This window comes from Microbacterium sp. MYb72, from assembly GCF_002979415.1.
GTDB classification, from domain to species: Bacteria; Actinomycetota; Actinomycetes; order Actinomycetales; family Microbacteriaceae; genus Microbacterium; species Microbacterium natoriense.
On the sequence record NZ_PCOT01000006.1, the window covers coordinates 57,672 to 114,561 of the forward strand.

Below are 56,890 nucleotides of genomic sequence, written 5' to 3' on the forward strand. Positions count from 1 at the left end.
GCCGCGAGCTCGGCGAGGGCATCAGCGAGTTCCATGCCTCCAGGGTAGGGCTCGGGGCCGCGGCCTCCCTCGCATCCATCTCGAGTCGTGGCGCGGTCCGCGTCCGTCCGGGGCCGTCCGCGTCCGTCCGGGGCCGTCCGCGTCCGTCCGGGGCCGTCCGAATTTCGGATGACGGCGCTTTTCTCGGACGCACGCGCCGTGATCATCCGAATTCCGCGCATCCGTCCGAATTTCGGATGCCGCGACCGGAGGATGCCGCACAACGGATGCGGCCATTCGAGGATGCGCGGCCGGAGGATGCGCGGCACGGAGGATGCCGCACACGGATGCCGCCGCATCACCGTGTCGGCGCACCCGTGTCGGCGCGACACGGCGCGCTCAGCCCTCGCCGAGGAGCTCGCCGTGGATGCGGCGGAGATCCTCCATGAGCGAGCCGATGAGGATCCAGTGACCGGAGGAGGGCGGTGTGATCACCAGCGGAGCGGTGAGCGCAGGGATCGCCGAGGTCAGCGCCTCCGGCTCCGGCGAGACCTCCGCGAGCTGCACGGCGAGGCGCACGTCGTGGCCGGCGCGCCGCAGCTGCTCGGCGATCGCCGCCACCGCGGGCTCCTCGCCGATCGTGTCGTCGTAGTGGTCGAAGTAGGCGCGGGTCATGCCGATGGTCTGGGTCACGATCGGCGACAGCCGCTCCAGCAGCGCGCGCATCTCCCGCAGCTCGTCGCGATGGGCCGAGCGCCGCGGATTGAGGGTGAGCGACTCCTCTCCTGCGGCGATCGAGGCCTCGGCGGCATCCTTCATCGGCCGCAGCAGCCGCACCTCGAGCATGAGCTCCTGCAGGCGGGCGGGTGACTGCGGTGCGGGCAGGGCTGCGGCCAGACGGTCGAGGCAGGCGGCGAGCTCACGGCCGAGGAGCCCGAGGTCGCGCCGTGCGGGTCCGGTGAGCACGGGCGGCACGATGAGGGCGTTCACGACGATGCCGATGCCGACGCCGATCAGCGTCTCCACGATGCGCGACAGCGCGTAGGCGGGTGTCGACGAGCCGAGAGCCAGCACGAGCATCGCCGAGATGGCGATCTGGTTGCCGGTGCCGGGGGAGGCGCGGAAGGCCCAGGCGACGAGCATGGCGACGACGATCGCGAGCAGCACGATCCACGCGGGCGAGCCCAGCAGCCAGCCCAGCGCGAGCGCGATCACGACGCCGGCGATCACGCCGATGCTGCGCTCGAGCGCCTTCGACAGCGACTGGTTGACGCTGGGCTGCACGACCAGCAGCGCGGCGATCGCCGCGAACACGGGCAGCTGCTCCGGGAAGATCGCCCCCGCGATGAGCCACGCGGCGATGGTCGCCGCGGCGGACTTCACCACCTGCAGCAGGGGTGAGCGCCTGGCGGCCCTGATCGCGACGGGGATGCGCATGGCACAACGCTACTCGGGTGACGGCATCCGTCCTGTCGAGCGCGTTCAGGGGGTCGTGGCGGCGGCGCGCAGCGGGCCCTTCGCGATGTCGTCGATGAACCAGGCGCCTTCGACCTTCGTCAGGGTGTACTCGCGGGGCTGGGCGAACTCGTCTCCGGCGTCGGCGCCGAGCTCGTGCAGGAAGCCGTCGGAGGCGCTGACGATCGTGAAGAGGGATTCAAATCCGACGGTCGCGTGCTGCCGGTCGGCGTCGATCGTCGAGGCGGTCCAGGCCACTCCGGTCTGCGCGATCGACAGGTCGTTGTCGACGTACATGGCCGTGACGGCATCCGCGTAGTCCTCGCCCGCCAGCTTGTCGAGGAAGAGCGGCGAGAAGAACCGCTCCTCCGCCGCGACGGAGTCGGCGACCGTGCTCGGGGTCCGGTTGTCGGATGCTCCGGAGTGCAGCGCGACGACCTGCTGCAGCGCCTGGACGTCGGGGTCGTCGAGGGTCAGGTGCTCCCCTGTCGACGCGATCGTCCACAGGGTGTCGTCGGGGTCGAAGTGCGGTGTGGGGCTCGCGCTCGGCATGGCCGCTGACCCATCGGATGCCGTCGATGGGCCGCTGTCCGTGCATCCGGACAGCGCGACCGATCCGATCACGAGCGAGACGAGGACGGCGAGGGCCTTCGCGGTGGTTCTCTGCATGGGTTCCTCCTCCCGGGGAGGGCTGTGCGGCCCTCCCCGGGTCTCTCGGTCGGTCAGTTGGCGGGAGCGGCGTTGAGCTGCCAGTGCGACGACCACCACGTGGTCGGCACGTTCCCGAACTCGACGCTGCCCGTGCCGTTCTCGACGTGCAGGGCGCCGGAGGCGTTCTGGATGCGCGTGTACCCGCTGCCGGCGGACGGCGTCGACCATTCGGCGGCGGTTCCCGCCGTCGCCGCGGTGCCGTGGCGAACGGTCGAGCCGCTCACGTAGAGGTACTGGTTGGTCCACCGGTTGCGGTACTTGGTGGTGCCGGATGCCGTGGTCTCGGGCACCCACTGGGCGCTCCAGTAGGTGCTGGGGACCTCGCCGAAGCGGACGATGCCGTCGTTGGGCTCGACGTTGACGGCGCCGGCCCTGTGCCGGTTGTTGATGAGCTTCCAGGTGGGGGAGACGGCCTCCGAGTATCCGGCGTTGTCCTTGTAGACGCGCAGGTAGTCGACCTCCCACTGCTTGGGCCAGACGCTGTTGGGCTGGCCGGAGCCCGCACCGGTGTAGATGTTCATGATGATGCCCATCGCGGTGTTCGGGGCGTCGTTGAGCGTCTTCACGAGCTGACCGTCGTAGTAGAACCGCAGCTGGGTCGGCGTCCAGTCCATGGCGTAGATGTGGAACTCCGTGGTCGGAGAGCCCGAGACGGGCACGGTGTCGAGAGACCACGATCCGAGGAAGTTCGGGTCACCCCAGCCGTAGGCGGCGATGCGCCAGCTGTTCGGGGTGCTGAAGAACGTCTCGATCATGTCGATCTCGGACTGGCCGCCGGTGGTGTTCGTGCCGACCAGCCAGAGGGCCTGGTGCCCGCCGCCCCCGGCGTTCGAGTTCTTGGCGCGCACCTCGACGTAGCCGTACTTCGTGGAGTAGCCGTTGAACGTGGGCAGGTTGTTGCGGTTCACCGCCGACGAGTTGAACTTGTGCCAGTTGTTCTGGTTGAAGGTCTGGATCGCCGACGAGACGACGGTGCCGTCCTGGTCGGGGTTCCACGGCGGCTGGTCCTGGTCGACGCGGAGCTTGATCGTGCCGTTCGAGATCGTGTAGCGCGCTGCCGTGTCGGCGATGTCGGCGGCGGGCACCCAGTGCGGGAGGTAGTTCGGCAGCCACTTCGAGGTGTCGAGCGTCGTACCGGTGAACTCCTCGCTGAAGTCGAGGGTGTAGCCCGGCTTGTCGACGGGATTCGGCGGGGTGTCGGCCGCGAAGGCGGCGGGGGAGGCGAGCGTGAACGCGGTGACAGCGACGGCGAACGCGGCTGCGGCGGCGGCGCCGCGGGATGTCTTTCGATGGAACATGGGGTTCTCCTCGGTGATCGTCGGTGATCAGTGCGTGGACGCGGTGCGGTGCGCACCGTCCTGCGAGGTAATTAACCCGAACTCTTGCGTAATTGTCAATACTCGCGGGCGAAGAGCTGTTCCTTCACCCTCGCCGCGCTGACGGCCAGCGCTCCGACCGACGGCGCGATCGCGCCGAGGGCGGAGGTGCGCACGTCGGGGAGGAAGAGCGACCGTCCGGCGAGCTCGGAGCCCAGTGCCGCCGCGAGTCTCGCGGAGGCGCCGGGGATGCTGCTGCTGACGACGACGACGTGCGGATCGATCGCGAGGACCAGGGCGCCCAGGCCGTCGGCGATGTCGGCGGCGAACCCGGTGACGGCATCCGCGCCCTCCGTGCCGGGCGCCGCAGCGGCCGTGAACAGCTGCTCCAGGCCGTCGGGGGCGCGCTCGGCCAGCCTCTGCTGCGCCTCCGGCCACGCGACCCTGCCGAGCGCTCCGATCTCACCGGCAGCCCCGTGCGCCCCTCGGGCGACGCGGCCGTCGACGATGGATGCCGCGGAGATCCGGTTCCCGATGCGCAGGAGCACGGCGGTCTCATCCGCCCCGACCGATCCGTGCTCGATCTCGGCGAGTGCGGCGAGCTTGGTGTCGTTGTCGAAGGCGATCCTGGCGCCGGGGAAGGCGGCGCGCAGCTGCGCGTCGATGTCGCTGGTCAGCCAGTCGGGCACCACCGTGGTCTTCACCGGGCGACCGTCCGCATCCACGATGCCGGGGATGCCGACGGTGAGCGCGACGAGTTCGTGGGATGCCGTCGTCGACTCGTCGAGCAGCTCGGTCACGAGCGCGATGATCGCGGCCGCCGCATGCTCTCCGCTCGACAGGTCGTGCTCCTGGCGGCGGTGGGCCGCGCTGACCGTTCCGCGCAGGTCGCCGGCCACGCCGGAGATGCCGTGCGGGCCGACGTCGATCCCCACGGCGACGCCCTGATCGGCGGCGAACCGGTACCCGCGCGCCGGGCGGCCGGCGCGCGTCGGGCGCAGCTGCTCGGAGTCGGCCAGGCCGGATTCGACGAGCCCGGACAGCACGGTCTCGACCGTCGTGCGCGACAGGCCGGTCGAGGTCGCCAGCTGGCTGGCCGTCATCGGGGAGGACGCGTCCCACAGGGTGGTCAGCACCGCGTGGTCGTTGAGCCGACGCATCGCTGCGAGGTCGGTGCCGAGCGCCTGGGTGGTCACCTGTCCTGACTATCACATTCCGGCAACCCCGGCTTGACAGTGCGAGGGGGCTGGCCTATCTTGTGAATTACAACAGAGAGTTGCGAAATACCCTTTCCCCCTTCTTCACCAGAAAGCGACACTCACATGCAACGACGCACCCGACTCGTGCTCGCGCCTCTCGCCGCCGGCGCCCTCCTCGGCCTCGCCCTCACCGCCTGCGCGCCAGGACCGGCGACGAACGGCGGCGGCGCCGCCGTCGACGCCAGCACCACGCTCACCGACGACGACATCACCCTCACGCTCATGTCGACGCCGGAGTCCGGCGCGGCCACCGAGGCCACGATCGCCGCCTTCGAGAAGGAGCACCCGAACATCACGATCGAGTACTCCCAGACCAACTACGACGACTACAACCAGAGCGTGAACCTCAACCTCGCAGGCGACAAGTCCCCCGACATCGTCCTCCTGAACGCGGTCGCGAACACCGTCAAGAACAAGCTCGTCCTGCCCCTCGACGACTACGCCGACCTCTACGGGTGGAACGACTTCTTCCCCACCAACCAGCTCAACCAGTGGCGCGTCGCCGACGACGGCTCCACCCTCGGCGAAGGCGGAGACCTCTACGCGGCCCCCGCCGGCTTCTCGCTCGTCGGCACGTACTACAACAAGGCCCTGGCCGCGCAGCTCGGGATCACCGCACCCACCACCCTGGGCGACTTCGAGAGCGCGCTCGCCGCGGCCCAGGGCTCCGGCATCCTCCCCGTCCAGCTCGGCAACGCGGAGGGGCACGCGGCATTCGTGGTGCAGCTGCTCGGCCAGGGCGAGGGCGGAGCCGACGACGCCAACGCCTGGGCCTTCGGCCACAAGGGCGAGACGTTCGACACCGACGCCAACCGCACCGCGGTCGACACCCTCGTCTCCTGGCAGAAGGCCGGCTACCTCGGCGATCCGACGACGGTGAACGGCACCGACCTCCAGGGCGCCGTCGACAACTTCATCGCGGGCAAGGGCCTGTTCCTCGTCGACGGGATCTGGGACGCCGGCAAGATCGCCGAGGGGCTGGGAGCGGATGCCGGCTTCCTCCCGTTCCCCGGCAAGAACGTGACGGGGATCGGCACCTCGGTCGCCTACGCGATCTCCACGAAGAGCGCGCACCCGAACGAGGCGGCGGCGTTCCTGGACTTCCTGCGGTCTCCCGAGGCGAGCGCCCAGCAGTTCGCGCAGGGCTTCATGCCCGATGACCCGACGGTCGCGGTGGCGGACGAGGGAACCCTGCAGGGCGACATCGTCGCGGCCTGGGCGCGGGTCGCGGAGGCGAACGGCCTCGTGGCGTTCAACAACAACGCGACGGCGACCATGAACGACACGCTCAAGGCCGGCACGCAGAAGCTCATCGCCGGACAGACCTCGGTCGACGACTTCCTCACCTCGGTCCAGGACGACTGGGCCGCCGCCCACGCCGGCTGATCCATGACCACGTCGCTGTCTCCCCGGCGGGAGGGGTCCGGTCTCACGGCCGGCCCCTCCCGTCGGCCCCGCCGAGGGTGGAGCTCGCTCCTGTACCTGCTCCCGGCGTTCGTCTTCTACGGCACGTTCACGATCGCCCCCTGGGTGCAGAGCATCTGGCTCTCCTTCTGGAACTGGGACGGGATCGGGGCCGCCACCTGGGCCGGCATCGAGAACTACCTCCGCGTGTTCACGGACGACCGGCTCCTCGTCGCCCTGCGCAACGGCCTCGGATTCATCGTGTTCTACACCGCGTTCCCGCTCGTGCTCGGTCTCATCATCGCGGCGGTCATCGCCGCGCGCCCGAGGCGCGGCTCCGGGTTCGTCCGCACCGTGCTCTTCCTGCCGCAGATCCTCCCGCTGGTGGCCGTCGGCGTCGTGTGGCGCTATCTCTACGCGGCAGACGGTCCGATCAACCAGTTCCTGACCGCCATCGGCCTCGGCGATGTCGCGAGGGCGTGGCTCGGCGACTTCACCTGGGCGTACCCCGCCGTCGGCATCATCGGCACCTGGGTCACGACCGGACTGTGCATGATGCTCCTGCTCGCCGGCATCCAGAAGATCGACCCCTCGCTCTACGAGGCGGCGCGACTCGACCGCTGCGGACCGATCCGCCAGTTCTGGCACGTCACGGTGCCAGGGGTGCGCGCAGAGATCGTCGTGGCCGTCACGGTGACGCTGATCTCCGCCCTCGCGAGCTTCGACATCGTCTACGTCACCACCGGCGGCGGCCCCGGCGATCAGACGATCGTCCCCGGCGTGCTGATCTACAAGCTCGTCTTCACCTCGAACGAGGTCGGGCTCGCCTGCGCCCTCGCGACGGTGCTGAGCGCGATCATCCTCGTCTTCGTCGCCGTGATCGGCCGAGTGGGAAGGCGCAGCGCATGAGATCTCCCGCCTCCCGCGTGCTGTCGGCGGTGTTCCTGCTCGTCGCCGTGCTCAGCGTCGTCATCCCGTTCCTCGCGCTGGTGTCCGCGGCTCTCCAGCCGGCCGACACGCTCGTCCCCCGACTCACCTGGCCCAGCGATCCGCAGTGGGGCAACTTCGCCACGGCGTGGAGCATGGCCGGCTTCGGATCCCTCCTCGCATCGAGCGCGATCATCGCGGTCGTGGTCGTCCCGATCTCGGTGGTGTGCGCGACGCTCGCCGGCTACGCGATGGGCACGATGAGGATGCCGGCGAAGGGCGTGCTGTTCGCCTTCTTCATCGCGGGGCTCACGCTCCCGTACGAGGCGATCGTCGTGCCGCTGTACTTCTCGATGAGGTCGACCGGCCTGATCGACACGTACTGGGCGGTCATCCTCCCCCTGGTCGGAGCGTTCATGCCGTTCGGGATCTTCTGGATGCGGACGCACTTCGAATCCGTGCCCGCCGAGATCATCGAGGCCGCCCAGCTGGACGGCGCCGGTCGGTTCCGCACCCTGGTGCAGATCCTGATCCCCGGCGCCAAGCCCGCCATCATCACGTACGCGCTGCTGACGTTCATGTGGGCGTGGAACCAGTTCCTCCTCGCGCTCATCCTCATCCGCGATCCCTCGCGCCGCACGGCCCCGTCCGGGCTGGGCACGTTCGTGCAGCAGTACGGGGAGAACATCCCGCTGCTCGCGGCCGGGACGATCATCGTGATCGCGCCGATCGTCGTCCTCTACTTCATCTTCCAGCGAAAGTTCGTCGCCGGCCTCGTGCAAGGAGCCCTCAAATGACCGCCCACGCCCCCCTCCGTCTCGCGATCGTCGGAGCCGGATCGCGCGGGACCGGATACGCGCGCCGAGCCGTCGCGGACGGGGCGACGATCACCGCCGTGGTGGAGCCGGATGCGGAGAGGCTGCGGGTGTTCCTCGCCGAGTTCGCCGATCAGCCGATCGAGTGCTTCGGCACCTGGCAGGACCTCGCCGCGCGGGAGGAGAGGATCGCGGATGCCGTGGTCGTCTCCACGCCGGACCGCCTGCACGCCGAGCCCGCGATCGGCCTCGCCGGAGCCGGGTACCACCTCCTCCTGGAGAAGCCGATCGCCCCCACGGAGGAGGAGTCGAGCCGCATCGTCGCCGCCGCGGATGCCGCAGGGGTGATGCTCGCGGTGTGCCACGTCATGCGGTACTCGGACTACTCGCACACCCTCAAGCGGCTGCTCGACGACGGCGCGATCGGCCGGCTGGTGTCGGTCGAGCACCTCGAGCCGATCGGCTGGTGGCACTTCGCGCACTCGTACGTGCGGGGCAACTGGGCCCGCGAGGAGGAGTCGGGGCCGATGCTGCTCACCAAGAGCAGCCACGACATCGACTGGCTCTCGTACATCGTCGGTCTCCCGGCCGAGCGCGTGTCGTCGTTCGGGAGCCTCCTGCACTTCCGGCCGGAGAACAAGCCGGCCGACGCCACGGCGCGGTGCCTCGACTGCCCGCTGCAGAACTCCTGCGCGTACTCCGCGACGACGATCTACCGCGGCTTCCTCGGTGACGAGACGTTCGAGCGCTGGCCGCTCGCGGTGCTGACGACCGACGTCACCCCTGAGGGGGTGGAGCGCGCGCTCCGCGGCGGCCCGTACGGACGATGCGTGTTCGACGGCCAGAACGACGTCGTCGACCATCAGGTCGTGAACATCGAGTACAGCGGCGGGGTGACGGCATCCTTCACCGTGACCGCGTTCACCGAACTGGACTTCCGCAAGACGCGCCTCTTCGGCACGTCGGGGAGCATCGAGGGCGACGGCAGGTCGCTGCTCGTGCACGACTTCGTGCGCGACGAGAAGTACGAGGTCGTGCCCGAGTCCCGCGGGGCGGCGAGCGCGGCCGACGGCCACGGCGGCGCCGACGACGCGCTGGTCCAGGCCTTCCTCGCGGCCGTGCGCACGGGGGACAGGTCGCTGCTGCTCTCCGGACCGGCCGAGAGCCTCGCCACGCACCGGATCGTGTGGCTCGCTGAGGAGGCGCGCCGGAGCAACACGGTGATGCCCGTTCCCGCGCACTGAGCTCAGACGACGGGAGCCGCCGCGCCCTGCGCTGCGCACCAGCGCAGGGCGCTGACCTCGTGATCGCGCAGCCAGTGCCCGCCGCCCGCGACGATCCGCAGCTCCGCGTGGGGGATCAGCGCGAGCCAGGCCTCTCCGTGCGCGGACGGCACGAGCACGTCCGCTCCGCCGTACACCAGGAGCGTCGGCGCCGTGATCGCCGCGGCGTCGAAGGACCACGCGCGCGCGAACAGGGCGAGATCGTCCTCGATCCAGCCCTCGACGCCCTGCGCCGCCCATTCGTCGGCCTCGACGGACTCCTCATGCTGCACGTCTGCGCGGCCGAGCACCTCGCGGTCGCTCGGGGGCAGGCGCTCGACCCAGTCGCTCAGGGCGTCCGCGCCGTCGCCGAGCGACTCCACGTACGCACGCAGCGCCGTCTCGCCCCGCCGTGCCGCGTCGATCTCCGCGAGTGTCTCCGGCACCATGCCTTTCGACGCATCGAAGCCGAACCCGGACGGGCCGATCCCGACGTCGACGCAGAGCGCCGTCACCCGGTCGGGGAGCAGGGCCGCTGCCGCGACGGCGTGCGGGCCTCCGCCGGAGGTGCCCATGACGGCGAAGCGGTCGGCCCCGCAGGCGTCGGCGATGCGGGCGCTCCAGTCCGCGGCATCCGCGACCGTCCGACCGGGGAGGGTCGGCGAGCCGCCGTAGCCCTGGCGGTCATAGGAGCACAGCCGCACACCCGCCGATGCCGGTCCGCTCCATCCGCCGGGCACGGCGATCGAGCTGCTCGGGGTCCCGTGGTGGAACACCACCAGCGGACCGTGCGGGTCGCCCCACTCGCGCACGCGCAGACTCCCGTGCACGACGGGCATCTCGAACTCGCGGATCCACGGCGCCCCGATCACGAGAACTCCAGGATCTCGCGGGGGAGGGAGGAGAGGAAGCGGGGGCCGTCCTGCTCGAACACGACCGTGTCGACGAGGATCAGGGAGTTCCACGATTCGAAGTTCGTCACGAGCCCCGCCTCGATCACGTCGTCCCTGTCATCCCCGAGAGACCAGCAGAACTCGCCCACCCAGTCCGTCGGAGCGACGGAGAGGCCGAGCTCGTATCCTCCGGCTCCCGACCCGTCGACGCCGCTGTCGGCGAAGTGGCGTCGGAGCGCGTCGAGCAGCACCCGCCAGGGCTCGCCGACCCTGCCGTGCTCGGCGAGGATCTCGTAGGCCTCTGCGGCGACGGCGACCTCCCGCATGTGCTCCGCCGACGGCGCGCCGAACATCAGGGGCCTGGTCGCGCGGGCGTGATAGCCGTCGACGGCCGACGCCATGTCGGGGTGGACGACCGGTCCGGAGCCGAGGCGCGTGTGCCCGCTCAGCCGGTGCAGCGCCGACACGGAGGACCCTGCGGCGACGGTCTCGTGCAGCACGGCGGGCTCGCCCCCAGCGCGCACCATGCCGAGGGAGTAGAGGCCCCAGGCTTCGAGCTCGGTCGTCTCGGGCGTCGCCTCGGAGAGGATCGCGCGGATGCCGGCATCCGCCGCGCGCTGCGCCGCCTCGATCTTCCCGATCTCCGCGGGGCTCTTGAGGCGCCGGACGCCCCGGAACGGCAGGGTCACGTCGACGACCCGGCATCCGAGACCGTCGAGCATCTCGTCGACCACGTCGGCGACGGCAGGACTCGGGATGCAGCTCCACCGCTCCATGCCGACGCGGCTCCCCGCCCACGGCCGCAGCTGCTCGGCGAGGAAGGCGACGTACTCGCCGAGGGTGGACTCCCTGGTCTCGTCCGTCGTGGAGAGGGTGCGGATGTCGTCGAGCACGGTCGTCGTGCGGGCGAGCTCCTCGTGATAGCCGGCCTCGATGAGGAACGGGGCGCCCTCCTCGACGTGGAGGACCACGCACTGCGCCGGGGGCATCGACGTCGACGTGTGCTGGCGGTACCACCGGCTGCGGTAGCCGGTGAGCCACGCCATCGTGTCCGGAGCGGTGAGGACCGCCACGGAGACGTCGGCCGAGGCCATCGCCGCCCGCAGACGTCGCAGGCGATCGGCGTACTCGTCTCGGGTGAAGGGCAGATCTGCGTCGATGCTCATCCGACCATGGTCGCGGGTGGATCATGGCGGTGGAGGCGACATCTGTCGCAGGTTCCGCCGGACATTCCGACGCCTGTCGGATCCTCGGCGCCTCGGGGATCGGATTGACTCTCGACAACCCTGAAGCCGCGCGGCGGCACCACTGCTCCGATGGAGGCGCAATGACCCTCAGCAGCACGACAGACGCCCCACCCGTCGGGCGCACGTTCTTCGGCCTGCCTCGCACCATGTTCCCCGTGGCGGGTTTCGCCGGCTTCGACGCCCTCTCCTTCTACGGGATGCAGACGATCCTCGTCTACTACGTGTACTTCTCCGCGAGCGAGGGGGGCCTGGCTCTCGAGCCGGCCGTCGCGATCGCGATCGTGTCGACGTCGAGCGCCGCGACCTTCCTCGCCACCATCTTCATGGGGTGGCTCGCCGACAACGTGCTCGGCGCGGGGCGAGGACTCCGCTACGGCGCTGTGCTCGCGTTCGCCGGCTACCTGACCCTCGCGATCGTCCCCGGCGCCATCGGGCTCACGATCGGACTCATCGCCATCGCGTTCGGCGCCGCCTCGATGTGGGTGAGCGAGGGCGTGGTGCTGGGCGGCACGCTCGACGCGCACGAGTCGCACCGGGAGGCGGGCTTCACGGTCTACTACCTCGGCAGTGCAGGGGGCGCGCTCATCGGCATCACCCTCAGCGGCGTGCTGCAGTCGGCCGTCGGCTTCCGACTCGGCTTCCTCGCGTCGGCCGTGGCGATCCTGATCGGACTCCTCATCTACCTGCCGTTCCGACGCGGCACCGAGGCGACGGCGCCGCCCGTCCCGGTGGCCGGCGTCCGCGGCTGGGCCCTCGCGTGGCCGATCGCGGCGGTGGCGTTCGCGATCGCGCTGGTGGTGGGCAGTGTCGCGGCAGGGTTCAACCCCGCGACGATCGTCGGCCTCGGGGCCCTCGTCCTCGCGGTCGGAGCGCTGGTGAAGCTGCTCTCGCGCCGCGATCTCACCCGCGAGCAGAAGGGCCGGGTCATCCGCTACCTCCCGTTCTTCGTCGCGACCGGCGTGTTCGCCATGCTCTACCAGCAGCTCTACACGACCGTGGCGATCCACTCCGAGGCCAGCACGGACCGCGTCGTGTTCGGCGTGGAGCTGCCGCCGTCCACGGTGCTCGGCATCGCTCCCCTCTGCACGATCCTCGTGGCGCCGATCCTCGCCGCGGTGTGGGGTCGGCTCGGCGATCGCCAGCCCTCCCTCGCCGTGAAGTTCGCGGTCGCGTTCGCCGGATGCGCCATCGGCATGGGGTGGCTCGCCGTCGCCTCGGGAGCCGGAGGGCTCACGCCGATCATCGTCCTCGTCTTCATCGTGTTCGTCTTCGGCGCCTCCGACGTCGTGGTCTCCCCCTCCGGCCTGTCCCTCGCGACGGCCGTCGCACCCCCGGGGTTCGAGACCAGGATGCTCTCGGTGCACTACCTCGCGGTCGCCATGGGGATCGCCGCGGCCGGCGTGACCGGCGAGGGGTTCGTGCCGGGCGAGAACGAGACCGGCTACTTCGCCGCGTTCGCGATCGTGGGCGCCGCCGTCGCCGTCGCGATGATCGTCGTGCGCATCGGCTTCGGCCGAAGACTCGTCGCGGTCGAGGGTGTGGAGGTCGTCCGATGAGCGCGGCGACGGACATCAGGGTGATCCGCGCCGGAGCGGTCGCCGACGTGCTCGCCGGAGAGGTGCTCGCCGACCACGCGATCGTGCTGGACGGCGAGAGGATCGCCGCGGTCGAGCCCTGGTCGCCCTCCCGGCACGGCGGCGAGCACGTGCTCGACCTCAGCGACCACCTGGTCGCTCCGGGGATGATCGACCTGCACACCCATCTGATCGGCGAGCTGGAGCGCGGCAGCTACAGCCCGTACCTCACCGGCTCCCCCGCGCGCGATGCGCTGCTGGGGGTGCGCCACGCCAGGGCGACGCTGCGCGCGGGCTTCACGACCGTCCGCGACGTGGGCAGCTTCCGCGCCTTCGTCGACTGCGATCTGCGCGACGCGATCGACTCCGGGATCTGCGAGGGGCCCCGCATGGTCTGCGCGGGCGCCTACGTCACGTGCAGCTCCGGCGGCGGCGAGATCACGGACCTCGCCCTCGACATCCCGCTGCCCACGTCCTTCCGCTTCGGCGTCGCCGACTCCGTCGACGAGGTGCGCTCGGCCGTGCGCCGCATCGCCCATCGGGGCGCCGATGTGATCAAGATCATCGCGACCGGTGCGGTGTACGCCTCGGGCACGGTGCCCGGTGCGCCCGAGTACACCGAGGAGGAGCTGCGCGCCTGCGTCGACGAGGCGGCGCTGTACGGCCTCTACGTCGCTGCTCACGCGCACGGGGAGGAGGGTGCGCTGCGCGCCATCCGCGCCGGCGCCCGCACGATCGAGCACGGGACCATGCTCGGCGACACGGCGATGTCGGCGATGATCGAGCACGGCACCTACTACGTGCCGACCACCTACCTGCTGAACTGGGTGGAGGAGCACGCCGAGCGCGAGGAGCATCCGATCGGCGTGCGCGAGAAGACCGCGAGCGTCGGGACGTCGGCACGGGCCGCCGTGCGCCTCGCGGTCGAGGCCGGGGTGCGCATCGCCTACGGCACGGATGCCATCGTCTTCCCGCACGGGCGCAACGCCGGTCAGCTGCCGGAGTTCGTGGAGGCGGGCATGACGCCCATGCAGGCGCTGCAGTCGGCGACGAGCGTCGCGGCGGAGTGCCTCGGACGCTCTGCGGACGTCGGCGCGGTCGCCCCTGGACGCTTCGCCGATCTGGTGGCGGTCCCCGGCGCTCACCTCGACGAGATCGGGCGCTTCACCGACGTCGCCGCCGTGCTCAAGGGCGGGCGGATCGTCGAGTGACGGCGGCGTCGAGCGCGGCGTAGGATCGGAGTCGTCCCGCCGGTCGGGGAGCGGAGGTGCGATGTTCGACGCCGTTCAGGAGACCGTCGATCGGCTGGCGATGGCGCTGCAGCGGTCGGTGGTGCTGGAGGATGCCGAGTGGACCCTGCTCGCCAGCAGCGCGCACTTCGACGATCTCGATCCCGCCAGACTGCACACCCTCACCGCACGTCGTCCCGCGCCGGCGCTGGTGGTCGAGATGAGGGCGTGGCGCCTGCACGCGCAGCTCGTCCCGCGGGTGCTCGGCGTCGAGCCGCAGCTCGGGATGGAGCACGAGCGGCTGGTGATCACCGTGCGCTCCCGCTACGAGGTGCTCGGGTTCCTCTGGATCACCCTCACCCGGCCGCTCACCCCGAGCGAGGCGTTCCTCGTGCTGGAGACCGCCGACACGCTGCGGGCGCTCCTGGTCAGCGTCTCGCAGTCGATCGCGGCGGTCAACGCCGAGGTCGAATCGGAGATGCTCGGCCTCCTCGCCCCCGATGAGCCGAGCCGTCGGAGGGCGGCGGACGAGCTCCTCGATCTGGGCATGTTCACCCGTTCGCGCCACTTCGTCGCGCTCTGCCTGTCCCTGAGCGCCGAGTGGTCTCCCTGGGACGGCCCTCCGTCGAGGGAGGTGATCTCGCGGGCGCTGCTCCGGGCGATCACGACCCCCATGATCGACGCGTACAGCTTCGTGCCGACGTCGCCCGAGGCGCTGATCCTCCTCGGCTTCCGGAACGAGCCGACTCGTGAGGCGATGGAGAACGTCGTGGCGGCCATCATCAGGGAGACGGATGCGGCCGACGTGAGCGAGCCGCTCCAGGGGGTCCTGGGGGTGGGTTCCCCGGTGGGCGAGCTCTCGCTGAGCTGGGAGTCGTACGAGCAGGCTCTGGTCGCCGTGCGCGTCGCGCGATCGCGCGAGAGCAGGTCCGCGTCGTGGACCGCCGATCCGGTCGCCGCGTCGATCGTCACGCTCCTCGCGGCTGAGCCGCCTGCCCACCTGCTCCCCGAGCCGCTGCGCCGTCTCGCCGACGCGCCCCCCGACGTCCTCGCCCTGTTCGAGGCGTACGTCGCGCACGGCGCCAGGGCCGCCGATCTGGCCGATCGGCTGGGCGTGCACCGCGCGACCGTGTACTACCGGCTCGCGCGCGCGGCGGAGTCGATCGGCGTGGATCTCGAGAGCGACGACGCGCGCTTCATCATCGGCGCCTGGGTGCGTCAGCGCCGTGTCACGAGCGCGGCCGGGGGCGCCCCCGGTTCGGGAGACGGACGCGCCTAGGCACCCCCCCGTCCGAAAGATAGGGAAGGTGCCCGATGCCGGGGTCCCGCCTCAGAGCGGAGTGTAGGCATACACCCACAGAGGAGAACCCCCATGTACGAGCACCCGTACCTCAGCCAGCAGATCACCCGGTTCGAGCAGGAGCAGATGGAGCGCTCCGCCGAGCGCGCGCGGTTCATCGCCGAGCACGCCGATCAGATCGTCGCCCGCCCGCAGGGCGTGATCCGGCGGATGCTGGGTCGTCTCGCCGCGGGTTCGCGCACGCGTGCGCAGCGCCCGTCGCCGACGACCTGCGAGCCGGTCGCCGCACGGTGACGATCGTTCTGCCGACAGCAGCCCCGGATGTCCGACGGGAGTGGCACGATGAGTCCATGCCCCCTCTCGCTCCGAGCGTTCCGATGGTCGGCCGCGACGCCGATCTCGCGCACGTGCGCCTGCTCTTCGAGCGCGCGAGCGGCGGGGTGCCGACCGCCCTCCTCGTCGAGGGTGAGGCGGGCATCGGCAAGTCCCGGCTGCTGCGCGAGTTCGCCGACGAGATCGAGAACCGGGCCGACATCCACGTCGGCTGGTGTCTCGATCTCGGCACCGCGCGCTCTCCGTACGGTCCGCTCACCGGCATCCTGCGCTCGATCGTGCAGACGGTCGGCGTCGAGCGGGTGCGCGAGGTCGTCGGGGCCGGCGCCGACGCGCTGGGCATGCTGCTGCCCGAGCTCGCCTCCACGTCCGACGACAGGGCGAGCACGAGCCCCGAGCGGCTGCGCGACGCGATCGCGAGCATCATCGAGTGCGCGTCCGAACGCGCTCCGCAGGTTCTCGTCGTCGAAGACCTGCACTGGGCCGATGAATCCACCCTCGCGATCCTCTCCTTCCTGCTGCGCGCCCTCGGGCGGGGGCGCATCCTCCTCCTGCTGACCTGCCGCTCCGACGATGTGCGCCGCGGCGACGCGGTGAGCCGCTTCATCGGCGAGGCCACCAGGGCGCGACTCCTCGAGCGCGTCTCCCTGGAGCGCCTCGACATCGACGCCGTGCGGGAGATCGCCGAGCAGATCACCGGCCATGCCCTGAGCGCGCTGGCTCTCGACCGCATCCAGGAGCGGGCCGAGGGGGTGCCGTTCTTCGTGGAGGAGATCGCCGGATGCTCGAAGGGCCCTCTCCCCGACGGGCTGCGCGATCTGCTGCTCGCGAGGTTCGACCGCCTCTCCGACGACGCCCGCCGCGTGGTCCAGGTGGCGTCCGGCGCCGAGCGTCCGCTGTCCCATCCGCTGCTGGTCGAGCTCGCCACCGTGCCCGACGACCGGCTCGACGAGGCCGTGCGGGAGGCGACGCGCAGCGGCATCCTCGTGGTCGCAGACGACGACTACCGCTTCCGTCACGCGCTGCTGCGAGAGGCCGTGCACGACGACCTCCTCCCCGGTGAGCGCGCGCGGCTGCATCGGGCGTACGCCGAGACGCTGGAGGCGCAGTGCGACGGCAGCGACAGCGCCGATGCCGCGGCCCTCGCGTACCACTGGCAGCTCGCGCAAGACGACCGAAGGGCGCTGATCGCCGCCGTCGACGCCATGCGCCATGCGAAGGCCCGGTTCGCCTTCGCGAGTGCGGCGCGGTTCGGCGAGCTGGCGCTCGGCCTGTGGGCGCAGGTTCCGGATGCCGCGGAGGCCGCGCACATCGATCGGCTCGACCTGCTGCTGGTGCTGGGGTCGATCCTGCGCAACGCCGGAGACGGCGAACGCGCGCTCGCCGTCGTGAACGTGGCTCTCGGCGAGCTCGATCCGGCCGTCGTCGATCCTCGTCTGCACGCGCGGCTGCTGCGCGACAAGGCGTACTACACGATGAACCTCGGGCGGCCAGGCGCGATCGCGCTGCTGCACGAATCCCTGGCGGTGCTCGACGGGAGGGTCGACGACGACCGACTGCGCGCGACGATCCTCAACAACCTCGCGAGCAGGTACATGATCGCCGGCGACCTCGACCGCGGGTACGCGCTCGGCGTCGAGGCCGGGGAGTTCGCGGCCCGCGCGGGGTCCGATGACGAGGCCTCGATCGCCGCGAACGTGCGTGCGGCCTCCTCGGCCCACGGCGGAGACCTCGACGTCGGCGCCCGCGAGTACGAGCTCGCCCGCACCCTCGCCAAAGGCTCGACCGCCGAGCTGCGCTACCGCGTGAACTACTCCGATCTGCTGACGCTGCTCGGCCGGTACCGCGAGGCCGTCGCGCTCGCGGAAGAGGGGCTGGCGCGGTCGCGCACCTTCGGCGTCGAGCGCACCTCCGGCTCGGTGATGACGCAGAACATGGCCGTGCCGCTGCTCGAGCTCGGCGAGATCGAGCGCGTAGAGGAGATGCTCCGCCGCGAGCTCTCGCAGAACACGCTGCGGGTGTTCCGCATGTACACCACGATGACGCGCGTGCGGGTGCTGTCGTGGCGCGGGCGGCACGAGGAGGCTGCCGAGCTGCTGAACGAGTCGTTGTCCGCGTTCCAGGAGACGGGGACCGTCGAGCGGCAGATCTGGTACGACATCACCGTCATGACGGTCGCGGTCGCCGAGAGCAGGGGCGATCTCCCCGGCGCGCTCGATGCGATCCTCGCGATGCTCCGCGACGACGGCCCCGTGCTGCTGCACCAGCGGCGCCTCATGCTGCAGTCGGGATGGATCATCGCCGAGCTGCGGGCACAGGGCGTCGACGTGACCGCCGCCGTCGCCGCCGTGCGCGCGGCCTGGGATGCGCAGGGCGAGCAGCTCAGGGGCGACTCCTGGTCTGCTCTCCTCGACGCGCTGCTCGCGCCGAGCACGTCCGGTCTCCGCGCGGCGATCGCACTCGCCGACGGCGACGACGTGCCGGTCGTGTTCCGCGCGGTCACCCGACTCGCGCTCGCACGCCTGCTCGTCTCCGCGGGCGACCGCGTCGAAGCCGCCGCCCTTCTGGGCAGGGCGGCCGAGATCGCCGAGGAGCTCGGTCACGTGCAGCTGCAGTCCTCCGTCGCGGCCTTCGCTGCGGCCGCGGGGCTCGGCACGAGTGCGGCGTCGGATGCCGATGCGCTGACCGCGCGAGAGCACCAGGTGCTCGACCTGATCGCCGAGGGGCTCAGCAACAGGCAGATCGGCGAGCGGCTCTTCATCAGCGTCAAGACGGTGAGCGTGCACGTGTCGGCGGTGCTGCGCAAGCTCGGCGTGAGCACGCGCACGGAGGCCGCCGTGGTGGCTCAGCGCTCACTCGCCGCGGGTGATCTCGTCAGCCGCTGACGTCGGGCCGGCGCGAGTTCCCGATCAGCGCTCAAGCTCTGTGACCCCTTTCGGGGGTCACAGGCCGGTGTGGCGCCCGAGGCGTCGCGTCCTCGCCGGTAGCGTGCTCACGTGAAGAGAGTCGCCCCCGTCCTGGTGGCAGTGCTCCTGGCTGCGGCATCCCTCGTCGGCTGCGCGGCCGGAGCGTCCCCCGATCCCCAGGAGAAGAAGGACGTCGTGCGCGTCCCGCAGGACGCGTCGCTGACGGATGCCGGCGCGCTCGTCGCCGACGGCGGCATCATCCTGATCGCCCCCGGCACCTACACCGAGAGCCTGGACGTGCGCGGCGACGACGTGACCGTGCGGGGCGAGGACCGCAATGCGGTGATCCTCGACGGCGAGCTCACCCGCAGCAACGGCGTCGTCGGCACGGGGGAGCGGATCACGGTCGAGAACCTCACCGTCCGCAACTTCCTGCAGAACGGCGTTCTCATCACGGGTGTCACCGACGATAACGGCGCGGGCATCGCGCGGGGCCCCGACGGCTACCTCCCCGATCAGAGCCCGCCGCCGGTGCCCGGCTACCTGGTGCAGCGGGTCACGGCGAACAACAACGGCCTGTACGGCATCTACGCCTTCAACCGCACCGACGGGGTGATCCGCGAGAACCTCGCCAGCGGCGGCTCGGACTCGGGCATCTACGTGGGTCAGTGCGAGCAGTGCGCAGCGCTCGTGCAGGACAACGTCATCACGATGAACGCCGCGGGGCTCGAGCTCGCCAACGCGTCGGGCGTCGTCATCACCGGCAACAGGATCGTGCGCAACCGCATCGGCATCAGCGTGCTCAGCAACTACCTCGAGGCGCACGGGCCGACCGCGGGCGTGCAGATCGTCGGCAACGTGATCGCCGACAACAACGAGGCGCAGACGCCGGAGCAGGCGGGCGGCGCGTTCGGCGTCGGTGTCGGACTCGGCGGGACGGTGGATGCCGTCGTCACGGCGAACCTCATCACGGGGCACAGCGCGGCCGGGGTGTGGGTGACGTCGTCGGAGGACTTCGCCCCCACCGGCACCTCTCTCGCGGGTGACGTCTTCGCGGGGAACGCTCTCGACGTCGCCTTCGCGCCGAACGAGCGGGCCGCGGGCTCGGACAACTGCTTCACCCTGGACGCCTCCGCGACGACCGTTCCCGCGGGGCTGAGCGGATGCGCGACGGCTCCGGGCTCGTTCACGCAGGCGCCGGGGCCGGCGGGAATCATGTTCTCGAAGGTCGCCCTGCCGCCCCAGCGCCCCGGACTCGACGACGTCGACGACACGCCCCGCACGCTGCCGCGCACGGTCGAGATGCCCGATCTCAGCGCCGTGTCCGTGCCATCGGCCGATCTTCTGGCGGAGTCGGGGTCGTGAGACGGATGCTCGCCGCCGTCGCGGCGGTCGCGGCATCCGTGCTGCTCCTGACCGGGTGCCAGGTCGGGTTGTCCGACGAGGGCGAGCCGCTGACGGTCGCACAGTCGGAGCTGCTCGCGCAGACGCGGTTCCAGGTCGCGAGCCGGGGAGATGTCGTGCTGCACATCAGCATGCTCGCGGATGACGACGTGGATCACCGCGAGTACGAGGTCACCCTCGATCCGGTGGCCCACGCCGCGTGGGGTGTCATGCTCCGCGGGCCCTCGTCACTGGCCGTGGAGGAGACCGTGGCGTTCTCGCCCACGGCGTTCCTGCGGCAGGTCGACGGACAGTGGCAGAGCGAGGCCGCCCTCGACTCCGCGCTGTCGGTGGTCTTCGCGCTCGCCGCCGACCGGCCCGAGAACGCGCAGCTGCTGCGGCAGTCCGATGCGCGTCACCTCGGCGAGGTCGAGGTGGACGGCGAGCAGCAGCAGGTGTTCCGGCTGCCGAGCGTCGACGGCGGGGGCGAGGCGGTGACGAGGCTCTGGCTCGACGGCGACGGACGGCTGCGTCGGATGGATGCCGGAGACGACGAGCGCCTCGTGATCCTCCTCACCGACGACGCGCCGCTTCCGCGACCGGCCGGGCTGGAGCTCGGGGACGCAGATGGCTGACGAGGGAACGGGGCCCACCCGCCGCGGGTTCTTCGTCGGGGCCGCCGTCGCCGCAGGGACCGCGGTCGCCGCGGGCGCGACCGGCTGGCTGCTGCGCGGGGTCGACGGAGACGCATCGACCGCGGAGGGAGCCCCGACGGCATCCGCATCGCCGGCGCCGGACGCCGACCGGCGCCCCGGCATCACCTTCCCCGACGTGCCGCAACGGCACCTCGCGCTGCGCGTCCTCGCCCTCGACGGGGTGGAGTCGGCCGCTCTCCCCGCGCTGGTCGCCGCCGCGTCGCGCGTCGAGTCCCCGCCGGATGCCGGCGAGGTGACGGTGACCGTGGGCTACGCCCCGGCGCACGCGCTCACGCTGTGGCCGGAGCGCGCCGCCGCGGCATCCGAGCTCCCCGCGTTCGCGCACGACGATCCCGCCATCGTGACGGGAGGAGACCTCGCGGTGCAGGTGTGCGCCGAGACGGCATCCGGAGCGCGGGATGCCGCGGACGCGGTGGTCGCGGCTCTCGGCGCGAGGATCGTGTGGCAGCAGGCGGGCTACCGCGACGCCCCCACCCCGCACGGCACGGCGCGGACCTCGACCGGCTTCATCGACGGGATCGTCAACCCGCGCACGGCAGAGCTGCGCGAGGCCGGGGTCTGGACGGATGCCGTCCACCGCGACACGCACCTGGTGGTCCGCCGCATGCTCATCTCCGCGTCGTTCACCGCGCAGCCCGTGGCTGCGCAGGAGCAGGCCGTCGGGCGCTCGCGCGACACCGGCGCCCCGCTGTCGGGCGGCGGCCCCGACGACGAGGTCGACCTGTTCGCGAAGACCGCGGACGGGAGGCTGCTCACCCCGGCGGCGAGTCACGCGCGCCGTGCGCACCCGTCGCACATCGGACGCCCGTTGATGCTGCGCCGCAGCTACAGCTTCGACCCGCCGAGCGGGGCGGGTCTGGTGTTCATCGCCTTCCTGTCCGACCCGCAGACCTTCGTGATGACGCAGCGCCGGATGGACGAGATGGACGACCTGATGGCGGCCACGACCACGGACGCCTCGGGCTGCTTCTTCGTCCCGGGGGAATGAACGAGCAGACTGTCAGCCGGGCGTGGTACGGTGACGGAGCGCGCGCGGTGGATGTTCCGCCGCGGCGCAGACTGCGAAAGCGGTCATTTCAACAGAAAGTAGAAACACATGGCCACTGGCACTGTGAAATGGTTCAACGCGGAGAAGGGCTTCGGCTTCATCGCTCCTGATGACGGCTCGGACGACCTCTTCGCCCACTACTCGGCTATCGCCGGCTCCGGTTTCAAGGAGCTCCGCGAGAACCAGAAGGTCGAATTCGACGCTGAGCGTGGCCCCAAGGGCATGCAGGCGGCGAACATCCGCGCTCTCTGAGCGCGCGCTGACTTCCTGAACCGGCCGGACCCTCACGGGTCCGGCCGGTTTCTGCGTTACGGGGGAGTTAGGGTGACCTAAACGTTTGTGTTAGGTTAGGCCAGGCTTACCAAAGCCTTCCGGCGCGAACAGCGCCACGCCCCCTCACCCGAACCGAAGGGAACGCCTGTGCGCACCTCCCGTCTCCTCGCCCTCGGCGCCGCCGCCGCGCTCGCCCTGAGCCTCACCGCCTGTGCGGGATCCACCACTACCGGAGGCGCGCCCACGTCTTCCGCCGACTCCTCGGGAGTCGTCGCCGACGGCACGTTCCCCGTGACCATCGCCCACGCCTACGGCGAGACCACGATCGAGAAGCAGCCCGAGCGGGTCGCCACGGTCGCCTGGTCCAACCAGGAGGTCCCGCTCGCCCTCGGCATCGTGCCCGTCGGCATGGCCAAGGTGACCTGGGGTGACGACGACGGCGACGGCGTGCTGCCCTGGGTCGAGGACAAGCTCGACGAGCTCGGCGCCGACACCCCCGTGCTGTTCGACGAGACCGACGGCATCGACTACGAGGCCGTCGCCGACACCAAGCCCGACGTGATCCTCGCCGCATACTCCGGTCTGACGCAGGAGCAGTACGACACGCTCTCCAAGATCGCGCCCGTCGTCGCCTACCCCGACGTCGCGTGGGGCACCTCGATCGACGACATGATCCGTCTCGACGCGAAGGCCATCGGCCTCTCCACGTCGGGCGAGAAGCTGATCGGCGATCTGAAGGCCGAGGCGGATGCCGCGCTCGAGGCGCACAGCGTGCTCAAGGACAAGAAGCTGCTGTTCTCCTACATCGACGCGTCCGACCTCAGCCAGATCGGCTTCTACAACGCCGTCGACACGCGCCCCGGCTACCTGCACGACAACCTCGGACTGCCGTACCCCTCGATCGTCGAGGAGAGCGCCGACAGCACCGAGTTCTACCAGACGGTGAGCTCGGAGGAGGCGGAGAAGTTCCAGGACGTCGACGTCTTCGTCGTCTACGGCGACGAGTCGATCATCCCCGTGCTCCAGGCCGACCCGCTGCTGTCGAAGATCCCCGCCATCGCCGAAGGGCGCATCGCCGTGCTCGGCGACGCGACGCCGCTCGCGGCATCCGCCAACCCGTCGCCGTTGTCGATCCCGTGGGGTCTCGACGACTACCTCGCCGTGCTGGCGAAGCCGCTCGCCGCGAGCTGACATCGGGTCCGCGCCGGCGGAACGACCTCATCGTGAGCTCCACCATCACCACCGCGACCAGCGGGAGACCGGGCGCCGCAGACCTGCGGCGCCCGGTCGTGGTGCGCACCGCCTGGCTCCTCGCCGGCGTCGCACTCATCGTCGTGCTCGGCATCCTCTCCGTGTCCTTCGGGGTGCGCGAGGTCGGCCTGTCCGACATCCTCGCCGCGCTCTCCGGGCACGATGAGACGATCTCGCAGGCCGCCATCGTCAAGCGCGTCCCGCGCACCGTGCTGGCGATCCTCGTCGGCGCCGCCCTCGCTCTCTCGGGCGCGGCGATGCAGGCCGTGACCCGCAACCCGGTCGCCGACCCCGGCATCCTCGGCGTCACCAACGGCGCCGCTCTCGCTGTGGTCGTGGGCCTCGCGTTCTTCGGTCTCACCGAGCCGTACGGGCAGATGGCCCTCGCCATCGTCGGCGCGGCGGCGGCCGCCGCCTTCGTCTACACGGTCGGCTCACTCGGCCGCGGCGGAGCGACGCCGCTCAAGCTCGCTCTCGCGGGCGCCGCCACCTCGGCGGCGTTCGCCTCGCTCATCAGCGCGATCATGCTGCCCCGCGTCGATCTGCTCCCGGCGTTCCAGTCCTGGCAGGTCGGCGGCGTCGGCGGCGCCGAGTGGCCGCGCATCGCGATCACCGCTCCCGTGCTCGCGGCGGGCGCGCTGATCTGCATCGCCAGCGCGCGGGGCATGAACTCCCTCGCCCTCGGCGACGACATGGCCGCCGGTCTCGGCGAGCACGTGTTCCGCACGCGACTCGTCTCGGCGCTCGGTGCGGTGATCCTCGCGGGCGCGGCGACGGCGATCGCGGGTCCGATCGGTTTCGTCGGCCTCATCGTGCCCCATGCGTGTCGGATGCTCATCGGCACCGACCACCGCTGGCTCCTGCCCTTCTCGGCTCTCACCGGCTCCGCGCTCCTGCTCGCGAGCGATGTCATCGGCCGCGTGATCGCCCCCTCGTCCGAGGAGATCCAGGTCGGCATCATCACCGCCGTCATCGGCGCCCCCTTCTTCATCTGGATCGTCCGCCGCCAGAAGGTGCGTGAACTGTGACCGCCACCGAGACCGCGGTGCTCGCCGCGACCGACCGTGCCGCCGCCGTGATCGCGGGGCGCCGCTCCCGCCACCGCAGGCACGCGCGCACGACGATCGCGCTGGGCGCCCTGGTGTTCGCGCTGCTGGCCGTCGCGCTCATGGTGGGCAACACCTTCTACGGTCCGAGCGAGGTCGTGCGCGTCGTCCTCGGGCAGACGGTCCCCGGCGCCTCGTTCACCGTCGGCGAGCTGCGGCTGCCGCGCTCGGTGCTCGCGGTGCTCGCCGGGTTCGCGTTCGGCATCGCCGGGGTCTGCTTCCAGACCCTCCTGCGCAACCCGCTCGCCTCCCCCGACATCATCGGCATCGCCGACGGTGCGGGAGCCGCTGCGGTCATCGGCATCGTGGTGCTCTCGCTGAGCGGGCCGGCGGTCTCGCTGCTCGCGCTCGGCGGGGCGCTGCTCACCGCCGGGGCGATCTACCTGCTGTCGATCAAGGGCGGCTTCGCGGGCACCCGGCTGATCCTCATCGGGATCGGCGTCGCGGCCATGCTGCAGAGCGTGATCTCGTATCTGCTGTCGCGGGCGGCGCAGTGGGACATCCAGACGGCGATGCAGTGGCTCACGGGCAGCCTGAACAACGCCTCCTGGGAGCGCGTCATCCCCCTCGCGATCGCCTCCGCGGTGATCCTGCCGCTCATGCTCCTGCAGGGCAGGGCGATGGGCGCGATGCAGCTGGGCGACGACTCGGCCGCGGGGCTCGGCGTGCGCGTGACCCCCACCCGTCTGCTGTTCATCCTCGGCGCGGTCGCGCTGCTCGCCTTCGCCACCGCGGCCACGGGGCCGATCGCCTTCGTGGCGTTCATGGCGGGTCCCATCGCCGCCCGCCTCACCGGGCCCGGTGCGAACCTGCTCCTGCCGAGCGCGTTCGTCGGCGCCGTGCTGGTGCTCGGCGGCGACCTGATCGGCCAGTTCGCCTTCGGGGAGCGCTACCCGGTCGGCGTCATCACCGGCGTGCTCGGCGCTCCGTACCTGATCTACCTGCTCATCCGCACCAACCGCTCGGGAGGCTCCCTGTGACCGAGGCGCACACCCTGTCGGCGGAGGCCGTGACCCTCGCCTACGGAGACCGCACCATCATCGACGGGCTCGATCTGCAGATCGCCCCCGGCAGGATCACCACGATCGTCGGGGCGAACGGATGCGGCAAGTCGACGCTGCTGCGCGCGCTGGCGCGCCTGCTCTCGCCGACCTCGGGGCAGATCGTGCTCGACGGCACGTCCCTGCACGCGCGGCCGACCAAGGAGGTCGCACGGGTCCTCGGGCTGCTGCCGCAGTCGCCCGTCGCTCCGGAGGGGATCGCCGTGGCCGACCTCGTCGGACGCGGCCGGCATCCGCACCAGAGGATGCTGTCGCGCTGGACCGCGCACGACTACGAGGTGGTCGCCGACGCCCTCGCCGCGACCGGAACGACCGAGCTCGCCGACCGCAGCGTCGACGAGCTCTCCGGCGGGCAGCGCCAGCGCGTGTGGATCGCGATGGCTCTCGCGCAGGAGACCGACATCCTGCTGCTCGACGAGCCGACCACCTTCCTCGACGTCGCCCATCAGGTCGAGGTGCTCGATCTGCTCACCGACCTCAGCGTCTCGCGCGGCACCACGATCGTGATGGTGCTGCACGACCTCAACCTCGCCGCCCGCTACGCCGACGAGCTCGTCGCCATGAAGGACGGCCGCGTGCACGCCGTCGGCACCCCGCACGAGGTCGTCACCGCCGAGCTGGTCCGCGAGGTCTTCGGGCTCGCCAACCACGTCACCATCGACCCGGTGTCGGGGACACCGCTCGTCACACCCATCGGGAGGCATCATGTCCGCTGAGACCACCACCGCTGCAGAGACCAAGGCCCGTCCGACCTACGCGCTCGCCCTGACCGAGGTGCGCGCGGTCGACCGGGTGTCGCCGAACTTCGTGCGGATCACCTTCGGCGGCGAGGATCTCGACGAGTTCGGCACGCCCGGCGACGTCTTCGACGCGCGGATCAAGATCATCTTCCCGCCCGCGCCGCATGCGATCCCGGCGATCGACCGCGACTCCGACGACTGGTGGGGCTCCTACCTCGCCGTGCCGGAGGAGGAGCGCGGATCGATGCGCACCTACTCCGTGCGCGAGCTGAGGGTGACGGATGCCGGCACCGAGGTGGTCGTCGACTTCGTGCTGCATCTCGAGCCCGGCCTCACCGGCCCCGCGTCGACGTGGGCGAGCTCCGCCGAGGTCGGCCAGCCGGTGTTCATCGTCGGGCCGCGTCGCGGCATCCCCGCGAGCGTGCACGGCGGGGCGGAGTTCGCGCCGGGCACCGCGAGGTCGGTGCTGCTGGCCGGAGACGAGACCGCGGCGCCGGCGATCGCCCGCATCCTGGAGGACGCCCCGCGCGAGCTCCGCGGCACCGCGTTCATCGAGGTGCCGACGGCATCCGACATCCTCTCGATCGATGCGCCCTCGGGCGTCGAGGTCACCTGGCTGCCCCGGGCCGAGGGCGAGCTGCACGGATCGGCGCTGATGCCCGCGGTCCTCACCCATCTCGGCGACGCCCCGTCGGCCCTCGAGGTGCAGGACATCGACGGCGAGGATCTCCTGTGGGAGACCCCCGACTACTCCGGCCTCGGCGAGGAGATCGCCGCGGCCGATGCGCCGGCCGATCGCTACTTCTGGATCGCGGGCGAGAGCGGCGTCGTCACCACGCTGCGCCGGCACCTGGTGAAGGACCTCGGCGTCGACCGCGGGCAGGTGGCCTTCATGGGCTACTGGCGCCGCGGCGTCGCGATGCGCGGCTGAGCCGCCCTCCTCCGCTCCGGTCGCACACCCGGTCGTCGATCCGCGAAGGACGGGACCGGGCGTGCAACCTGGGGAATGCCGCGACGGGGGCGCCGTCGCGGCATCCGATCACTTCGCGAGGAAGTCCTTCAGAGCGGCGTTGACCTCGTCGGCGTGGGTCCAGAGCAGCCCGTGCGGGGCGCCCTCGACCTCGACGTAGTCGGCCGCGGGCACGGCCTCGTGGAAGCGACGGGCGGTCGCGTCGATGGGGAGGATGTTGTCCTTCGTGCCGTGCAGGATCAGCGTGGGCTTCCCGGCCGCGCGCACGGCGTCGACGTCTCCGCGGAAGTCCTCGATCCACGCCGGGACCACGGCGTAGGCGGCGACGGGGGCGCTGCCGACGGCGACGTTCCAGCTGCCGGTGACGGCCTGCTCGCTGATGCGCGATCCGAGGTTCTCGTCGAGGTTGTAGAAGTTCTTGTAGAAGTCGGTGAACCACGCGAAGCGGTCGCCCTTGGCGGCGGCTTCGATGCCGTCGAAGACCTCCTGCGGGACGCCCTCGGGGTTGTCGTCGCGCTGCACGAGGAAGGGCTCGAGCGAGGCGAGGAAGGCGAGCTTCGCGACGCGCTCGTGGCCGTAGCGCGCCACGTAGCGGGCGAGCTCTCCGGTGCCCATCGAGAAGCCGACGAGCACGACGTCGCGCAGATCGAGGGTCTCGAGGACCGTGTTGAGGTCGGCGGCGAAGGTGTCGTAGTCGTAGCCGGAGTTCACCTTCGAGGACTGGCCGAAGCCGCGGCGGTCGTAGGTGATCACCCGGTAGCCCTGGGCGAGGAGCTCGCGGGTCTGGCGCTCCCAGCTGTGGCCGTCGAGCGGGTAGCCGTGGATCAGCACGACCGGCTGGCCTGCTCCCTGGTCTTCGTAGTACAGCTCGATCGGGGTGCTGTTCTCTTGTCCGACGGTGATGTAACCCATGATCGTGTCCTTTCGATTCGGTGAGAACGATCGTTCTCGCTCGATGTGCTCCAATCTAGAGAACGATCGTTCTCATGTCAAGTACACTGGGGGCATGACCGAAGACGACGCCCGCGAGCGCATCCTCTCCGCTGCCGAGGAGCTCTACTACCGCAAGGGCTACGCGGCGGTCGGCATGGACGAGCTCCGCGCTGCCGCCGGCGTGTCGCTGCGGCGGCTGTACGCCCTGTTCCCCGCGAAGAACGACATCGTCGCCGCGGTGCTGCAGCGCAAGCACCGCGAGTGGGAGTCGTCGCTGGCGGCGGCGGTGGCGGATGCCGGCACGGATCCGCGTGCCCGGCTGCTCGCGGTCTACGGCTACCTGGAGGACTGGTTCTGCACCGGCGACTTCCGCGGCTGCGCCTTCATCAACGCGTTCGGCGAGCTCGGCGGCACCAACCCCGAGGTCGCGACGATCGTTCGCGAGCACAAGGCCTCGTTCCAGGCGTACATGACGGGCCTCGTCGTCGAGGCGGGCGCCCCGGCATCCCTCGCCGCGCAGCTCTCGATCCTCGCCGAGGGCGCCCAGAGCACCGCGGCGATCTCCGCCGATCCGCAGGTCGCCGTGCAGGCGCGCGGAGCAGCCGAGGTCCTCATCGACGCCGCGATGGCGTAGCGCCTTCGGAAACCTCACATACGAAGTCGGCTAGCGTTGACGATCGTGCAAGGCGTCTATGAGCAGGTTCAGGTTCCGGTGCTGCCGGTGGTCATCCCCCTCGGCATCGTGATCTTCGGGCTGCTGCTGTGGCGCCTCGTGGCGAAGCGGCTGCTCTCCGTTCCGCGGGCGCTGGTGGCCGCCGCCCTGGCCGTGTACGCCGCCGGCATCGTCGGGAACACGGTCTTCCCGATCTTCGTGAACCCCATCATCGGCCCGGATGACTGGACCCCCGGACTCGCGCTCATCCCCTTCGCCGACTACGAGATCGAGGACGCGCTGATCAACGTGGCGGTGTTCGTGCCGCTCGGGATGCTCGTCCCGCTGCTTCTCGCGAAGCCGACGTGGGGGAAGGTGCTCCTGGCGGTGGTCGGCACGAGCCTCGGCATCGAGCTGATCCAGCTGGCGGCGCAGAAGTACTTCGCCGGAGGGCACATCGCCGACGTCAACGACCTGCTCTCCAACGTCGCCGGCGGGATGCTCGGCTACCTGCTGCTGCTCGGCCTGTATCGCGTTCCCGGGCTCTCCGGTGTCATCGAACGCTTCCACTGGGCTCCCGCTGCGGCGCCGGCATCCGCGGCATAGGTTCTCCCCGCCCGGACGCACTGTCCGGTGCGCCGGTGCTCCGGTGCCCCGGGTCCGCCGAGGGGCCGCCCGGGATCCGGCGGATGGCTCGAGATCCGGATGCCGTCGGCCCGAGCATCCGGATGTCGGTCGTTCTTCCGGATCTGGGGCGTAGGGGAGACGCAGCGTTGCCCTCCCGCGGCCCGGCACCTTTGGACCGCTCGAACCGCCGCAGGTCGCGCCCGGTGTCCGGTGGATGGTTCGAGATCCGGATGCCGTCGGCCGCAGCATCCGGATGTCGGTCGATTCTCCGGATGTCGGGCGCACGGGAGACGCGGCGCTGCCTCCCGTGGCCCGGCATCTTTTGGACCGCTCGACTCGCTGCAGGTCGCGCCCGGTGTCCGGTGGATGGCTCGAGATCCGGATGCTGTCGGCCGCAGCATCCGGGTGTCGGTCGATTCTCCGGATCTCGGGTGCAGGGGAGACGCGGCGTTGCCCTCTCGCGGCCCGGCATCTTTTGGACCGCTCGACCCGCCGTAGGTCGCGCCCGGTGTCCGGCGGATGGCTCGAGATGCGGATGCCGTCGGCCTCAGCATCCGGATGTCGGGCGATTCTCCGGATCTCGGGTGCAGGGGAGACGCGGCGCTGCCCTCTCGCGGCCCGGCATCTTTTGGAGCGCTCGACCCGCTGCAGGCCGCCCGGTATCCGGCGGATGGCTCGAGATGCGGATGCCGTCGGCTTGAGCATCCGGATCTCGGGCGATCTTCCGGATCTCGGGCGCACGATGAGGCCGCTTCAGACGAGAAACGGCCTCAGAGCACGAGCCGGTAGCCCATCCCGGACTCGGTGAGCAGGTGCTCCGGCGCACCGGGGGAGGCCTCGAGCTTCTTGCGCAGCTGTGACATGTAGAGCCGCAGGTACCCGGAGTCGGAGACCTGCTCGCTGCCCCAGATCTCCTTCAGCAGGTCCTGCCGCGTGACCAGGGCGCCGGGATGCCGTGACAGGTGCTCCAGCATCCGCCACTCCGTCGGGGTCAGGTGCACCCGCGCACCGGCGCGCGTGACCGTCTTGGTGGCCAGGTCGACGACGACGTCGCCGAAGCCGACGGTCGACTCGCCGCCCGCGGGCACGCTGCGGCGGGAGAGCGCCCGCAGCCGCGCGAGCAGCTCGTCGACCTGGAACGGCTTGGTGACGAAGTCGTCGGCTCCGGCGTCGAGCGCCTCGACCTTGTCGGCCGAGCCGGTGCGCCCGGAGACGACGATGATCGGCACGTTCGTCCAGCCGCGCAGCGCCTGGATCACCTCGATGCCGTCGAGCCGCGGCATCCCGAGGTCGAGCATGATGAGGTCGGGGTGGGTCTGGGCGGCGGCGGCGATGGCCGCGGCCCCGTCGGGGGCGACGACGACCTCGTATCCGTGGGCGGCGAGGGTGATCCGCAGCGCCCGCACCATCTGCGGGTCGTCGTCGGCGATGAGAAGCTTCATTCCGTCTCCGGCTCGGGGAGTCCTGCGGCCAGCGGCAGGGAGATGACCATCGTGAGTCCGCCTCCAGGGGTGTCCTCGGGTGTCAGGCTACCGCCCATGCCCTCGGTGAACCCGCGCGACAGGGCGAGACCGAGGCCGAGGCCGGTCGTGTTGTCCGTGTCGCCGAAGCGCTGGAAGGGCTGGAACATGCGGTCGCGGCGCTCGACGGGCACGCCGTCTCCGCGGTCGATGACCCTGATCTCCGCGCGGTCGCCGAGGGCGCTGGTGGAGATGATCACCCTGGTGTCGTCGGGCGAGTGGCGGCGGGCGTTGGCGAGCACGTTCACGATCACGCGCTGGAGCAGCACGGGGTCGGCGTACAGCGCGGGAAGGTCGGGGTCGAGGGTGAGCTCGACATCTGCCGGCCCCAGGCCCAGCTCGTCGACCGCGGCGAGGACGGTGCCGGCGGCATCCATCCGCGTGGCCGACACGGCGAGCACCCCCGCCTGCACGCGGCTCACATCGAGCAGGTCGGTCACGAGGGTCGACAGCGTGGCGAGGCTCTCGTCGGCCGTGGCGAGCAGCTCGTCGCGGTCGGATGCCGACAGCTCGTGCGCCCCGCGGAGCCCGCCGATCGCCGCGACCGCCGAGGCGAGCGGACGGCGCAGGTCGTGGCTGACCGCGGAGAGCAGGGCGCTGCGCACCTGATCGGTCTCGACCAGCGCCTCGGCCTCACGGGCGGTCGCGCGCAGGTCGGTGTGCTCCATCGCCGCCGACAGCTGCGCGACGATGGCGTCGAGCAGTCGCCGCTCCGGGCCGTCGAGCGGAGCGCCGTTGAGTTCCAGGAGGGCCCGCGGCGCTCCCGTGACGGTCAGCCCGACGGGTACGGTCGTCGCCCGGCCGTCGGCCACGGGTTCGCCGTCGCTGGCCAGCAACTCGCCCTCCGGCGACAGCAATCGCACGCCGCTCAGCCCGAACGCCTCGCGCGTGCGACTGACCAGGGCGAGCACGGCGTTGTCTCCGCGGAGCACGTTGCCGGCGACCGCGGCCAGCAGCTCGGCTTCGGCGGCGGCGCGCTGGGCCGTGCGTGCTCGGCGGGCGGCCTGGTCGACGATGAGGCTGACCAGGATCGCGATGACGACGTACAGGCTGAGCGCGAGGGCATGCAGCGGGTGGGCGATCGTGATGGTGAACAGCGGCGCGACGAAGAGGAAGTCCAGCGTGATCCCGGAGAGCACGGCGGCGAACACCGCCGGACGCAGACCGCCGACCAGCGAGACGACGACCACGAGCAGCTGGTAGGCGAGCACCTCGGCGGTGATCGACTCCGGGCTGCGGAAGGTGAACATCACCCAGGAGAGCAGCGGGCCGAAGACGAGGGCGGTGGCGAAGCCCAGGGCCTCTCGGCGCCAGCCGAGCGCTCCGCCCTTGAGCCGGGGCAGCACGACCCGTCCGCCGGCGGCGGCGTGGGTCACGATGTGCACGTCGATGTCGCCGGAGCGGCGGATGATCTCCGAGCCGATGCCCGGTCCCGTGAGGGCGGCGGTGAGGCGGCTGCGCCGGCTGACGCCGATGACCAGCTGCGTGGCGTCCGCCCCCTGCGCGAACTCGACGAGCGTGCCGGGGATGTCGTCGCCGATGATCTGGTGGAAGCTGCCGCCGAGCGACTCGACGAGCGACCGCTGGGCGGCGAGGGCGCCGGGGGTCTCGTCGCGGAGTCCGTCCTGGGCGGTGACGTGCACGGCGAGCAGCTCGCCTCCGGCCGAACGTGCGGCGATGCGCGCGCCGCGGCGCAGCAGGGTCTCGCCCTCGGGGCCGCCGGTGAGCGCGACGACGACGCGCTCGCGGGCCTGCCAGGTGCCCTCGATGCCCTGTTCGGCGCGGTAGGTGCGCAGGGCGCTGTCGACCTCGTCGGCGAGCCACAGCAGCGCGAGCTCGCGGAGTGCCGTGAGGTTGCCGAGCCGGAAGTAGTTCGACAGGGCCGCGTCGATCCGCTCGGCGGGGTAGACGAGGCCCGCGGAGAGCCGGTCCCGCAGCGACTGCGGCGCGAGGTCGACGACCTCGATCTCGTCGGCGCCGCGGACCACGGCATCCGGCAGTGTCTCCTGCTGGGCGATGCCCGTGATCTTCTCGACGACCGCGTTGAGCGACTCGATGTGCTGCACGTTGACGGTGGTGATGACGTCGATGCCGGCGTCGAGCAGCGCATCCACGTCCTGCCAGCGCTTCGGATGAGCGGAGCCGGGGATGTTCGTGTGGGCGAGCTCGTCGACGAGGGCGATCTCGGGCGACCTCTCGAGCACCGCCTCCAGGTCGAGCTCGGTGAGCTCGACGCCGCGGTGCACTGCCGTGCGCCGGGGGATCTCGGGGAGGCCGATCGTCTGCGCCAGGGTGGCCGCCCTGCCGTGGGTCTCGACGACCGCGATCACGACGTCGCGGCCCTCCTGCAGCAGGCGCCGGCCCTCGGCGAGCATCTCGAAGGTCTTGCCGACTCCTGGCGCGGCGCCGAGCAGCACGCGAAGACGACCGCGGCGGGGCATCCGCTCGCGGTCCGTCCGCTCTGGCGTCATTCGCTCTCCCGCTCGTCGAGTGCGAGGTTGAGCTCGGCGACGTTGATGCGCTCCTCGCCGAGGAATCCCAGATCCCGCCCTTGAATCCTAGACTCCACGAGGTCCGTGACCTCCTGCTCCGAGAGTCCGCGCGCCGCGGCGACGCGGGGCGCCTGCAGCAGGGCGTAGGCGACGCTGATGTGCGGGTCGAGACCGGAGGCGGATGCCGTCACGGCGTCGGCCGGCACCTGCGCCGGATCCACGCCCTCGCGCTCGGCGATGGCCGTCTTGCGCTCCTGGATCGCGGCGACGAGGTCGGGGTTCTCCGGCCCCAGGTTGCTGCCGCTGGACGCGCCCGCGTCGTAGCCGTCGCCGGCGGCCGACGGGCGGGACTGGAAGTACTGCGGCAGGGCGTTGCCGTCGGCATCCGTGAAGGACTGCCCGATGAGGGCGCTGCCCTTGTCGCCGGGGAGCGCGGAGCCGTTCGCCTGCCAGGGCAGCAGCAGCTGGCCGATGCCGGTGACGAGGAGCGTGTAGCCGACGCCGAGGAGGAGGGTGAGGACGAGCATGGCACGGACGGCGACGCCGGTGGTGCGCAGGGCGGTGCGGGTGGAGGACATGGTGTGCGCCTTTCAGAAGCCCGGGATGAGGCTGACGACGAGGTCGATGAGCTTGATGCCGATGAACGGCGCGATGACGCCGCCGAGTCCGTAGATCAGCAGGTTGCGCTGCAGGATCTGCGATGCGCTCGCCGGCCGGTAGGCGACGCCGCGGAGGGCGAGCGGGATGAGGAAGACGATCACGATGGCGTTGAAGATGATCGCGCTGGTCACCGCGGATGCCGGTGAGTGCAGCTGCATCACGTTGAGCGCCGCGAGGCCGGGGAACACTCCCATGAACATCGCGGGGATGATCGCGAAGTACTTCGCGATGTCGTTCGCGAGCGAGAACGTCGTGAGCGCGCCGCGCGTGATGAGCAGCTGCTTGCCGATGCGGACGATGTCGATGAGCTTGGTCGGGTCGGAGTCGAGGTCGACCATGTTGCCGGCTTCCTTCGCGGCCGAGGTGCCGGTGTTCATCGCGACGCCCACGTCGGCCTGAGCGAGCGCGGGGGCGTCGTTCGTGCCGTCGCCGGTCATCGCGACCAGGCGTCCGCCCTCCTGCTCTCGGCGGATCAGCTCGAGCTTCTGCTCGGGGGTGGCCTCGGCGAGGAAGTCGTCGACACCGGCCTCCTTCGCGATGGCCGCCGCCGTGAGGGGGTTGTCGCCCGTGATCATGACGGTGCGGATGCCCATGCTGCGCAGCTCGTCGAAGCGCTCGCGGAGTCCGTCCTTGACGATGTCCTTGAGGTGCACGACGCCGAGGATGCGGGCGTCGCCGTCGGCTGCGGTCACGGCGACGACGAGCGGGGTCCCGCCACTCTGCGCGACGCCGTCGACGAGGCGGGTGAGCTCGGCATCCGCCGTCCCGCCCAGCCATGCGGCGACAGCGGAGCCTGCGCCCTTGCGGATCTGCGTGCCGTCGACGAGGTCGAGCCCCGACATGCGGGTCTGCGCCGTGAACGGCACGACCACGGCGTCCGAGGGCTCGGCGACGCGGATGCCTCGCGCCGTCGCCAGCTCGACGATCGACGCGCCCTCGGGGGTGGGGTCGGCGAGGGATGACAGCGCGGCGACCCGCAGCAGCTCGTCGGCGTCGACGCCGGGCAGCGGCAGGACCTCGTGCGCACGACGGTTGCCGTACGTGATGGTGCCGGTCTTGTCGAGCAGCAGCGTCGTCACGTCGCCCGCGGCCTCGACGGCCCGACCGGACATCGCCAGCACGTTGCGCTGCACGAGGCGGTCCATGCCCGCGATGCCGATCGCGGAGAGCAGAGCGCCGATGGTGGTCGGGATGAGGCAGACGAGCAGGGCGATCAGCACCGGGATGCTGACGGGAGACGCCGCGTACGACGCGATCGGGTTGAGCGCGAGCACGACGACGACGAACACGATCGACAGGCTCGCGAGCAGGATGTTCAGCGCGATCTCGTTGGGCGTGCGCTGACGGCTCGCACCCTCGACGAGCGCGATCATGCGGTCGACGAAGGTCTCGCCGGGCTTCGAGGTGATGCGCACGACGATCCGGTCGGACAGCACCCGCGTGCCGCCCGTCACGGCGCTGCGGTCGCCGCCCGATTCGCGGATCACCGGGGCGCTCTCGCCCGTGATCGCCGACTCGTCCACGGTCGCGATGCCCGCGACGATGTCGCCGTCGCCGGGGATCAGTTCGCCCGCCGTGACGATCACGACGTCGTCGCGCTGCAGCTCGGCCGACGACACCTCGACGATCTCGGAGCGCTCGGCCGCGGCATCCGTCGCCTGGTCGTAGTGTGCGACGCGACGGGCCATGGTGCTCGTGCGCGTCTTGCGCAGGCTGGCCGCCTGGGCCTTGCCGCGCCCCTCGGCGACCGATTCGGCGACGTTCGCGAACAGCACCGTGAACCACAGCCAGATCGCGATGCCCCACGTGAAGATCGGGGGCACCGCCGTGCCGCCGGACTCGGCAGGGCCGCCCAGGAACGGCTCGGCGATCGCGAGCACGGTCGTGAACGCGGCGCCGGCCCAGACCAGCAGCATGACGGGGTTGCGCACGAGAGACGCGGGGTTGAGCTTGCGCAGGGCGCCGGGCAGCGCCTCGACGAGCTGGCCCCAGCTGAACGAGCGCGGCTTCGGGGCGGGAGCGGATGCCGCGGCATCCGTGTGTTCTGCGGGTGTGGTGATGAGCGTCATGTCAGACGAGTCCTTCGGCGAGCGGGCCCAGGGTGAGCACCGGGAAGTAGGTGAGCGCGGTGACGATGACCGCCACGGCGATGAGGAGGCCGACGAACTGCGGCCGGTGGGTGGGCAGGGTGCCGGAGGTCTCCGGCACGTGCTGCTGAGCGGCGAGCGAGCCGGCCAGCGCCAGCACGAGCACGATCGGGAGGAACCGGCCGAGCAGCATCGCGATGCCCAGCGCCGTGTTGAACCACGGGGTGTTCGCGGTGAGCCCCGCGAACGCCGAGCCGTTGTTGTTGGCGGCGGAGGTGAAGGCGTAGAGCACCTCGCTCATGCCGTGCACCCCGGGGTTCCAGATGCTCGTGGCCTCGACGTCCGCCCTGACGGCGGGGATCGCGAAGCTCAGCGCGGTGCCGGCGAGCACCAGGGTCGGCGTGACCAGGATGTACAGGCTGGCGAGCTTGATCTCCCTCGGGCCGATGCGCTTGCCGAGGTACTCCGGGGTGCGGCCGACGAGCAGACCGCCGACGAACACGGCGATGATCGCGAGCACGAGCATCCCGTACAGACCAGAGCCGACGCCGCCGGGGGCGACCTCGCCGAGCATCATGTTGAGCATCGGCATCATGCCGCCGAGCGCCGTGTAGGAGTCGTGCATCGAGTTCACGGCCCCGGTCGAGGTGAGGGTCGACGCGCTGCCGAACAGGGCGGAGCCCAGGATGCCGAAGCGCTGCTCCTTGCCCTCCATCGCCGCGCCGGCGAGCTCCGGGGCGCTGCCGCGACCGGCGAGCTCCAGTGCCGAGAGCGCGAAGGTGGAGACGAGGAAGATCGTGCCCATGACCGCGGCGATCGCGTACCCCTGCCGGTCGTCGCCGACCAGGCGTCCGAACGTGCGGGGGAGTGCGAACGGGATCGCGAGGATGAGCAGGATCTCCAGCAGGTTCGTCCACCCGGTGGGGTTCTCGAAGGGGTGCGCGGAGTTCGCGTTGAAGAAGCCGCCGCCGTTCGTCCCGAGGAGCTTGATGGCCTCCTGCGAGGCGACGGGGCCTCCGGGGATCGTCTGCGCACCCCCGGACACCGTGGTGACGTCGGTGAAGCCGGCGAAGTTCTGGATGACCCCTCCGGCGATCAGGGCCACGGCGCCGATCAGTGCGATCGGGAGCAGGATGCGTCCGAGCCCGCGGATGAGGTCGACCCAGAAGTTGCCGATCGTCGTGGAGCCGCGGCGGGCGAATCCGCGCACGAGTGCGACGGCGACGGCGATGCCGACCGCGGCCGACACGAAGTTCTGCACGGCGAGACCGGCGAGCTGCACGGTGTAGCCCATCGTGGTCTCGGGGGAGTACGACTGCCAGTTCGTGTTGGCGACGAAGGATGCCGCGGTGTTGAACGCGAGTCCCTCCGGCACGGCCGGAAGGCCGAGCGATTCGGGGAGGAACGCCTGGAGCCGCTGCAGGCCGTAGACGAGGAGGAGTCCGACGACCGAAAACGCGAGGACGCCCCGCAGGTAGGCCCGCCACGTCTGCTCCGACGAGGAGTCGACGCCGATCAGGCGGTAGATGCCGCGCTCGACGCGCAGATCCTTGGGGGTGCTGAACACGTGCGCCATGTAGTCGCCCAGCGGGCGGTACAGCAGCACGAGCACCACGACCACGGCGACCGCCTGTGCGACGCCGAACCAGATCTCCCCGCCCATCAGAACTTCTCCGGGGCGACGAGGGCGACCACGAGGTAGACGACGGCGGCCACGGCGAGAGCCGCGGCGGCGATCTCGAAGAAGATCACAGTCGTTCCACCCCCTTGGCCACGAGGGAGACGAGGGCGAACAGCGCGAGAGTCAGCGCGATGTAGATGATGTCGAGCACGAGAGTCGATCAAACTCCTGTGCGAGGGGCGCCGCCGCGATCCTCACGGTTCCCCTACGGCGTCCGGGGCGACGCATGCGGGATGCTCACGGCATCCGCTCTCCGACGCCTTCGCGAAATGAACACGTCGAAACCTGAGGGCCGGGGAGGCTCACTCGGCGGGGGCGCCGCCGTACTTGCGGCATCCGCTGAATCCGCCCTCCTCCTCCGAGGTCGGGGAGACCGCTGCACGAGGCACGAGTTGGCTGGGCGACACCGATCCGGTGCAGGTGAAAACGATGAGATCGCCCGGGGCTGTCGTCTCGGGGAGGCGGGCGTGCATCGGCGTCCCGCCGTCTGCGGGGTGGATCAGCACCCGGCGGAGCACGCGGGAGCGTGGGGAGCTGAGGAGCTCCACATGCATCACGCGGGAGGCGATCGCGCCGAGTGTGCAGTCGACCGCGACGTCGACCTCGCCGTGCCATCGGCGGGGTTCGCTCCGGATCGTGACCGCCGCGATCACCGTGGTCAGGTGCTCCTCGACGCTGCGGGCGGTCTCTGATCTCGGCGCGATCAGGACGCAGGGTGTGCGGCGTTCCCGCGCCAGCTCGACGAGGGAGCGGCCGCCCACCGTGATGTCATGCGCGCCCACGGCGGTGTGCGCCGGCCACAGGGCGCTGGTGTCGCGCCGGATGTCGTTGCGCACGAGTGACGTCGCGTGCAGGATCGAGTGGGACAGGATCATCGCGCGACCGCCTCGGATTGCGCGGTTGCGGGCCCGATGCGGACATCGTGCAGGGTGACCGCACCGGTGCACGGGACGGCGACGACATCGCCTTCACGGAGGTCCGACGGCAGGTTCGCGGTCGGGTGCGGCCAGCGGGATGCGGAGCCCTCGCCGGAGAGCAACTCGATCTCCACGGATCGGCAGGTGGATGCACGGCCGATGAGCCGGCTCTCCGCCCAGTGCGCTTCGAACCCGTCGAGGGCGCAGTCGGCGACGGCGATCCGCTTACCCTCCTGCGTGTCGATGCGGAGAGTGATCGTGAAGACGAGCACCGTCACGTCGGTTCCCCCTGCTGTCCGGTGGGTACCCATCAGGGAGTAAGGCAGGTCTCCCGTCAGCACCGCGGGGGCGCCGCTGACCTCGAGCAGGCGCATCAGCGAGATGCCGCCGACTGTGACGTCGGTGGTGGTCGCCTCGGTGTGCACGGGCCAGAGATGCACGGTGAGTGGAACGGGAAGGCTGCGACGCAGTGTGGGGAGGATCTCGGTGAGAGTCATGATCCCGTCTTATGCCGTGTGGCGAGGTGGCGAGCAGGCGTCACACAGAGCCCATACGCGCTGCACGTCGGGCGCTCACGGGCATCGTGCGGGCGTCGATCGAGTCGGCTCCGACGACGAGGAGGTCGTGGACTGGATCGAGGCGGCGGCGAACGAAGAGTCTGAGGACCGGCCCGCGTAGCCGTTCCGCATGGAAACGGGCGGGAGCCGTTCGGGTTCCGTCTGGATCCGCGCCTCGCGGTCGCGCGCGGAGGAGTGTGGATGGCATGTCCCTCATCCACCGTCCCCGCTTCACCACCGCACCCGTAACCGCCGCGGTGCCCGCCGCGCTCGTTCGCGCCCCGCGGTGGGGGCACCTGTCGCGGAGCGTGAGCCACTACGGCACCGTCGCCTGCGTGCTGGCCATCTATCCGCCCGACTCCTCGGATGCCGAGCGCCGGCTGGCCGAGGCGAACCGGCTGTACGCGCCGCTGTCCTTCGGCGGCAGCGTCGTCGCGTGGGTGGCCCTGTGCGCCGTCGGTGCGCCTCCGCTGCTCGCCGCGATCGCGCTCGCCGTCGTGCTCCTGCCCGTCGGCATCCTCCTCTCCCGTCGCTCCCGCGGCATCCGGAGCCGCACGATCACGCTCTCGTCGAGCAGGTCGGGGCTCGGCGACGACACGGCCGACGAGCGTGCGCGACAGCGCCGCCTCGACACCCTGGCGGAGGCACTGGAGGACGCCGCCGTCGCCTGCCGTCAGGGCGTGAGCGACCGCGCCGGATTCGACCGCGTGTGGCGGGCGGCGTATGCGCATGCGCTCGCCGTCGCGGTGCGGTGAGGCCGAGGCGAGCACAATAGGGGCATGCTCTCCGTCCGCGTCAGCGTCGCCCGCCCGCTCTCCGCACAGGTTCGCGAGAGCCTCGCGCAGGACCCCACCGTCTGCGGGCTGATCGTGGTCCCCGGCGCCGCGCTCGACGGTCACGGCGACGTGATCCTGTTCGAGATGACCAGGGAGAACGCGAACAACATCATGCGCTCGCTCCGGCACCTCGGCGTGCCGGAGGAGGGCGGCATCGTCGTGTCCGAGCCGCTGGTCGTCGTCTCCGACGCGGCCGATCGTGCGGAGAAGGTCGCGCCGGGGCATCCCGCCGACGGCGTGCTGTGGGCGCAGCTCGCGAGCCACGCCGAGGAGGATGCCCGGCCCTCGGTCTCGTTCTTCGTCTTCCTGCTGCTCGCGACGCTCATCGCCGGGGTCGGCCGGATCCTCGATCAGCCGATCCTCATCATCGGGGCGATGGTCGTCGGACCGGAGTTCGCTCCCCTCGCCGCGATCTCCTATGCGCTCGTGCGCCGTCGCCGGGGGATCGTCGCGCCGGCTCTCGGCACGCTCCTCGGCGGCTTCGCGGCGTGCGCGGCGATCGCCTGGGCCGTGTGGGCGCTCCTCTACGGACTCGGCGTGATCACGTTCGCGCAGGCGACGACGGGAACCGCGACGGAGTTCATCGTCGCCCCTGACGCCTGGTCGTTCGTGATCGCCATCCTCGCGGGGATCGCGGGGGTGCTCTCCCTGACGACGGCGAAGTCGTCGGCGCTCGTCGGCGTGTTCATCTCGATCACCACAGTGCCGGCCGTGGGCACCATCGGGCTCACCCTCGCGGTCGGCGCCTGGGAAGAGGCGCGGGGCTCGGCGATCCAGCTCCTCGTCAACCTCTGCGGTCTTCTCATCGCCGGGGTCGCCACCCTCTACGTGCAGCTGCTCACCGGCCGCTGGCGGGGTCTGCGCGCCGCACGGCTGCGCAGGCGCCCGCGCCAGCGCAGCAGCGCCCGCGTGCGGATGCTCAGCATCGAGGAGGACGCCCGCCAGCCGCGCCGCGCACGGGGCGCACGCCGCGACGGGTGAGACGCCGCGCGGTCACCCCTGGATGCGCCGCATCTCCTCGGCGAGCGGGCCGTTGGTCTCATCGAACCGCCGCGTGATGCGTTCGCGCACCTCCGGCTGCTTGTTCTGGCTGAGCTTCGCCCTGGCGTCGAACCGGGTGACCCGCATGCGCAGGCCCACCGTGCCCTTGGCCGCACGGCGCGTGCCCTCCTCGTCGTCGCTCAGGCTGCGGCCGTGCGCCCTGTGCTGCTCGAAGTGGTCGGTGAGGCGGGAGAGCATCGCGTAGTTCTCCTCCTCGTCCAGGATCGCGGGCGTGCCGTAGAGATGCGCGGTCACGTGATTCCAGGTGGGCACCAGATCTCCCGGTTCGTACAGGCTCGGCGACACGTAGTCGTGCGGTCCCTGGATGATCACGAGCACCTCGTGCGCACCGAGCTCGTGCAGCTGCTCGTCGGGTCGACCGAAGTGACTGGCGATCACGATGCCGCTCTCGTCCTCGTCGAGCAGCACGGGGTAGTGCGATGCGACGAGGCCGGTGGATGCCGGCGACACGAACGTCGCCCACGGATTGCCGCGGATGAGCCGCTTGACCTCCTCCTGGTCGGTCATCAGGTAGCGGGGCGTGTGGCGCATCAGGACTCCTCGGTCGATCGGGTGGGGGTGAGCCGGGTGCGCACGGCCAGGGCGGCGCACGCGATCACAGCTAGGCCGCCGAGCACGGTCGCCCAGCCGATCCGCTCGTGCAACAGGAGCGCCGCCCAGAGGATCGTGATCACGGGCTGGGCCAGCTGCACCTGGCTGACCTGCGCCATCGGGCCGATCGCGAGGCCGCGGTACCAGGCGAAGAAGCCGAGGAACATGCTCACGACGGCGAGGTAGGCGAAGGCCAGCCACTCGACGGGCGTGGCACTCGGAGGGTCGGCGGCGACGGAGACCGCGGTGAGCGCGATCATCAGCGGTGCGGCGAGCACGAGCGCCCACGAGACCGTCTGCCATGAGCCGAGCTCGCGTGCGAGCAGGCCGCCCTCCGCGTATCCGATCGCCGCGGCGAGCACGGCGCAGAACAGCAGCAGGTCCGACCACTGCAGCCCGCCGAAACCGCCGTTCTGCAGCGACGCGAAGGCGACGGCGGCGGCCGCGCCCAGGACGGCGAAGACCCAGAAGGATGTCGCGGGTCGCTCCTTCGTGCGCAGCACGACCATGGCGGCGGTCGCCGCGGGGAGCAGGCCGATCACGACAGCGCTGTGTCCGGCGGGGGCGGTCGTCAGCGCGAACGAGGTGAGCAGCGGGAAGCCGGCGACGACGCCGCCGGCGACGACGGCCAGGCGCGCCCACTGCGAACCGGTCGGCGGATGCTGTCGGGTCGCCGCCAGCGCGATCGCCGCGAGGCCGGCGGCGACGACCGCGCGTCCGGCGCCGATGAAGAGAGGGGAGAGGCCGCCCACGGCGATGCGGGTGAACGGGACCGTGAACGAGAACGCGAGGATGCCGAGGAGACCCCACCAGAGGCCGGCGCGCGAGGATAGCGCCTTCGGCTTATCCAGGATAACGCTACTCTGATCTTTCATGAGTCAGGATAGCACCGACCGAATCGTCGCCGGATTGCGCGGATGGATCACCGCTGCCCCTCCGGGGGCCCGGGTGCCGTCGAACCGAGCGTTGACCGCCGAGTACGGCGCGAGCCCCGTGACGGTGCAGAAGGCGATGCGCCGGCTCGTGGGCCTGGGGCTCGTGGAGTCGAGGCCAGGGGTCGGCACGTTCGTGCGCGCCGTGCGCGCGGCCCGGTCGGTCGACTACGGCTGGCAGACCGGAGCCCTCGGCGCTCCTCCGAACCGCACGTCGGCGCTCGCATCGGCGCAGCGCGTCGCCGCCCCCGACGCGATCGGACTGCATGCGGGGTATCCCGCGGTCGACCTGCTCCCCGAGCGTCTGGTGCGTCAGGCGCTCGCGCGCGTCTCCCGCACCGAGATCGCGATGACCAGGGCGCCGGCGGCGGGCGTCCCGGATCTGCAGGCGTGGTTCGCCGGGGAGCTCGCAGCATCCGCCCCTGCCGGCGTCACCCCGGCGGCGGCGCGGGATGCGCTGATCATCTCCGGCAGCCAGAGCGGACTGAGCTCGATCTTCCGTGCGGTGGTCGGACCGGGCCGGCCGCTGCTGATCGAGTCGCCCTCCTACTGGGGCGCCATGCTCGCGGCGGAGCAGGCCGGGGTCGTGCTGGTGCCGATCCCCTCGGGGCTGGCGGGGCCCGACCCGGATGCCGTGGAGCGGGCGTTCGCGCAGACCGGAGCCCGCGCGTTCTACGCGCAGCCGACGTTCGCGAACCCGACCGGCGCGCAGTGGCCGGCGGAGACCGCGCATGCGGTGCTGGAGAGCGTGCGGAGACACGGCGCCTTCCTCATCGAAGACGACTGGGCGCACGATCTCGGCATCGATGCGGAGCCGCGTCCGCTCGCCGCGCTCGACGACGACGGACACGTCGTGTACCTGCGATCGCTCACGAAGAGCGTGTCGCCGGCGCTCCGCGTCGCGGCGGTGATCGCGCGAGGACCGGCCAGGGAGCGCATCCTGGGCGACCGTGCCGCGGGATCGATGTACGTCAGCGGTCTGCTCCAGGTCGCCGCGCTCGAGGTCGTGACGCAGCCGGGCTGGCGCACGCACCTCCGCGGCCTCCGCGAGCAGCTGCGCTCCCGGCGCGACCTGATGCTCTCGTGCCTCGCCGAGCACGCCCCGCTCGCGACCGTCGAGACCGTGCCCGTCGGCGGTCTGAACCTCTGGGTGCGACTGCCCGAGGGGTCCGACGTGGGGCAGATCACCCGCGAGTGCGAGCTCCGCGGACTGATCGTCGCCCCCGGCGCCGAGTGGTTCCCCGCCGAGCCGTCCGGGCCCTTCGTGCGGCTCAACTACGCGAGCGCCGATCCGGCCCGTTTCGCCGAGGCGGCCGGCATCCTGGGCGGCGTTCTCGAGGCGCGCTGAGGAGGTCTACACTCGCGGGGTGGGCGCACCGACTCGACGGATCAGCGCGGGGACGGTGATCATCCTCGCGCTCGTCGCCGTCGCGGCGGTCTGCGTGCTCACGGGGCTCCTCCCGACGCACGACGCCGAGGCGCTCGGACTGCGCATCGCGCCGGTCATGGGCTTCGTCATCGCGATCACGGTCGTCGCCGAGCTCGCCAGGGATGCCGCCGTGTTCGACGTGCTCTCCCAGCATCTCGCCCGCTGGGGTCGAGGGCGGGTGATCGGCCTGTGGGCCGCCGTCGTGGCGCTCGCCGTCGTGAGCACGGTGTTCCTGTCGCTCGACACCACCGCCGTGATCGTCACCCCGGTCGTGGTGGTCCTGGCGCAGAGCATCGGGGTGAGCCCGCTGCCGTTCGCCCTCGCCACGGTGTGGCTGGCGAACACGGCATCCCTCGCGCTCCCCGTCTCGAACCTCACCAACCTCCTCGCCGCGCAGCGCATGGGCGGCGATCCGGGGGCGTTCCTCGCGCTCAGCTGGGCGCCCACGCTCGTCGGCATCGCGATCCCGGTCGCGATCCTCACCGTCGCGCATCACCGCACGCTGTTCGCCGCCTACCGTGTGCCCACGGGCGGTGCGCCCTCCGACCGCATCCTGTTCTGGAGCGCCACCGGGGTGCTGATCGTGCTCATGCCGCTGCTGGCCGTCATGACGGAGGTCTGGATCCCCGCGACGGCTGCGGCGTGCGCCCTCGTCGTGCTCTTCGCCGTCCGCCGGAGGCACGTGCTGCGTCTGTCGCTCATCCCGTGGCGTGCGCTCGGCCTGGCCGGTGCGCTGTTCGTGCTGGTGGAGACCGCGCACGCGCAGGGCGTCCTGGGGTTCCTCGACGCGCTCGCGTCGTCGGGCGACGGTCCCGGCCAGCTCCTGGGGCTCGCGGCGGCGGGGGCCGTGGCGGCGAACGGCGTGAACAACCTCCCGGCCTACCTGATCCTCGAACCCTCCGCGCACGGACCCGTCGCGCTCATGGCCCTGCTGATCGGCGTGAACCTCGGGCCGCTCATCACCCCGTGGGCGTCACTGGCCACCCTGCTGTGGCATCACCGGGTCGTCTCCCTCGGCGTCGACATCCGCTGGGGCCGCTTCATGCTCTGGGGTGCAGCGGTGGCCGTGCCGACCGTGGTCGTCGCGGCGCTGGTGCTCAGCCTCGTCTCGGGCTGAGCCACTCCTCGCATGCGACGGCCGCCGCATCTGCGGTGACCAGTTAGCTGAACACCTCCGTCTCCGTGACCAGTTAACTGAACAGTTCCGCGTTTGCATCCGGGAGATCGGCTATTCCATGGAGCGCCCGCGCGGTCAGGCCTCGTTCGCGCCCTTCTTCGCCGTCGGGTCCTCCGACGGCGGCCCCTCGGGGCGGTGGGCGCGTCGTCCGTTCACGACCACGGGGCGACCGGCGCGCTCCTGGCCCGGCAGCGGACGCGAACGGCGGCCGTAGATGAGCTCCGATGAGTCGAGCAGCCACGGCACGAGCGTGATGGAGACGCCGTGGATCAGCATCAGCTGGTTGGCGATGCGCCGCGACCGGCGGTTGTGCAGGAACGTCTCCCACCAGTGGCCGACGATGTACTGCGGCAGGTAGACCGTCACGACCGACGATCCGTGCTTCGCCCGGTACTTCTTGATGAAGCCGGCGATGGGCTGCGCGAAGGAGCGGTACGGCGACTCCACGATCACGAGCGGGATCGGCATCAGGTGATCCTCCCACTCCTTCTGGAGCGCGGCGGCCTCCTCGGCGGAGACGGCGACGTGGATCGCCATCGTCTTGCCGTGCTTGGCGGCGATCGCGTAGTCGACGGCCTTCACGACGGGCTTCTGCAGCTTGCTGACGAGGACGAGCGCGACGTCTCCCGTGGCGCCGAACTTCGTGATGTCGTCGATCGCGATCTCGTGCTCGACGTCGCGGTAGTACCGCTTGACGCCCAGCATCAGGAACGCCAGGACCGGGATCGCGATGAACACGAGGTACGCGCCGTGCGTGAACTTGGTGATCGTCACGATCACGAGCACGAAGACCGTCAGCGTCGCGCCGATCGTGTTGATGACGAGGCCGACCTTCGCGCCCTGGCGATCGGATGCCGAGACGCTGCCGTCCGTCTGCCGCAGCAGTCTCTTCCAGTGCCGCACCATGCCGATCTGCCCGAGCGAGAACGACACGAAGACGCCGATGATGTACAGCTGGATGAGGGTCGTCAGCTTCGCCTGGAACACCACCAGCACGATGATCGCGGCGATGCCGAGCACGATCATGCCGTTCGAGAACACGAGGCGGTCGCCGCGGGTGTTCAGCGACTTGGGCGCGTAGCCGTCGCGGGCGAGCACGGCGCCCAGCAGCGGGAAGCCGTTGAACGCGGTGTTGGCCGCGAGCAGCAGAACGCAGGCGGTCGCCGCCTGCACGATGAAGAACGGGATGCTGCCGCCGCCGAAGGTCGCGGCGGCGATCTGCGCCATCACGCTGGGCTGCGGCTTCGAGCAGTCGAAGCCGATCAGGTCGCAGGGGTTCTCGGCGTAGTGGACGCTCGTGATGAGCCCCATGGCGGTGAGACCGGCGAACAGCAGGGCGGCGATGGAGCCCATCATCACCAGGGTCGTCTGGGCGTTGCGGATCTTCGGGGCGCGGAACGCCTGCACGCCGTTGGACACGGCCTCGACGCCGGTGAGGGCGGAGCATCCGCTCGAGAAGGCGCGCAGGATGAGCAGGATGATGGCGGCATCCGCGAGGTGCTCGCCCTGGATCTGATACGCGGCGCTGTCGGCCACGGGGGCATCGCCGAGGAAGGTGCGGATGAGGCCGGTGACGATCATGACGCCGACCGAGCCGATGAACAGGTACGTCGGGATCGCGAACACCGTGGACGCCTCGCGCACGCCGCGCAGGTTCACGATGACGATGAGGACGACGAAGCCCACCGCGAGCTCCACCCGGAGCGGGTCGAGCTCGGGAACCGCGGAGATGATGTTGTCGACTCCGGAGGCGATCGACACAGAGACGGTGAGGATGTAGTCGACGAGGAGGGCGGCCGCGACGATCACCCCGGGGATCTCGCCGAGGTTCTTCGACGCGACCTCGTAGTCGCCGCCGCCGGACGGGTACGCCTTGATGAGCTGGCGGTAGCTCAGCACGACCACGATCAGCAGGACGACCACGGCTGCGGCGACCCATGGTGCGAAGGTGAGGAACGCCAGCCCGCCGAGCGCGAGCGTCAGCAGCATCTCCTGCGGACCGTACGCGACCGAGCTCAACGCGTCGGACGCGAAGATCGGCAGCGCCATGCGCTTGGGGAGCAGTTGGTTGTCGGCCTGCTCGCTCGTCAGCGGGTCTCCGATGAGGATCCGCTTGGCGATCTGCGGTGCGTCCGGATTCTCCCGGGATTCGTCTGACACGTCGGGCGAGCCTACGCCACTCCCTGTGCTCCTCACGACATCCTCACGGAATCCCTACGCCCCGCGTGTGCTGCCCTAACGGAATCCTTACGGGTGCGACATAGACTGGGATCCCGTGGGGGATCAAGTGTTTCTGGGGTTCATCGCCATCGCGATCGGAGTGGGATTCGGCATCCTGCTCTTCGTGCCGTTCGTGGCGATCAGTTACCGCCGCCGGGGGAGCCTGAGCTTCGGCCGCACCCTGCTCTGGCTCGCCGCCCTCGTCTACTTCTGGGCGATCTGGACCTATACGCTGCTGCCGCTGCCCGACCCCGAGACGATCCGCTGCGTCGGCATGATCACCGACCCGATGGAGGTCGTGCGCGACGTGCAGAAGGCGCTCGCCGCGCCGGGCAACCCGCTGCGCCACCCCGCGCTGCTGCAGCTCGTCTTCAACGTGCTGCTGTTCGTGCCGCTTGGCGTCTTCCTGCGGGTGCTCGGCGCCCGCGGCATCCCCACCGCCCTCGCTGTCGGGTTCGGTCTCTCGCTCCTCATCGAGACCACGCAGCTTACCGGCGTCTGGGGCCTGTACCCCTGCGCCTACCGGTTCTTCGACGTCGGCGACCTGATGACCAACACGACGGGCGCGGTGCTCGGCTCGGTGTTCGCGCTCGTGGTGCCGCGTTCCCTGCGCGGCGTGCGCGCGCGTGCGGATGCCGGCGAGCCGCGCCCCGTGACGCGCGGTCGTCGCGCGATCGCGATGCTCTGCGACGCCCTCGCCTACGGCTTCGTGATGTACGGCGTCGCGGTGGTCACGCAGCTGTGGTTCGAGTACGTCCTGCACGATCGGCAGACCGTCCTCGACGGACGCCTCGCCGAGGTGATGGGCATCTCGGCGGCATCAGGGCTGTGGCTGCTCATCATCCTGATCAGCGGGCGGTCGGTGGGCGACCTGGCGGTGCAGCTGCGCTACGCCGGGTCGCGGATGCCGGCGGCGCTGACCCGTCCGCTGCGCTGGGCCTCGGGCATCGGCGGCATCGGGGCTCTGCCCCTGCTCGGCGACGCCTTCGACGGGATCTCGTCCCTCCTCATCCTCGCGTCCGTCGTGCTGCTGTTCACGACGCGTCTCGGTCGTGGCCTCCCCGGCCTCATCACCGGTCAGGAGCTCGTCGACGCGAGAGGCGATGTCGAGGCGGCCGCGGAGTCGCGCACCGCCGGCGCCTGAGCGTCGTTCATCGACGATGCACAGGGATTTCCGATCACGAGTGCGTAGCGTCGTGAGCATGAGCACGGTTTCCGTCGACGAGAGCGCGATCACCGAGGCGAAAGAGCTCAGGGATCAGTTCCAGCGCTTCCTCCGCGAGTACGAGTTCGGCATGCGCGAGGTCGAGACGAAGATCTCGATCCTGCGCGACGAGTTCACCCACGATCACGCGTACAACCCCATCGAGCACGTGAAGAGCCGTGTGAAGTCGCCGGACAGCATCGTGGAGAAGATCGCGCGCAAGGGCATCGAGGAGCCCGACTTCGACCGCATCCGCGAGGAGATCACCGACATCGCCGGTGTCCGCGTGACCTGCAGCTTCATCGCCGACGTCTACCGGCTGTTCGATCTGCTCACCGCGCAGGACGACATCACCGTGCGGATCGTGAAGGACTACATCAAGAACCCCAAGCCCAACGGGTACAAGAGCCTGCACGCCATCCTCGAGGTGCCGGTGTTCCTCTCCACGGGGGCGCTGTCGGTGCCGGTCGAGGTGCAGTTCCGCACGATAGCGATGGACTTCTGGGCCAGCCTCGAGCACAAGATCTACTACAAGTTCTCGAATCAGGTGCCCTCGCACCTCGTCGACAGCCTGACGGATGCTGCGGATGCCGCGGCCGAACTCGACAGCCGCATGGAGCGCCTGCACCGCGAGGCGCACGGGGTGCCGCGGCGTCAGCTGGCGCCCCCGCCCCCTCCGCGCATCATCGGCGTCTGACCCGGCATCCGCCTACCGCCGCATCCGAAATTCGGACGATCACCCGTTTTTCGGATGATCCGCGCGGAATCGTCCGAAAAAGCGACATGCGTCCGAATTTCGGAAGCCGGGAGCGCGGGGCGGGGCTAGGCGTGGAAGACGGGGGATGCGGCGGGCAGCTCGGCGCCGCCGGTGATCATCCGCCGAAGTCGATCGACGGGGATCTTCGGCACGCGGTTCTCGTCGGTGAGTCCGTTGGTCTCCTGCGCCGTGTCGGTCAGTTGCGTGTAGCACCATCCGGCCAGCGGGGCGCAGTCCCGGACCGCGGAGAACAGCGTGGAGAGATGCGTCTCCAGGGCCTCGTCCGAGGCGACGGTCCGGTAGCCCCAGGTGCCGTCGGTGGCGCGGTCGACGCTCACGCCGCCGAACTCGCTGAGCAGCACGGGCCGTCCGGCGGTGTCGGATGACTCCTCCGGCGTGCCCACGAGCATGCGCCGGCCGTTCGGGGCGATGCCGTCGAGGGTCTGCCGCACGGCATCGGATGTGCCGTAGCGCGCCCGCAGCACCGCAGAGTCGTTCTCGTAGTCGTGCACGGTGAACAGGTCGGAGCGGGTGTGCTCCCACCCGTCGTTCGACACGACCAGACGGGAGCCGTCGAGCGTCTTCGTCAGGTGGTAGAGCGTGCGGGCCAGTTCGCGCTCCTCGGAGACCTGTGCGATCCGGTCGACCCCCCAGCTCTCGTTGAGCGGCACCCACACGACGATGCTGGGGTGCGACGAGTCCCGCCGAACCACGGCCGTCCACTCGCTCACCAGCCGCTCGACCGCGAGCGCGGAGAACTCGTACACGCTCGGCATCTCGGCCCACACGAGAAGACCCAGGCGATCGGTCCAGTAGAGGAAGCGCGGGTCCTCGATCTTCTGGTGCACGCGCACCGAGGTGAACCCGAGGTCCTTGATGAGCTGCGCCTCGTGCCGCAGGGCGTCGGCGTCCGGGGCCGCGAGATGCGACTGCGGCCAGTAGCCCTGGGAGAGCACCGCGCGCACGGCGACCGGCCGGTCGTTGACGAGCACCCGGCCGCCGTCGGTCCCCACCGAGCGGATGCCGAGGTACGAGCCGATCCGGTCGGAATCGCCGTGCGGCGGCAGCAGCTCCACCGCCGCGTCGAGCAGCAGTGGATGCTCGGGGGTCCAGAGCCAGGCATCCCGTGCCTGGCCGTTGCGCAGCGCGGGGAGGGAGAGCGTGAGCGTCTGGCGGGGTCCGGTGAGCTCCGTCACCTGTGCCGCGGCCACCTCCTCTCCACGGGTGATGCGCACCGAGAGTCGGGTTCCCGGCGACGGGTGGCCGTCGAGCTCGACCGAGAGGCGCACGACGGCGGCATCCGGATCGGTGCTCCAGGTGAGCCTGCGCACGTGACGGGCGGGCACCGACTCCAGCCACACGGGCTGCCAGATGCCGCTGGTGCGGTCGTACCAGACGACGTGGCGCCGCTCCTCCCAGTCCTGCTTGCCCCGGGGCTGCGCGAGGTCCAGGGGATCGTCCTCTGCGCGCACGACGAGGTCGAAGCCGTCTGCCGCGCTCTCCGGCACCACCACCGTGAACGGCGTGTGGCCCCCCTCATGCGCTCCGACGTGGGCGCCGTCGATCCAGACGTCGGCCCGGTGGTCCACCGCGCCGAAGTGCAGCAGCAGCGTGCGGCCTCCCTCGTGACCGGCCTCGGCCACCTCGGCCGCGGCGACGGTGCGTCGGTACCAGAGCACGCGATGGAACCCGGTGTCGCCGATGCCCGACGCGGGCGACTCCGGGGGGAACGGCACGATGATCTCCCCGGCGATCTCCGCCGGATCCTGTGCCCACCCCTCCGCGATCCCGCGGTCGTCCGGGTCGACGGCGAACCGCCAGGGGCCGGAGAGATCGGCCCATGAGGCGCGGACGAGCTGCGGGCGGGGGTACCGGCCGTCTTGGCTGCTGGCCGACGCGAGGCTTTCCTGTGGCATGGCAGGAAGCATATCCAAAACTTGCAGCGCTAGAAAGATGCAATCCGGTGATGGATGCCGATGCCTCGGCGCGATGCCTCAGCGAGGCAGTCGAGCCACAGTGCCGCGGTCGGCGATCGTGTACGGCGCGAGGAGGTGGCGCCCGATGCCGTCGTAGCCGTTCATGCGGTCCTCGAGCAGATCGAGCGCCGACGCCGCGATCGCGCGCTTGTCCGGCGACACGGATGACAGGGCCGGCGTCGCGTACCTGGCCAACGACGTGTCGTCCCAGCCGAGCACCGAGACGTCCTCCGGGACGCGCAGTCCGGCGCTGCTCAGCGCCCTCATCGCGGCCAGTCCGAAGAGGTCGTCGCGGCAGAGGACGGCCTCGGGGGCGACGCCCCTGTCGAGCGCGGCGGTCAGGGCGCGCACGCCGTCGTCGATCCCGAAGCCGTCGCTCTCGATCACGAGCGCAGGATCGAGCGGGATGCCGGCGCCGATCAACGCCTCCTGATACCCGAGCAGTCGCAGGTGCGTCGACTCCGCGATCTCCGTGCGCACCGAGGCGAGGAAGGCGATCCGGCGCCGCCCTGTCGCGAGCAGCAGTTCGGTGGCCTCTCGGGCCGCACGCACGTTGTCGATCATGACGTGGTCGGCGGTGAGCGGGCGCGCGGCCTCGCCGAGCAGCACGAGCGGGGTGTCGGGGCGCAGGCGCGCGATCTCGAGGGTGTCGATGCGGGCGGGGTGGAAAATCACCCCGTCGACCAGTCCCTCCTCGCGGTCGCGGATGACGGCGCGTTCGGCCTCGACGTCGTTCAGCGTCTGCTCCACGATGATCCGGTAGCCGCGGCGGCCGGCCTCCTCGCCGACGCAGCGGGCGATCTCGGCGAAGTACGGCTGATCCATCTCCGGGATCGCGAGCGCGAGCATCCCGGTGCGGCCCGTCGCCAGGCGTCGCGCGGTGAGGTTGGGGCGGTACCCGAGTTCGTCGATCGCCGCCTGCACCCGCTCGCGCATCCGGTCCGACACGTGCTCGTAGTCGTGGACGACGTTCGACACGGTCTTCATCGAGACGCCGGCGAGGGTCGCCACGTCCTGCAATCGCACCCGTCCGCCGGACCTGCCTGTCGCCATTCCGCCATCTTAGGGCCGAACGCGAGGAAGAATCCTTTGACATTTACAGCGCTATACATTAGCGTCCCGAACAGAGCAGTTCCCGCCGGTCCTCCCAGGCCGGATACCCGCAGCGCCGCGGTCGAGGGAGACCGGCGGCTCCTCACACATTCAGGAGAGGCAGATGAGAACACGCACCGCAGCAGTCGCTCTGGTCGCGGCCACCGCCCTGGTTCTGGCCGGATGCTCCGGCGGGGGCTCGGGAGAGCAGTCCGGCGACCGCACGGTCACCTTCATGGGGTGGGGGTCCCCGCAGGAGGTCGACGTCTTCAAGGACATGATCGCGCAGTACGAGAAGAAGTACCCGGGGGTGAAGGTCGACTACATCAGCGTGCCCGCGGCCGACTTCCAGACCAAGCTCCAGACCATGATCGCCGCCAAGAAGACGCCGGACGTCTTCTATATGGTGGGCGAGAACCTGCAGCCGCTCGTGAAGAACGGCGTGATCGCCGATCTCAGCGACTACGTCGCCGACAACGAGATCTTCGACGCCGACAACGTGTGGAAGAACGCGATCGACCTCTGGAAGTTCGACGGCACGACGCCGGGGCAGGGGGCGATCTACGCGCTGCCCAAGGACATCGGCCCCTTCGCCCTCGCCTACAACAAGGATCTCTTCGCGGCGGCCGGCATCCCCGATCCCGACCCCGAGGTCCCCTGGACCTGGGACGAATTCGTCGCCAACGCCAAGAAGCTGACCTCAGGGGAGGGCGCGGACAAGACCTACGGCACCGCCCCGTACTCTCTCGAGTCCGCGGTGTGGTCGAACGACGCCGACTGGCTGAACGCGGATCACACGAAGGTCTCCGTGACCGACCCGAAGTTCGTCGAGGCCCTGCAGTGGGTCGCCGACCTCTCCCTCAAAGAGGGAGTGGCGCCGAGCTCGGAGGAGGAGAGCTCGCTGGGGAGCTTCCAGCGGTTCATCGACGGCAAGATCGGCATGATGGGCATCGGCCCGTGGAGCCAGGGGCAGTTCTGGGACGAGGTGACGTTCGACTGGGACCTCATGCCGTGGCCGGTCCCGACGCCCACCTCGTCGGAGGCGACCTGGTACGGCGGTGTCGGCTTCGCGGTGTCGAAGGCGAGCAAGAACCCCACCGACGCCGAGAACCTCGCCGCGTTCCTCGCCTTCAACGAAGACGCGCAGCGCACGAACATGGAGAAGGGTCAGGCGGTCCCCAACCTCATCGACATGACGAACGACGAGTACCTGACGATGGACAAGCCGCCGGCCAACAAGCAGCAGTTCATCCGCATCATCGAGGAGGTCGGCCACCGACCCACTCAGACCTTCACCTACAACGGCGACTGGTGGAACGTGTTCTCGTCGAACGTGGCGAGCGTCTATCGGGGCGAGGTGACCGCCGCCGAGTACACGAAGTCGGTGGAGGCGGAGATGCAGACCGCGCTCGACGACGCGATCGCGACGGCGAAGTAGCACCAGACGGACAGGGTCGTCCGGGCCGTGCACCGGCCCGGACGACCCCTCACGAGAGAGGCCCGCCCATGACGGCACCCAGGAGAGCGCCCAGACAGGCGCGCCATGAGCGCACCTGGAGCGTCGTCTTCGTCGCGCCGATCACCCTGCAGCTGCTGCTGTTCTTCGTCGTCCCCGTCTCGGTCGCCGTCTACGCCGGCTTCACCGACTGGAACGTGCTGAGCGGCGAGCAGCACTTCGTCGGAGTCGACAACTTCACGGCGTTCCTCTCCGACCGCAAGTTCTGGATCGCCTCGGGCAACACCCTCTTCATGCTGCTGCCGATCCCGTTCTACCTCGCGTTCGGGCTGTTCTTCGCGATCGCCAGCCACCGCCGCACCCCTGGCAACAAGATCTTCCGGGTGCTCTACTTCCTGCCCTACGTGTCGTCGATCGTCGCGCTCGTGGTGATGTGGAAGTGGCTCTTCAACTACCAGTTCGGTCCCATCAACCAGGGGCTCAGCGACTGGTTCGGCATCCGCGGGCCCGACTGGCTGGGAGACCCCGCCTGGATCAAGGTCACGATCGTGATCATGATCGTCTGGAAGATGATCGGCATCACGTCGATCTACTACCTCGCCGCCCTCAACAACATCCCCGACAGCTACTACGAGGCCGCGCGGCTCGACGGGGCATCCGGCATCCGGACGTTCTTCTCGATCACCCTGCCGATGCTCTCCCCCGTGACCTTCTTCCTGATCGTGGTCGGCATCGTCGGCTCGCTGCAAACCTTCGTCGAGGTGCAGCTGTTCACCAAGAACGGCGGGCCGAACTACAGCGCGGCCACCATCACCTACTACATCTGGGAGAAGGCCTTCGCCTCGAACCAGATGGGCTACGCCTCGGCCGTCGCGGTGTTCTTCGCGCTCGTCATCCTCGTCATCACACTGATCCAGTTCCGGGTGTCCCGGCGCTGGGTGCACACGGAGGACTGAACCGACATGGCCACCCTGCGAACCCTCACGGCGCGACGTCGCGCGACGACCGTCGTCTTCTTCGTGCTCGTCCTGCTCGGGGCGCTCACCATGGTGCTGCCGTTCCTGTGGATGGTGTCGACCTCGCTCAAGGAATCGAAGATGGTCTTCGAGTTCCCGCCGCAGTGGATCCCCGACCCGTTCGACTTCTCGCACTACGTCGACGTGTGGAACGTGGTGCCGCTCGCCTCGGGCCTGCTGAACAGCGCCATCGTCACGCTGCTCGTCGTGGCGATCGGCACCTTCTCGACCACCATGGCGGCGTTCGCGTTCGCCAAGCTGAACTTCCCGCTCAAGGGGCTGCTGTTCACCCTGCTGCTGGCGACCATGATGGTGCCGGTCATCGTCACGCTCATCCCGCAGTTCCTCGTCTACGCGGAGGTCGGCTGGATCGACACCCTGCTGCCGCTCATCGTGCCGGGCACCCTCGGCAACGTGCTCATGCTGTTCTTCCTGCGGCAGTACATGATGGGACTCTCCACCGAGCTGCTCGACGCCGCCAAGCTCGACGGAGCGGGGTACTTCCGCATCTACTGGAGCGTCTTCCTCCCGCTGTGCCGACCGGCGATCGCCGCCAACGTGATCATCGTCTTCATGGCGACCTGGAACGACTACCTCGGTCCGCTCATCTTCACCAACTCGCCCGACAAGTCGACCGTGCAGCTCGTGGTCGCCTCGCTCACCGGCTACTACGCCGAACAGACCGACTTCCCGATGGTGATGGCGGCGTCCGTCATCGCCGTGCTCCCCGTGGTCGTGCTGTTCAGCCTCATGCAGCGGCACTTCGTCGACTCGTTCGCGATCAGCGGGATCAAGTGACCGTGGCCGTCTACGAGAACCCGATCGCCCGCGACGGCGACTACGCCGACCCCTTCGTGCTCCGCCATGACGGTCGCTACTACCTCTACTCGACGACCCCGCAGGTGGACTGCTGGAGCTCCGACGACCTCCTGCACTGGACGCCGGAGGGGCCGGCGATCGCGCCGGACGTCTTCCCCGGGCTGGTCCCGTTCGCGCCGGAGGTGGTCTACGCCGACGGGGAGTTCCACATGTACACCTCGCCGTCCGGTCAAGGACACCACGTGCTGCGGAGCGAGAGCCCCACTGGTCCGTTCGTCGACGTGAGCGGGAATGTCGGGCACGCGATCGACGGCAACGTGCTCATCGACGATGACGGTCGCCGGTACTTCTACTGGGCGGGCGACGAGGGCATCTGGGGGTGCGAGATGCCCTCGCCGACCGAGTTCGGGGAGCCCGTGCTCACCGGCATCCACATGAACGGCTGGACCGAGGGTCCCTTCGTGGCGAAGCGCGACGGCAGGTACCACATGACGCTCACGGGCAACCACTACCTGAGCCCCGGCTACCGGATCGATGCGGCGTCGAGCGATCATCCGCTCACCGGATGGAGTCCTGGGCTGCTGAATCCGCTGGTGGTCAGCACCGACGCGGAGTACACCGGGCTCGGGCACAGCTGCAGCGTCGTCGGCCCCGACCTGGTGTCGACGTACCTCGTGTTCCACAACATGAACCCCGACCTGACCCGGCATCTGAACATCGACCGTCAGGTGTGGGGCGGCGGCCGGCTGCTCGTGCTGGGGCCGTCGCGCGAAGCCCCCGTCCCCGCGGAGCCGACCCACCGCTGCGCCTGGAACGACGGCGACGCCGCGTCCTGGGAGGTCGAGGGAGGGATACTGGCCCCCGATCATCGCTCCGCCGTGCTGACCGGCGCGCTGGACGCCGCTGCGCTCTGGCGCATCGGGGCCGTGCCCACGCTCACCGCCGAGGTGTCGCTGACGGCGCTCGATGCCGCCGAGCACGGAGTGATGCTCGAGACGGAGGACGGCCGTCGGATCGTGGTCGGGATCGATCGGGACGC

At 70.5% G+C, this 56,890-nt stretch carries 51 protein-coding genes (2 of these 51 only partly in view); 30 read left to right on the top strand and 21 right to left on the bottom strand.

What is annotated here, in order from left to right:
• The 5 genes from CQ047_RS04805 to CQ047_RS04825 form a co-directional block, all read right to left on the bottom strand.
• Nucleotides 1-35, bottom strand: partial view of a DNA alkylation repair protein gene (locus tag CQ047_RS04805; RefSeq protein ID WP_105673149.1) — the start only. 622 nt of this gene lie to the left of the window's left edge; 35 of the gene's 657 nt are visible here — the first part of the coding sequence; it begins with the start codon at nt 33-35; the stop codon falls past the left edge of the window.
• A gap of 343 nt (nt 36-378) precedes the next feature.
• Nucleotides 379-1,416, bottom strand: coding sequence for an aromatic acid exporter family protein (locus tag CQ047_RS04810; RefSeq protein ID WP_105673150.1), 1,038 nt, complete (start codon nt 1,414-1,416; stop codon nt 379-381).
• Nucleotides 1,417-1,461: 45 nt separating this feature from the next.
• On the bottom strand, nt 1,462-2,103 hold the full coding sequence (locus CQ047_RS04815) for a hypothetical protein (protein ID WP_105673151.1): 642 nt from the start codon (nt 2,101-2,103) through the stop codon (nt 1,462-1,464).
• Nucleotides 2,104-2,156: 53 nt separating this feature from the next.
• Nucleotides 2,157-3,443: a glycoside hydrolase family 16 protein gene (locus tag CQ047_RS04820; RefSeq protein WP_105673152.1), complete on the bottom strand. Its 1,287-nt coding sequence runs from the start codon at nt 3,441-3,443 to the stop codon at nt 2,157-2,159.
• Nucleotides 3,444-3,538: 95 nt separating this feature from the next.
• Complete coding sequence (locus CQ047_RS04825) at nt 3,539-4,657, bottom strand: ROK family transcriptional regulator (protein WP_105673153.1); 1,119 nt, start codon at nt 4,655-4,657, stop codon at nt 3,539-3,541.
• Between the two features lie 126 nt (nt 4,658-4,783).
• Here CQ047_RS04825 and CQ047_RS04830 point away from each other — a divergent pair, with 126 nt between their 5' ends.
• Genes CQ047_RS04830 through CQ047_RS04845 form a run of 4 tightly spaced genes read left to right on the top strand, consistent with a single transcriptional unit; the run spans nt 4,784 to nt 9,110 of the window.
• Nucleotides 4,784-6,106: an ABC transporter substrate-binding protein gene (locus CQ047_RS04830; RefSeq protein ID WP_105673154.1), complete on the top strand. Its 1,323-nt coding sequence runs from the start codon at nt 4,784-4,786 to the stop codon at nt 6,104-6,106.
• A gap of 3 nt (nt 6,107-6,109) precedes the next feature.
• Nucleotides 6,110-7,033: a carbohydrate ABC transporter permease gene (locus CQ047_RS04835; protein WP_105673155.1), complete on the top strand. Its 924-nt coding sequence runs from the start codon at nt 6,110-6,112 to the stop codon at nt 7,031-7,033.
• A complete protein-coding gene (locus CQ047_RS04840) occupies nt 7,030-7,848 on the top strand; it encodes a carbohydrate ABC transporter permease (RefSeq protein WP_105673156.1) in 819 nt (272 codons plus the stop codon). Before CQ047_RS04835 ends, CQ047_RS04840 begins: the two co-directional genes overlap by 4 nt.
• Complete coding sequence (locus tag CQ047_RS04845) at nt 7,845-9,110, top strand: Gfo/Idh/MocA family protein (RefSeq protein ID WP_105673157.1); 1,266 nt, start codon at nt 7,845-7,847, stop codon at nt 9,108-9,110. The genes CQ047_RS04840 and CQ047_RS04845 overlap by 4 nt, the downstream gene beginning before the upstream one ends.
• A gap of 2 nt (nt 9,111-9,112) precedes the next feature.
• On the opposite strand, the gene CQ047_RS04850 is transcribed toward CQ047_RS04845, so the two are convergent.
• Nucleotides 9,113-10,000, bottom strand: coding sequence for an alpha/beta fold hydrolase (locus tag CQ047_RS04850; protein ID WP_105673158.1), 888 nt, complete (start codon nt 9,998-10,000; stop codon nt 9,113-9,115).
• Entirely contained in the window at nt 9,997-11,187 is a 1,191-nt protein-coding gene (locus tag CQ047_RS04855; protein WP_105673159.1) for a Xaa-Pro peptidase family protein, read from the bottom strand. The genes CQ047_RS04850 and CQ047_RS04855 overlap by 4 nt, the downstream gene beginning before the upstream one ends.
• Before the next feature lie 161 nt (nt 11,188-11,348).
• Here CQ047_RS04855 and CQ047_RS04860 point away from each other — a divergent pair, with 161 nt between their 5' ends.
• The 14 genes from CQ047_RS04860 (at nt 11,349) to CQ047_RS04920 (ending at nt 27,119) form a co-directional block, all read left to right on the top strand.
• Nucleotides 11,349-12,824 (top strand): peptide MFS transporter, encoded by a 1,476-nt coding sequence (locus tag CQ047_RS04860; RefSeq protein WP_181155833.1) that lies wholly within the window; start codon nt 11,349-11,351, stop codon nt 12,822-12,824.
• Complete coding sequence (locus CQ047_RS04865) at nt 12,821-14,053, top strand: amidohydrolase family protein (protein ID WP_105673161.1); 1,233 nt, start codon at nt 12,821-12,823, stop codon at nt 14,051-14,053. The genes CQ047_RS04860 and CQ047_RS04865 overlap by 4 nt, the downstream gene beginning before the upstream one ends.
• A 61-nt stretch (nt 14,054-14,114) precedes the next feature.
• Nucleotides 14,115-15,350 carry a CdaR family transcriptional regulator gene (locus CQ047_RS04870; RefSeq protein WP_105673162.1) on the top strand — a complete coding sequence of 412 codons (1,236 nt, stop codon included), beginning with the start codon at nt 14,115-14,117 and terminating at the stop codon, nt 15,348-15,350.
• Nucleotides 15,351-15,443: 93 nt separating this feature from the next.
• Nucleotides 15,444-15,665 carry a hypothetical protein gene (locus tag CQ047_RS18800; protein ID WP_181155834.1) on the top strand — a complete coding sequence of 74 codons (222 nt, stop codon included), beginning with the start codon at nt 15,444-15,446 and terminating at the stop codon, nt 15,663-15,665.
• 56 nt (nt 15,666-15,721) lie between these two features.
• Nucleotides 15,722-18,589: a LuxR family transcriptional regulator gene (locus tag CQ047_RS04875; protein ID WP_181155835.1), complete on the top strand. Its 2,868-nt coding sequence runs from the start codon at nt 15,722-15,724 to the stop codon at nt 18,587-18,589.
• A gap of 111 nt (nt 18,590-18,700) precedes the next feature.
• Nucleotides 18,701-19,975, top strand: a complete 1,275-nt coding sequence (locus CQ047_RS04880) for a right-handed parallel beta-helix repeat-containing protein (RefSeq protein WP_105673164.1) — start codon at nt 18,701-18,703, stop codon at nt 19,973-19,975.
• The gene (locus tag CQ047_RS04885; protein ID WP_146114269.1) at nt 19,972-20,628 is read left to right on the top strand and encodes a hypothetical protein; all 657 of its coding nucleotides are present in this window, start codon (nt 19,972-19,974) and stop codon (nt 20,626-20,628) included. Before CQ047_RS04880 ends, CQ047_RS04885 begins: the two co-directional genes overlap by 4 nt.
• Nucleotides 20,621-21,697, top strand: a complete 1,077-nt coding sequence (locus tag CQ047_RS04890) for a Dyp-type peroxidase (RefSeq protein WP_105673166.1) — start codon at nt 20,621-20,623, stop codon at nt 21,695-21,697. Before CQ047_RS04885 ends, CQ047_RS04890 begins: the two co-directional genes overlap by 8 nt.
• Nucleotides 21,698-21,805: 108 nt before the next feature.
• Nucleotides 21,806-22,009, top strand: coding sequence for a cold-shock protein (locus tag CQ047_RS04895; RefSeq protein ID WP_017831237.1), 204 nt, complete (start codon nt 21,806-21,808; stop codon nt 22,007-22,009).
• A 168-nt stretch (nt 22,010-22,177) separates the two neighbouring features.
• A complete protein-coding gene (locus CQ047_RS04900; protein ID WP_105673167.1) occupies nt 22,178-23,221 on the top strand; it encodes an iron-siderophore ABC transporter substrate-binding protein in 1,044 nt (347 codons plus the stop codon).
• Between the two features lie 32 nt (nt 23,222-23,253).
• Nucleotides 23,254-24,309 (top strand): iron ABC transporter permease, encoded by a 1,056-nt coding sequence (locus tag CQ047_RS04905; protein WP_223587273.1) that lies wholly within the window; start codon nt 23,254-23,256, stop codon nt 24,307-24,309.
• On the top strand, nt 24,306-25,367 hold the full coding sequence (locus CQ047_RS04910; protein ID WP_219844590.1) for an iron chelate uptake ABC transporter family permease subunit: 1,062 nt from the start codon (nt 24,306-24,308) through the stop codon (nt 25,365-25,367). The genes CQ047_RS04905 and CQ047_RS04910 overlap by 4 nt, the downstream gene beginning before the upstream one ends.
• Nucleotides 25,364-26,164 carry an ABC transporter ATP-binding protein gene (locus tag CQ047_RS04915; RefSeq protein WP_105673168.1) on the top strand — a complete coding sequence of 267 codons (801 nt, stop codon included), beginning with the start codon at nt 25,364-25,366 and terminating at the stop codon, nt 26,162-26,164. The genes CQ047_RS04910 and CQ047_RS04915 overlap by 4 nt, the downstream gene beginning before the upstream one ends.
• Complete coding sequence (locus CQ047_RS04920) at nt 26,154-27,119, top strand: siderophore-interacting protein (RefSeq protein WP_105673169.1); 966 nt, start codon at nt 26,154-26,156, stop codon at nt 27,117-27,119. Before CQ047_RS04915 ends, CQ047_RS04920 begins: the two co-directional genes overlap by 11 nt.
• Before the next feature lie 108 nt (nt 27,120-27,227).
• On the opposite strand, the gene CQ047_RS04925 is transcribed toward CQ047_RS04920, so the two are convergent.
• Nucleotides 27,228-28,070 carry an alpha/beta fold hydrolase gene (locus CQ047_RS04925; protein WP_105673170.1) on the bottom strand — a complete coding sequence of 281 codons (843 nt, stop codon included), beginning with the start codon at nt 28,068-28,070 and terminating at the stop codon, nt 27,228-27,230.
• Between the two features lie 94 nt (nt 28,071-28,164).
• Here CQ047_RS04925 and CQ047_RS04930 point away from each other — a divergent pair, with 94 nt between their 5' ends.
• Both CQ047_RS04930 and CQ047_RS04935 read left to right on the top strand, forming a co-directional pair.
• Nucleotides 28,165-28,725 carry a TetR/AcrR family transcriptional regulator gene (locus CQ047_RS04930; protein ID WP_105673171.1) on the top strand — a complete coding sequence of 187 codons (561 nt, stop codon included), beginning with the start codon at nt 28,165-28,167 and terminating at the stop codon, nt 28,723-28,725.
• A 45-nt stretch (nt 28,726-28,770) separates the two neighbouring features.
• The gene (locus tag CQ047_RS04935; protein WP_223587269.1) at nt 28,771-29,349 is read left to right on the top strand and encodes a VanZ family protein; all 579 of its coding nucleotides are present in this window, start codon (nt 28,771-28,773) and stop codon (nt 29,347-29,349) included.
• Between the two features lie 791 nt (nt 29,350-30,140).
• Here the strand turns inward: CQ047_RS04935 and CQ047_RS04940 are convergent.
• The 8 genes from CQ047_RS04940 to CQ047_RS04975 form a co-directional block, all read right to left on the bottom strand.
• Nucleotides 30,141-30,812 (bottom strand): response regulator, encoded by a 672-nt coding sequence (locus tag CQ047_RS04940; RefSeq protein ID WP_105673172.1) that lies wholly within the window; start codon nt 30,810-30,812, stop codon nt 30,141-30,143.
• Nucleotides 30,809-33,331 (bottom strand): ATP-binding protein, encoded by a 2,523-nt coding sequence (locus tag CQ047_RS04945; protein ID WP_105673242.1) that lies wholly within the window; start codon nt 33,329-33,331, stop codon nt 30,809-30,811. The genes CQ047_RS04940 and CQ047_RS04945 overlap by 4 nt, the downstream gene beginning before the upstream one ends.
• A gap of 26 nt (nt 33,332-33,357) precedes the next feature.
• Nucleotides 33,358-33,960 carry a K(+)-transporting ATPase subunit C gene (gene kdpC / locus CQ047_RS04950; RefSeq protein WP_105673173.1) on the bottom strand — a complete coding sequence of 201 codons (603 nt, stop codon included), beginning with the start codon at nt 33,958-33,960 and terminating at the stop codon, nt 33,358-33,360.
• A gap of 12 nt (nt 33,961-33,972) precedes the next feature.
• Entirely contained in the window at nt 33,973-36,111 is a 2,139-nt protein-coding gene (kdpB, locus tag CQ047_RS04955; RefSeq protein ID WP_105673174.1) for a potassium-transporting ATPase subunit KdpB, read from the bottom strand.
• 1 nt (nt 36,112) lies between these two features.
• The gene (kdpA, locus tag CQ047_RS04960; RefSeq protein ID WP_105673175.1) at nt 36,113-37,792 is read right to left on the bottom strand and encodes a potassium-transporting ATPase subunit KdpA; all 1,680 of its coding nucleotides are present in this window, start codon (nt 37,790-37,792) and stop codon (nt 36,113-36,115) included.
• Nucleotides 37,792-37,881: a potassium-transporting ATPase subunit F gene (locus CQ047_RS04965; RefSeq protein WP_105673176.1), complete on the bottom strand. Its 90-nt coding sequence runs from the start codon at nt 37,879-37,881 to the stop codon at nt 37,792-37,794. Before CQ047_RS04965 ends, kdpA begins: the two co-directional genes overlap by 1 nt.
• Nucleotides 37,882-38,112: 231 nt before the next feature.
• A complete protein-coding gene (locus CQ047_RS04970; RefSeq protein WP_105673177.1) occupies nt 38,113-38,685 on the bottom strand; it encodes a hypothetical protein in 573 nt (190 codons plus the stop codon).
• Nucleotides 38,682-39,224 (bottom strand): hypothetical protein, encoded by a 543-nt coding sequence (locus tag CQ047_RS04975; RefSeq protein ID WP_105673178.1) that lies wholly within the window; start codon nt 39,222-39,224, stop codon nt 38,682-38,684. The genes CQ047_RS04970 and CQ047_RS04975 overlap by 4 nt, the downstream gene beginning before the upstream one ends.
• Before the next feature lie 266 nt (nt 39,225-39,490).
• On the opposite strand from CQ047_RS04975, the gene CQ047_RS04985 reads away from it, so the two are divergent.
• Nucleotides 39,491-40,039 carry a DUF6611 family protein gene (locus CQ047_RS04985; RefSeq protein WP_105673180.1) on the top strand — a complete coding sequence of 183 codons (549 nt, stop codon included), beginning with the start codon at nt 39,491-39,493 and terminating at the stop codon, nt 40,037-40,039.
• A 24-nt stretch (nt 40,040-40,063) separates the two neighbouring features.
• Nucleotides 40,064-41,101 (top strand): DUF389 domain-containing protein, encoded by a 1,038-nt coding sequence (locus CQ047_RS04990; RefSeq protein ID WP_105673181.1) that lies wholly within the window; start codon nt 40,064-40,066, stop codon nt 41,099-41,101.
• 12 nt (nt 41,102-41,113) lie between these two features.
• Here the strand turns inward: CQ047_RS04990 and CQ047_RS04995 are convergent, their stop codons facing one another.
• On the bottom strand, nt 41,114-41,713 hold the full coding sequence (locus CQ047_RS04995; RefSeq protein WP_105673182.1) for an FMN-binding negative transcriptional regulator: 600 nt from the start codon (nt 41,711-41,713) through the stop codon (nt 41,114-41,116).
• Nucleotides 41,713-42,648: a DMT family transporter gene (locus CQ047_RS05000; protein ID WP_105673183.1), complete on the bottom strand. Its 936-nt coding sequence runs from the start codon at nt 42,646-42,648 to the stop codon at nt 41,713-41,715. Before CQ047_RS05000 ends, CQ047_RS04995 begins: the two co-directional genes overlap by 1 nt.
• On the opposite strand from CQ047_RS05000, the gene CQ047_RS05005 reads away from it, so the two are divergent.
• The gene (locus CQ047_RS05005; protein WP_105673184.1) at nt 42,647-44,053 is read left to right on the top strand and encodes a PLP-dependent aminotransferase family protein; all 1,407 of its coding nucleotides are present in this window, start codon (nt 42,647-42,649) and stop codon (nt 44,051-44,053) included. The two genes, CQ047_RS05000 and CQ047_RS05005, sit on opposite strands and share 2 nt — an antisense overlap.
• Nucleotides 44,054-44,072: 19 nt before the next feature.
• The gene (locus CQ047_RS05010; RefSeq protein WP_105673185.1) at nt 44,073-45,251 is read left to right on the top strand and encodes an SLC13 family permease; all 1,179 of its coding nucleotides are present in this window, start codon (nt 44,073-44,075) and stop codon (nt 45,249-45,251) included.
• Nucleotides 45,252-45,386: 135 nt separating this feature from the next.
• On the opposite strand, the gene CQ047_RS05015 is transcribed toward CQ047_RS05010, so the two are convergent.
• Nucleotides 45,387-47,360: an APC family permease gene (locus tag CQ047_RS05015; RefSeq protein WP_223587487.1), complete on the bottom strand. Its 1,974-nt coding sequence runs from the start codon at nt 47,358-47,360 to the stop codon at nt 45,387-45,389.
• 226 nt (nt 47,361-47,586) lie between these two features.
• On the opposite strand from CQ047_RS05015, the gene CQ047_RS05020 reads away from it, so the two are divergent.
• The gene (locus CQ047_RS05020) at nt 47,587-48,675 is read left to right on the top strand and encodes a VanZ family protein (protein ID WP_258132486.1); all 1,089 of its coding nucleotides are present in this window, start codon (nt 47,587-47,589) and stop codon (nt 48,673-48,675) included.
• A gap of 58 nt (nt 48,676-48,733) precedes the next feature.
• Entirely contained in the window at nt 48,734-49,432 is a 699-nt protein-coding gene (locus CQ047_RS05025; protein ID WP_105673243.1) for a GTP pyrophosphokinase family protein, read from the top strand.
• A gap of 125 nt (nt 49,433-49,557) precedes the next feature.
• Here CQ047_RS05025 and CQ047_RS05030 read toward each other — a convergent pair whose 3' ends face one another.
• Both CQ047_RS05030 and CQ047_RS05035 read right to left on the bottom strand, forming a co-directional pair.
• Entirely contained in the window at nt 49,558-51,408 is a 1,851-nt protein-coding gene (locus CQ047_RS05030) for a glycoside hydrolase family 2 TIM barrel-domain containing protein (protein ID WP_105673188.1), read from the bottom strand.
• 78 nt (nt 51,409-51,486) lie between these two features.
• Nucleotides 51,487-52,521 carry a LacI family DNA-binding transcriptional regulator gene (locus tag CQ047_RS05035; protein ID WP_105673189.1) on the bottom strand — a complete coding sequence of 345 codons (1,035 nt, stop codon included), beginning with the start codon at nt 52,519-52,521 and terminating at the stop codon, nt 51,487-51,489.
• Between the two features lie 163 nt (nt 52,522-52,684).
• On the opposite strand from CQ047_RS05035, the gene CQ047_RS05040 reads away from it, so the two are divergent.
• From CQ047_RS05040 to CQ047_RS05055, 4 genes are all read left to right on the top strand, one after another.
• Nucleotides 52,685-53,998 carry a sugar ABC transporter substrate-binding protein gene (locus tag CQ047_RS05040; RefSeq protein WP_105673190.1) on the top strand — a complete coding sequence of 438 codons (1,314 nt, stop codon included), beginning with the start codon at nt 52,685-52,687 and terminating at the stop codon, nt 53,996-53,998.
• Between the two features lie 68 nt (nt 53,999-54,066).
• Nucleotides 54,067-54,972, top strand: coding sequence for a carbohydrate ABC transporter permease (locus tag CQ047_RS05045; RefSeq protein WP_105673191.1), 906 nt, complete (start codon nt 54,067-54,069; stop codon nt 54,970-54,972).
• A 6-nt stretch (nt 54,973-54,978) separates the two neighbouring features.
• Complete coding sequence (locus CQ047_RS05050) at nt 54,979-55,830, top strand: carbohydrate ABC transporter permease (protein ID WP_105673192.1); 852 nt, start codon at nt 54,979-54,981, stop codon at nt 55,828-55,830.
• On the top strand, nt 55,827-56,890 hold the beginning of the coding sequence (locus CQ047_RS05055) for a glycoside hydrolase family 43 protein (RefSeq protein ID WP_105673193.1). Its footprint extends 1,090 nt past the window's final position; the window shows 1,064 of its 2,154 coding nt (coding positions 1-1,064); the start codon lies at nt 55,827-55,829; its stop codon lies off the right edge, out of view. The genes CQ047_RS05050 and CQ047_RS05055 overlap by 4 nt, the downstream gene beginning before the upstream one ends.

Excerpts from the sequence above, each read along its gene's own strand:
- CQ047_RS05025 (WP_105673243.1), top strand. The coding sequence starts at position 48,734 with ATGAGCACGGTTTCCGTCGACGAGAGCGCGATCACCGAGGCGAAAGAG.
- CQ047_RS05040 (WP_105673190.1), top strand. The coding sequence starts at position 52,685 with ATGAGAACACGCACCGCAGCAGTCGCTCTGGTCGCGGCCACCGCCCTG.
- CQ047_RS04945 (WP_105673242.1), bottom strand. The coding sequence starts at position 33,331 with ATGCCCCGCCGCGGTCGTCTTCGCGTGCTGCTCGGCGCCGCGCCAGGA.
- CQ047_RS05050 (WP_105673192.1), top strand. The coding sequence starts at position 54,979 with ATGGCCACCCTGCGAACCCTCACGGCGCGACGTCGCGCGACGACCGTC.
- CQ047_RS04840 (WP_105673156.1), top strand. The coding sequence starts at position 7,030 with ATGAGATCTCCCGCCTCCCGCGTGCTGTCGGCGGTGTTCCTGCTCGTC.
- kdpC (WP_105673173.1), bottom strand. The coding sequence starts at position 33,960 with ATGTCCTCCACCCGCACCGCCCTGCGCACCACCGGCGTCGCCGTCCGT.
- CQ047_RS04865 (WP_105673161.1), top strand. The coding sequence starts at position 12,821 with ATGAGCGCGGCGACGGACATCAGGGTGATCCGCGCCGGAGCGGTCGCC.
- CQ047_RS04975 (WP_105673178.1), bottom strand. The coding sequence starts at position 39,224 with ATGACTCTCACCGAGATCCTCCCCACACTGCGTCGCAGCCTTCCCGTT.
- CQ047_RS04895 (WP_017831237.1), top strand. The coding sequence starts at position 21,806 with ATGGCCACTGGCACTGTGAAATGGTTCAACGCGGAGAAGGGCTTCGGC.
- CQ047_RS04890 (WP_105673166.1), top strand. The coding sequence starts at position 20,621 with ATGGCTGACGAGGGAACGGGGCCCACCCGCCGCGGGTTCTTCGTCGGG.
- CQ047_RS05015 (WP_223587487.1), bottom strand. The coding sequence starts at position 47,360 with ATGGCGCTGCCGATCTTCGCGTCCGACGCGTTGAGCTCGGTCGCGTAC.
- CQ047_RS04815 (WP_105673151.1), bottom strand. The coding sequence starts at position 2,103 with ATGCAGAGAACCACCGCGAAGGCCCTCGCCGTCCTCGTCTCGCTCGTG.
- CQ047_RS05030 (WP_105673188.1), bottom strand. The coding sequence starts at position 51,408 with ATGCCACAGGAAAGCCTCGCGTCGGCCAGCAGCCAAGACGGCCGGTAC.
- CQ047_RS04855 (WP_105673159.1), bottom strand. The coding sequence starts at position 11,187 with ATGAGCATCGACGCAGATCTGCCCTTCACCCGAGACGAGTACGCCGAT.
- CQ047_RS04930 (WP_105673171.1), top strand. The coding sequence starts at position 28,165 with ATGACCGAAGACGACGCCCGCGAGCGCATCCTCTCCGCTGCCGAGGAG.
- CQ047_RS04835 (WP_105673155.1), top strand. The coding sequence starts at position 6,110 with ATGACCACGTCGCTGTCTCCCCGGCGGGAGGGGTCCGGTCTCACGGCC.
- CQ047_RS04940 (WP_105673172.1), bottom strand. The coding sequence starts at position 30,812 with ATGAAGCTTCTCATCGCCGACGACGACCCGCAGATGGTGCGGGCGCTG.
- CQ047_RS04985 (WP_105673180.1), top strand. The coding sequence starts at position 39,491 with ATGTCCCTCATCCACCGTCCCCGCTTCACCACCGCACCCGTAACCGCC.
- CQ047_RS05005 (WP_105673184.1), top strand. The coding sequence starts at position 42,647 with ATGAGTCAGGATAGCACCGACCGAATCGTCGCCGGATTGCGCGGATGG.
- kdpA (WP_105673175.1), bottom strand. The coding sequence starts at position 37,792 with ATGGGCGGGGAGATCTGGTTCGGCGTCGCACAGGCGGTCGCCGTGGTC.
- CQ047_RS04970 (WP_105673177.1), bottom strand. The coding sequence starts at position 38,685 with ATGATCCTGTCCCACTCGATCCTGCACGCGACGTCACTCGTGCGCAAC.
- CQ047_RS04990 (WP_105673181.1), top strand. The coding sequence starts at position 40,064 with ATGCTCTCCGTCCGCGTCAGCGTCGCCCGCCCGCTCTCCGCACAGGTT.
- CQ047_RS04870 (WP_105673162.1), top strand. The coding sequence starts at position 14,115 with ATGTTCGACGCCGTTCAGGAGACCGTCGATCGGCTGGCGATGGCGCTG.
- CQ047_RS04810 (WP_105673150.1), bottom strand. The coding sequence starts at position 1,416 with ATGCGCATCCCCGTCGCGATCAGGGCCGCCAGGCGCTCACCCCTGCTG.
- CQ047_RS05045 (WP_105673191.1), top strand. The coding sequence starts at position 54,067 with ATGACGGCACCCAGGAGAGCGCCCAGACAGGCGCGCCATGAGCGCACC.
- CQ047_RS05035 (WP_105673189.1), bottom strand. The coding sequence starts at position 52,521 with ATGGCGACAGGCAGGTCCGGCGGACGGGTGCGATTGCAGGACGTGGCG.
- CQ047_RS04860 (WP_181155833.1), top strand. The coding sequence starts at position 11,349 with ATGACCCTCAGCAGCACGACAGACGCCCCACCCGTCGGGCGCACGTTC.
- CQ047_RS04845 (WP_105673157.1), top strand. The coding sequence starts at position 7,845 with ATGACCGCCCACGCCCCCCTCCGTCTCGCGATCGTCGGAGCCGGATCG.
- CQ047_RS04995 (WP_105673182.1), bottom strand. The coding sequence starts at position 41,713 with ATGCGCCACACGCCCCGCTACCTGATGACCGACCAGGAGGAGGTCAAG.
- CQ047_RS04920 (WP_105673169.1), top strand. The coding sequence starts at position 26,154 with ATGTCCGCTGAGACCACCACCGCTGCAGAGACCAAGGCCCGTCCGACC.
- CQ047_RS05000 (WP_105673183.1), bottom strand. The coding sequence starts at position 42,648 with ATGAAAGATCAGAGTAGCGTTATCCTGGATAAGCCGAAGGCGCTATCC.
- CQ047_RS04830 (WP_105673154.1), top strand. The coding sequence starts at position 4,784 with ATGCAACGACGCACCCGACTCGTGCTCGCGCCTCTCGCCGCCGGCGCC.
- kdpB (WP_105673174.1), bottom strand. The coding sequence starts at position 36,111 with ATGACGCTCATCACCACACCCGCAGAACACACGGATGCCGCGGCATCC.
- CQ047_RS04820 (WP_105673152.1), bottom strand. The coding sequence starts at position 3,443 with ATGTTCCATCGAAAGACATCCCGCGGCGCCGCCGCCGCAGCCGCGTTC.
- CQ047_RS04875 (WP_181155835.1), top strand. The coding sequence starts at position 15,722 with ATGCCCCCTCTCGCTCCGAGCGTTCCGATGGTCGGCCGCGACGCCGAT.
- CQ047_RS04925 (WP_105673170.1), bottom strand. The coding sequence starts at position 28,070 with ATGGGTTACATCACCGTCGGACAAGAGAACAGCACCCCGATCGAGCTG.
- CQ047_RS18800 (WP_181155834.1), top strand. The coding sequence starts at position 15,444 with ATGTACGAGCACCCGTACCTCAGCCAGCAGATCACCCGGTTCGAGCAG.